Source organism: Brucella pseudogrignonensis (genome assembly GCF_002252525.1).
GTDB classification, from domain to species: Bacteria; Pseudomonadota; Alphaproteobacteria; order Rhizobiales; family Rhizobiaceae; genus Brucella; species Brucella pseudogrignonensis.
This window is the reverse complement of the sequence record NZ_NNRM01000045.1, coordinates 1-57671: the sequence shown is the minus strand read 5'-3', so window position 1 is coordinate 57671 and position 57671 is coordinate 1. Positions and strand designations below refer to the sequence as shown.

Here is a 57671-nt window from a genome sequence, read left to right as displayed (position 1 = left end):
CCAACGGTCTGCACTCGGCCACGCCTGCCTCTTGGCTGAGACCGGGAAGCGCATCAAACTCGCCTAGAAATGCGATAACTGGTCCGCCCTGCCCCGCCTCACCGATAACGGAGGTTGGAATGTCTGCTACCCCTTCCGTGACGCGAAAGCCATGATGCAGAAGCTCCGCTTTATGTTCGGCCATGGAACGAAATTCTGTATAGCACACCTCCGGCATGCCCCAAACGCGATCACTCAGCTCGATTAGTCGTTCTTTTTCATCATCGACTTTTTGCCAGAGGTCTATTCGATTATTTGCATTCATCACACATTCCAACTTCTGCTTCTAGAGCTGCGCTGCGTCATCAAAAACAAGTTCACTTGCAGGCGGAATTCTGTCTTCAAACCAAAAGGCTGCAGCAGCCCGAGACATTGCAGCGCCGTCATGACCGACACCTTGAATGTCTATTAGTTTCCAATTGAAAGGCAGGTCACGCTTTTTGGCCTGCGCCATCGCAAAAGCATATACAAAATGCGCGCGCTTAAAACGTGAAGGCCCTTGCGCTAATGCTTCGGGCTGAGACGGAAGGTTCGGATCGTCTTCAACGATATCCTGATCGCCAGCAAATATGTGCATTGGATAGGCAAACCAGCGCGCGAGTTGTTCATCGGACAAACCAACTCCCCCCATCCCTTCAGGAAAGGATCGCTCCATATCTGGCAATGTATACCAACCCGGGTTTGCAGCGATGACCGCACAAAAAGGGTAAGTCGGCTGTGTTGCGAGCAGGCGATGTGCAAATTGTCCACCTGCGGAATGGCCATAAAGGTAAGCGCTGTCCTGGTCGGTTGCTCCAGATGCTTTCAATGCAGCAAACACCCGAGCAGGAACCCCATACAACCATTCCTGCTGGTCACGAACCCGTCCAACCGAATCTAAAACAAGCCCATTATTATAGCTTTCAGCCATCGGGAACGCTGCATCCGAGAAGGTTGGCGCAGCAATCAATAGCCCGTGTTTTTCAGCAGCAGCTATCCAGAAATCCCGGTACTCATCACCGTTGCGTAGCATTCCATGCTGCACAATAACCACAGGATTGCCCGGCTTATAGTGTGCTGGTCGGTAGAAGTTTACCTCCAATGGGCGATCAGGGTGAAACCTGTCGAGAAAAGGCAAAACGCTTCTCCCGACTTCTGGATTAAGCGAAGAGGTAATCATTGAAACTCCAGATTATGCAAATGGCACGCCACACTTTGACGAGAGGTGACTTCTTTAAGCTCGGGACGATGGTCACGGCACACGGACATGGCCTGTGCGCAGCGCGGGTGGAAAGGACAGCCGCTGGGTGGTGCAAGTGGAGAAGGTAAATCACCCTTCAGCGGCTCAAAATTGCGCTTACGCCGTTTGACAGACGGGCTAGCATTCAACAACGCGGCGCTATAGGGATGTGCTGGATTGGCAAAAATGTCAGCGGCTGAGCCGATCTCAACAATTCGGCCAAGATACATGATCGCAATACGGTCGCTTATGTGACGAACCACACCCAGATCATGACTGACAAAAAGATATGTCAGGCCGTATCGGTCACGCAGATCCATAAATAGGTTGATGACCTGCGCCTGGATAGAAACGTCGAGCGCAGAAACAGGCTCATCGCAAACAAGAAAATCCGGTTTGACAGCGAGCGCACGCGCAATGCCGATACGCTGTCGCTGACCACCGGAAAATTGATGCGGATAGCGTTCGCGATAAGCGATATCAAGACCGACCTCTTCCAGTGCGCGGTCTACCATTCCAGATATCTGGTTTTTTGGCGCTAGTTTGTGAACCTTCAGCGCTTCTGCAACAATCTCATGAACCTTCATTCTTGGATCAAGCGATGCGAATGGGTCCTGAAAAATCATCTGCACTTTAAGCAGGAAGTCGAGCTTTTCCCGGTTCCGTAAGTCGGCGACGTTTTTGTCCCTGTAAATGACGTTGCCAGCAGTCGGCTTATGGATGCCGGTCGCCATGCGCGCCAACGTAGACTTACCGCAACCAGATTCTCCTACCAGCCCAAGAACCTCACCTTGCCGGACACTGAGATCAACACCATCAACAGCACGCAAAAGCCGATTTGGCTGCTTTTTACCGGCAAGACTGAGTAGTCTTTCCGCAGTCGTTGCTCTGGATTCAAAATATTTACGCACACCCTTCATCTCGAACAGAATGTCGCTCACGAGATTACCTCCAGGGTCGCAACCGGGTTGTGGCAACGGAAGCTATGATCACTTAGATGCTGCTTTTCCGGATAAATCGTTGTGCAAACGTCGATAACGCGATCACAACGCGTTCTAAACGGACATCCCGATGGTCGTGCATCAATCCGGGGTGCATTTCCATTGATTTGGTGAAGGCGCTCGCCCGGCTGAACCATGCCGGTTGAAGAACTCAACAGGCCAAGTGTGTAGGGATGCATGGGATTATCGAGCACATCATCCACCGAACCGCTCTCAACAATCTGCCCCGCATACATGACCGCAACGCGATCAGCCAACTCGGCGACGACAGCCAGATCGTGCGTAATCCACAAGACTGCTGTTCCTGTTTGGCGCGCAAGCTTCTGAACCTCATAAAGGATCTGACTTTGTATGGTGACGTCCAATGCGGTAGTTGGCTCATCGGCAATGATAAGGTCAGGGCTATTAAGCAAGGCTATGGCAATCGCCACGCGCTGACGCATCCCGCCTGAAAACTCATGCGGATATTGTTTGAGCCGCGCTTCTGGTGAAGAAATGCCAACTCTTGTCAGAGCATCCATCGCTTCTATGCGCGCTTTTTCACGACTACAATTGCGATGCTCGAAAATTGCCTCAAGCATCTGTTCTCCGACAGTAAGAACAGGGTTGAGCGTGGAAAGCGGATCTTGAAAGATCATGGCAATGCGGTCGCCGCGCAGCGAACGCAATTCTTCGTCCGAAACCATACGAAGATCGGATCCATTGAAGAGTATCTTACCTTCGACAATCTCGCCGGGGGCATCGATCAGTTGAACGATGGAAAAGCCTGTAACGGACTTTCCGGAACCTGACTCACCCACCAGGCATAAGATCTCGCCACGCTCCACTTTGAGATCAATTCCGTCAACTGCAGACCAGGCACCGCCGAGCAAATGAAAGACAGTCCGCAGCCCCTGAATATCAAGAAGCGCTGTCATGCGTTGGCCCTCACATTGAAGCTGCGGCGAACACGATCGCCCACGAAGTTCAGCGAAATAATCAGAAGGACCAGGGCGATACCGGGGAACACTGCAATCCAGTATTCACCGGACAGCAGATACTCGAAGCCATTGGCAATCAAAAGTCCAAGTGAAGGCTGGGTTACGGGGACACCAACACCTAAAAATGACAGGGTGGCCTCTAATGTTATGGCACCTGCAATACTGATTGTGGACATGACAAGAACAGACCCGACCGAGTTCGGCAGGAGGTGCGCCAACATGATATGGCGTGTAGGCAACCCGAAATTGACAGCAGCCTCAATATATTCCTTGCGCCGTTCGACCATGGCGGAGGCGCGCATTAAGCGCGCATATTGCGCCCATTGAACCACGATAATGGCGAAAATCACCTTATCTATTCCGCGCCCCACTGAAGCCAGAAGTACAAGCGCGACAAGGATCGAGGGAAAGCCAAGCATGAAATCGACAAAGCGCATGATGATCGTGTCGACGAAGCCACCAATCTGGGCTGCAAACAATCCAGCAGTCACACCAATAATCATCGCCCCCAGAGTGGACAATAACCCGACCAGCAAACTTGTGCGTAGACCATAGAGAATTGCACTGACCATATCGCGCCCTTGCGCATCCGTACCAAGCCAGTAGGTCATACCGGTCATGCTGGATGAACCAGGTGGGAGGCGATTATCCATCACACTCAAGGAAGAAAGATCATAGGGGTTCTGAACGGTGATGAACGGCGCCAAAATCGCAAGGATAACGAGACATGCAAGCAGAATAGCTGCCCCACGCATAGTTGGCTTATTGCGGATGCGCTTGAGCACCTGCTTACGCAAAGGTGTATTGGCAAAATGGGGAACGTTCGGTTTCGTCATACCATCTCTCCCGAAAGCTTCACCCTCGGATCAAGTGCCGCATATAGAACGTCCACGAGGAAGTTGACGCCGACAAAGAGCAACGTTGCGAGCATGACGTAAGCTACGACAACGGGACGATCGAGTTGGTAGATACTATCGATTAGGAGTTTGCCCATCCCCGGCCACGAGAATACGGTTTCAGTTATGGTGGAGAAAGCCACCAGACTACCAAACTCAATGCCTGCAACGGTCACGACAGGAATGAGAATATTGCGCATGATATGTCGGAAGACGATGCGCTTACGGCGCACTCCCTTGGCACGGGCGAATTTGACATAGTCCTGGGTTGTCGCTTCTGCAGTTCCAGCTGCAACAAGGCGCACCAGCAGAGCTGATGTTGGAATAGCGAGGTTAAGCGTTGGCAAAATGAGATGGCGCAAGCCATCAAGGGTAAACAGGCTGGTATGGAACCCCAGAATATCAACAGTCTCGCCTCGTCCAGCAGTCGGAAGCCAGCCAAGAACCACGCTGAACAACAGGATGAGCATCATTCCCTTCCAGAAACTGGGAAGAGAAAAACCGATGACCGTTCCAGCCATAACAATGCGCGAGAAACGACTTTCTGTATTGAGACCCGCATATAGACCAAGAGGGACGCTGACGATTGTCGCACAGGTCATAGACAGGAGCACCAGCTCCAAGGTAGCAGGAAGCCGACCCAGGATTAGCGATACAACCGGCACACCATGCACAAAGGATGTACCCAGATCACCCCTCAAGGCATTGCCCAGGAAAGTGAAATATTGCTGCCAGACGGGCAAATCGAGCCCCAGTCTTTTGACCAGCGCCAGCCTTTCGGCGGCGCTGACCTGCGGTGGAACAAGCAGCTCAATCGGATCCCCAATGCCATAGATGGCAAAGAAAACGGCAACCGAAACGGCGAGCAGCACCAGAGCGCTTTGGATCAAGCGCTGCAAAGCATATGCAGTCATCACATTTTACCCGAATGATGCTTAACGAAGAGATTTACTTCGCTGGCTTTGCGGACATTGCGAGCGTGAACTGGTCAGACCGACCGGTAAAGCTGATGTCCGCTTTATGTGCCCAGATGCCACTTTCAAAGTGCAGTGGAATGAAAGCATAATCCTTAAGCACTTCGGTGGTTGCCTGCTGCAACAATGATGAGCGCTTGTCGTCATCCATTGTTTCCACAGCTTCATAAATCAGCTTGTCGAAAGCAGGGTTTTTGTAATCACCATAGTTGGAGCCACCCATTGTACCCGCTTCATTTGGAGATGCAGGCCACTGACGCAGGAATGATGATGCTTCGCCGCTGGTCGACGCCCACCCACCGATCGCAACGCTAAGTTCTTTCTTTGAACGACGTGGGAAATAGAGCGCGCGTGTCATCGCGTCCACATCGGTTTTAATGCCGATCTGGGTCAGATATTGTGCAACGGCTTGTGTGATCTGGCTGTCATTGATGTAACGATCATTGGTCGTTGAAATAGTTAGTTGGAACCCGTCCGGATAACCCGCTTCGGCAAGCAGCTTTTTCGCAGCAGCTGGATCGTAACGAAGTTCGGGCGCATCTAGCAATGTGCCGAACATGCCCTTTGGCAGGAATTCGTTTGCCTGTTCTGCGGCGCCGTCCATCAGGCGGGCGATGATCGCTTTGCGGTCAATTGCAAGCGACATGGCTTCACGCACACGCACATCCTGCAAAGGATTTTTTCCGTCGGCAGATTTCACAAAAGGGCTTTGCGCACGACCAACATCAAGCTGGTAATAGATTACGCGGGTGGTCGGGGTAACTTCTGCAACGAAGCGCTTATCATCCTTGATACGCGTCAAATCACGCGCTGCCGGGTTTTCGACAAGATCATAATCGCCGGCAAGCAGGCCAGCCAATCGCGTTCCAGCATTAGGAACAGGAACGAATCGAACACTTTCCCATGGCTCCTTTTCGCCCCAATATTTGTCATTGCGTTCAAGCTCGATCGCAGAACCTTTAACATAATTCTTGAGCTTATAAGGCCCGGTTCCGATCGTCTTTTTGCCATCGTTGAAATCACCAACAACAGGCCAGGCACTGGTAACACCGCAATTGTTGGCTGGGTCGAATGTGATCTTGCCATGGTCAACAATCGAAGAACTTAAAATACCCACTGTGCCCATGAAGGTCGCAAGCAGCGGCTCAGGAACCTTTGTCGTAATAATCAGAGTTTTGGCATCAGGTGCTTCTACAGATTCGAAATTCGCCGTGATATCAGCAAATGAACCTGAAACAGCGGTTTCGTTCTTTAGTGTCCGACAAAAGGTAAAAACAACATCATCGGCAGTAAATGGCGTTCCATCGGAGAAGGTAACACCTTCACGCAGCTTGAAGGTCCACTTGTTTTTTCCATCATTCTCCCAGGATTCAGCCAGAGCCGGGTGCAATTTCTGCTTCTCATCCTGACGCGTCAGGCTATCAAAAATATGCGCAGCGAGCGCATTATTCGGGGTGAGATCATGGTAATGCGGATCAACAGCGGTCGCTTCTGATGAAAGCGCGACTTTAAGGGTCTGAGCAGTTGCAGCGCCGCCTAAAACCGTGGTCGCAAAAAGGCTAGCTATCAAGAGCGTTTTGTACATAATTATATTCGTTCCCTTGGAGTAAACATCTTTTTGATGTGATTATTTTCATTTTTAGATTATATGAAAATTTCTAGACGTCAACGGCGGAAATTATCGATGGCCAACACTTTGAGTCCCAAGTCCGAATTTGCGCAGCGAATAGCAGAGGTTTATCCGTCTCTCAGCAAGTCGCATCAGAAGATCGCGGATTTTGTGTTGACGCGACCTCTGGATGTAGTCGCCATGTCAATTGAAGGTGTGGCTGAGGCTAGCGGCAGCTCAACAGCCACAATTACGCGTTTCGTCAGAACAGCTGGCTATGGCGGTTTCAGTGAATTCCGAGAAAAGATCGTTTCTGATTTCCAGGCAGTTCCGGGCAATAAACACAACTCTCAAGGAAATGATCTCGGCTCTCTTGGTAAAACATCGACGTTGCACCGCCAGCTTATCGATAGTGTTGAAAAGCTGCAGGATACCATATCAAATATTGATCAGACCTCATCTGACGAATTTATCCAGTCCATACTCCAGGCCCAACGAATTATTATTCTTGGAACCGGAGCCAGTCACTACGCCGCCGCATATCTCGAAGAGGGGTTGGCGCTTTATACTGAAAAAAGCGTCACCAACGCACTGCTACGCGGTGCCAGCTCTTATTCAAGCAATATCATCAACTCCATAAGTAAGAACGATGTGGTGATCGCCATATCCATTCCTAGATATTCTCAGAGCACGTTGGAGCTTACAAAAGCTGCGCGCGCCAAACATGCAAAGATATTGGTTTTAACGGACAGCCCGACATCGCCACTCGCATCTTTGGCAGATGTCGTGCTTTATGCTACCGCGACAAGCGACTTTTTGCCGAATTCGCCTTCGGCAATTTTCGCTCTTTCCGAAGCAATTGTCGCAACCGTTGCAGAGCAGCGCCCCGATATAATTGAGTCTTTGCGTAAAATATCGCCGCCAAACATTATTCGCTAAGCGCCAACACACAGACAGCAATTAATCGGTGTTTTCAGCAGCGCTGCTAGCTCAGCACGATACCGCCATCGACATTCAGGCTTTGCCCGGTAACAAAAGCTGCATCATCCGAAGCGAGAAATGCAACCGGCCCTACTACATCTTCAGGATCACCGATCCGTCGCATGGCTGTTTTTTCCTGCCATGTCTCGCGCACCGCAATATCGTCTAGATTAACGCGGCCCATATCGGTGAGTATTATGCCGGGGCAAATGCAATTTGCAGTGATACCGAACGTTCCAACCTCTTGCGCCAATACGCGCGTGAAACCCATAACAGCAGCCTTTGAGGCAGAATAATGTGCTTGTTCCGGCGCGCCATGCTTGCCGCCAATCGATGCGATATTCACGATACGACCGTAATTCTGTTTCTTCATAAATGGTAACACGGCCTGAACAACCAGAAATGTGCCCTTGGCATTCACATCAAGAACGCTGTCCCAATGTTCTTCTTTAAGATGTTCGACGTCGCTTGCAATCAGGATACCTGCATTGTTCACGACAGCATCGATGCGGCCAAACTTTTCAACCGTCTTCTGAACCATGGTTTCAACGTCGGTTTTATTACTAACATCGGCATAGACAGTTAAGACGCGGCGACCACTCGCTTCTATTTCTTTTGCAACGTCCTGCATTGCATCTTTCTGACGTTCAATATCGTTGATGGCTATATCAAAACCGCGTTTGGCCATACCAACAGCGATCGCACGTCCAATTCCACGACTGGCACCTGTAACCAGTGCTATTTTTGCCTGTTCGGTCATTTCATCCTCCAGAAATTAAAGGGCAGTATAGCCGCCATCAACGGTCAACACCGTGCCGGTTACGAAGCTCGCCGCATCGGATGCGAGAAACAGAACAGCATTTGCGATTTCACGCGGTTCGCCGAGCCGTCCCTGGGGTGTCATGGCAAGCCATTTCGAAAACCACTCTTCGTTGCTGCAACCTGCAAGAGTGAGCTCAGTCGCCGTATAGCCGGGCGCGACCGCGTTTGCGCGCACGCCATGCTTTGCCCATTCGACTGCAAGCGATTTGGTGATGAGATTAACACCTGCCTTAGCAGCATTATACGCGACCTGCGGCTGCGGATAGACAACGATCTCACCGCACATGGATGAAATATTGACGATCGCACCACGGCCGGCTGCAGCCATACGCTTTCCGAACGCCTGCGCACAGAAGAATACGCCATTTAAATTGACATCGATTACGGCTCGCCAGTCAGCTTCCGCAGTTTCGGCGACCGGGGCATTTTTGACGATGCCCGCATTATTCACCAATATATGCGGACAACCATTTTGGCGGGAAATAGCTTCTGCAGTGCGTTCGACTGCATCCTTGTCCGTTACATCAAGGATATAAAGACTAGCCGAGGCAGCTCTTAACGTGTTGAGCTCTGCAACAGCCGCCTTACCTGCCGCTTCATCACGATCGGTTATGATAACAGTTGCTCCCGCTTCAACGAACAACTGCGCAATAGCGCGGCCTATGCCTTTGGCTCCACCGGTAATGACTGCAAGCTTATCTGTAAGTTCGAAATCCCTGAGCAATGGTCTCTCCCCAATTGATTTCAGGCCGCGTGAACAGATTTCAGCGCCGGGTACAAAGCGCGATACTGCTGGTAAATCTCGTTATAGATCGCTGCTTCGCGCGGACGCGGTTCTATACGCGTTCCGGGCTTCACCATCGCGGCGATTCCGTCATCGATAGTGGCGAAATATCCCGCACCATGGGCCGCCAAAACCGCAGCTCCCACCGATGGCGCATCGCGTGACTGCGGCACACAAACAGGCAAGCCAGCCGTATCAGCATGTATCTGCAACCAGAGCGGAGAGGCACTTGCTCCGCCGCCAACGGTGATTTCCTGTCCGCGATAACCAGCATCTCCCATGGCATCGAGAATTGCGCGAGTACCAAAACTGATGCCTTCCATGATTGCCCGGAAAATATGATGCGGCTCATGTGCAAGTGTCAGACCGACAATTGCCCCACGCGACAGGGCATCAGTATAAGGCGTGCGATTGCCCTGAAAATGGTCTTGCACCAGAAGTCCGTCCGCCCCCGGCTCAAGAGCCGCAGCCTTACGGTTCAATGCTTCCATATCCATTGTACCGTTCATCATGCGGCCCAGCCATGCGATAATCGAACCGGTTGATGTTTGGCCACCTTCAATCACGTAGCGCCCCGGATAGAGCATATCCGGGTAACTCCCCCAAATGCCGGGGGCATGGAGTGGTTTGTCCGAAACACCAAACTGCAGATGCGACGACCCGGTTATCAGAGCAAGTTGACCGGGTTTGGCAACACCAAGGCCGATCATGCCAATCAGTGCATCAGCCCCACCCTGAACCAGTTTCACCGTCTGGCTGAGACCAAGTTCGGAGGCGGCGGACGTACAAAGCGTACCGACTACCTCGCCCGGCGCGACCACGCGCGATGGCCATTTATGCAATAAGGTTTCAAGCCCCAGTTTTTGCAGCATCGTCGTGGGGAACCCGCCACGATCAGTCGAATAATGCCAGCGCAGCGACGCGTTGTTGAGACTTGCTGCTTTTTCGCCAGTCAGGCGCAAAGTCATAAAATCCTGATACTCGCAGATCGTTTCGGCCTTCGCGAAAATCTCCGGCTCATTGCGTGCAATCCAGAGTGCCTTGGGGATCATCCATTCCGCCGAGACAGGCCCTTGGCCACCGCCATTGGCTTTGAGCGCCTGATCGCCCGTCGCCAATACAGCTTCCGCTTCTGAGCTAGCGCGAACATCCATCCAGATAATCGATGGACGCAGAGGCTTTCCGTCAGCGTCGAGCGCAACAACCGTGCAGCTTGTTGTGGCAAGCGTTATCGCTTCGATCGCAGCCGGATCAATTGCGGATTCTGATATCGCTTTGCGTGCGGCCTGAACGAAGGAGCTCCACCAATCTTCTGGATTTTGTTCAGCTCGTGCACCGCTGGAAAACTTGGTTTCATATGGAACTGCAGCACTGGCAAGGCATACGCCCGACAAATCGTAAACCCGCGCGCGGATACTTTCCGTGCCTCCGTCGGCGGTGAGAAAATAAGCCATTCAATTCCTCCCGAAGCAAATGCAAAAGCGCCTCCAACCTTTGCTTTGCCCTAAACTCAACTCAAATTGCGAAATGCCTCGAGTGCTTTGCCCGCATACATAACTGCTGGACCGCCTCCCATTTCGACAGCTACTTCCAATGCTTCGAGCAGTTCCACTTCTGCTGCACCATGGCGGATAGCGGCATCGACATGATATAGAATGCAGTCCTCGCACCCTTTGGCGACAGCAATGCTCACCGCAATCAACTCACGTTGAGCGGAGGAGAAACGACCCGCAGCAGTTGCTGTCTTGCTGACCTTGGCAAAGCCTGACATGAGCTCGGGCGTTGCCTTGGCAAAAGCACCAAGCCGTGATTGAGCTTCTTTGAGTTTTGCTTTTACATCAGTCATCGGCCTCTCCTGTAGAGCTCAAGATGAGATCCAGCACATCTTTCGTTTGATCCCATTGCGGCATATGGCCGGATTGAGCGAAGAAATGGACACTCGCTGAAGGTGGCAACGATGTCACCTGCTGCCACGGGATAATGCGGTCTTGAAGACCAACAAGAACTCTCACGGACATTGAACGCAAAAGCTTATCCAGTGATGTGATAATATCGATACGTTGCCCTGATGATCCGATAATGGTTTCCGCAAGTGCCTTGAGACGGCCTTTGCTCATTGTGCGCGCAAAGTCGGCCGCAAGTTCGGGCGAAAGCTCAACAGGTTTGGCCGCAACGCGCCTGAGCAGATGCGTCACCTCACCAGCTGTCGTGGCATTCGCCATGCCGGAAATGAAACTTGCATCGATTTCGGAACCAAGACCAGCTGGCGCAATAAGCGTTAGCCCCGAAACACGCTGAGCATGGGTCTGTGCAAACTCCGTTGCTGCAAGAGCGCCTAGGGAGTGAGCGACTACATGAACGTTCTTAACGGACAATGCGTCGAGAAACTCCGAGAGAAAATCGCTTAGTTGATCGATATGCCCCGCTTCAATCGTTGTCAGACCATGCGCGGGAAGATCGGGCGCAATAACGCGGAAATTTGCCCGGCGCAAACCTGAAGCGATACCACTCCATGTGGTGCGATCTCCAGAAAATCCATGCAGAAGCAGGAAGGTCGGCGCATCCTTTGAACCCTGGTCGCTATAGGCAACGCGCCCACGTCCAAGTTCGACAAACTGTATATCACCTTTTGGCAGAGTATTACCGGAGGCAGCGAGTACGTCCTCTTTTTCAATACGCCCCCTGCGACCAGTACCGGATAGAAGTTGGATATCGATGCCTTTGTCACGCGCTATCCGGCGTGCAAGGGGTGTCGCACGAACACGCTTATCCCTTCCCGCTTGTCTTGCAACAGCTGCGCTAGACACTATTGGCACAGCTGATGCTGCAACTGTTTCAACGGCGGGGGCATCCGGCAACCTCGATGCGAGCTATAGCGCCGCCAACCGTTACCATGTCGCCTTTCTGACGCAGGATTTCGACGATCTTACCGCCGACCAGCGCAGGAAATTCTGCGACCGTCTTGTCTGTTTCAATTTCGAGAACGGCTTCGCCACGCTCGAAGCTATCGCCTGCAGCCTTTAGCCAACGGACAATGCGCCCCTCTTCCATCGTTTCCCCGAGGCGGGGCATATCCAGCTCAGTTACAACAAAATCGTCAGTGGACTCTTCCGAAACAGGTGTGCTTTCACCGCCCTCATCCGTCCAGTCGGGACCAACGCCTATGTCGATACGCGCCAGCGGCGCACCAACCACCACATGATCTCCAACAGATCCGATCCACTCATGCAGTGTACCGTCCCCAAGAGCTGGAAACTCTGCAACGGTTTTGTCTGTTTCGATCTCGATGATTGAATCGCCACGTTTGAAACTATCGCCGGGATTCACGAGAAAGCCGACAATCTTGCCTTCTTCCATCGTTTCACCCAGACGTGGCATTTTGAGAATACGTTCTGTCATGACAGCATTCTCTCTGCGACCGAACGGATCAGGTCTGCTGTCGGCACACTTCCGGCTTCCAGATCCTGCGAGACTGAAATTGGAATGTCTTCACCCGCCACCCGCACGACAGGCTGTTCGAGATAATCGAAGCACTCTTCCGTAATGCGTGCCGAAAGCTCTGCTGCTACACCCGCCGTCATCACGCCTTCGGATACAACCATGGCCTTGCCGACACGCTCAACGTGTTCGCGCACCGTGTCAAAATCGAGCGGGTTGAGCGTACGAAGATCTATAACCGTCGCTTCAATACCCTTGGAAGCAAGTTTTTCAGCCGCATCCATCGCGTAGTGCAGTTGGCGCGAATAAGTGACGATAACGAGATCCTTACCTGTACGCCGTACTGCTGCCTTGCCCCATTCCAGCGGCTCTGCATCAAGGTCGACCTCTTCCTTGCGAGTATACAGCGCTTTGTGCTCAATGAAGACCACCGGATCAGGTTTCGTGAGGCTCTGGCGCAGCAGATGATAGGCATCCTGTACAGTCGCAGGCATCGCAAGCCGAAGGCCCGGCGTATGCATGATCCATGCTTCCAGACTTTGTGAATGCTGCGCGCCTGCCGAACGACCGGTGCCACCTTGCGTGCGAAGAACCATCGGCACGCCAATCTGTCCGCCAAACATATAGCGGATTTTGGCAGCCTGATTGGCAAGCTGATCCATCGTCATGCCAAGGAAATCGATATACATCAGTTCAGCAACAGGACGCAGCCCGGTCATTGCTGCACCCACGGCTGCACCAATAATTGCTGGCTCGGAAATCGGTGTGTCGATAAGCCGGTCCGCTCCATATTTACCGATCAAGTCTTTTGTAACGCCGTAGGCACCACCATAACGGCCCACTTCTTCACCGATCACAACAATGGTGTTGTCTTCAGCCATGGCATCATCCAGCGCCTTACGCAGCGCATCGCGGTAAGTCATGGCAACCATTATGCTTCATCCCTGGAAAGTACGCGATCAATACGAGTGCGGACGGGTTCCGGCTCTGGTTCGCCAACCGCATAGACATCTCTGAACATGGAAGTGAGTGGAGGCGCTTTGGATTCCACGGTAAAATCAATAGTCGCATCCATTTCGGCCGTGATGCCACTATCCATCGCGTCGAGGTCAGTTTCTGGTGCCAAACCTTCCGAAATCAGCCTATCCCGTGTGAACTTTACCGGATCTTTTTTCCGACCTTCTGTCTCTTCCGCTTCCGCGCGATATGGACTCTTGTCCATGCGCGCATGACCAAAGAAACGGTAGCAGGTCACTGACAGGAAACCTGGCTTGCCAAGGCGAGCATCATCAATCAGTCCCTGCGCAACGCTTTTTACTTCTTCAACATCAATACCATCCACGACTGCACCGTTAAGACCGAATGCATGCGCGCGCTGGTCAAACGCTGTATTGGCTGTCGCCTGATCAACACGCGTGCCCATGCCATATTGATTGTTGATGCAAACAAACACGACCGGCAGGCCCCAAAGCGCTGCCATATTCATGCTCTCATAGAGAATGCCCTGCTGCATCGCACCATCGCCAAAAAAGGCGATAGAGACAGAGTTTTTCTTGAGGTACTTGCTGGAAAGGCCTGCGCCAACAACGGATGGAATACCACCACCAACAATGGCATTGGCGCCAAGATGTCCAAGCGCCATGTCGGCAATATGCATGGAACCACCCTTACCATGGCAGTAACCGGTTTCCTTGCCGCCGATTTCCGCCATCATTTGTTTGGGATCAGCACCGCGCGCAAGAAAAATACCATGGCCGCGATGATGGGTTGTGAAAGTGTCCTGCGGCTGCATAGCAGCACATACACCGGCAGCGGCTGCCTCTTCACCAATGGAAAGGTGAAGCATCGAACCCGCCGTCTGGCCACGTACGAACAATTCACCAACGCGTTCTTCAAAGGTGCGGATACGCCGCATCGTCCGGTATAGTTCGAGAAGATTAGAGTTACTCGGATTTTGCACGCGCGCCTCCGACAGACTTGTCTGTTTCAAGTTTTTCATGATGTTTGGTTCAATGCCTAACGCAGTTCCTCAAAGGAGCTTCAGTTTGGTGGTTCGCGAAACGACTGCGACCGCCACGAGAATGATAAGGCCCTTCACGATGCTCTGGATGTATGTGTCCATGCCAATAAGGTTAAGGCCGTTATTGATGACGCCGATGAAAAGCGCGCCGAAGAAGGTCCCTGCAATTGTTGCAGTACCCGGACGGAACATGGTCATTCCAATAAATACTGTAGCAAGACCATCAAGCAGATAACGTTCGCCTGCATTGGGCTGACCGGACCCCAAGCGCGCTGCAAGAAGCGCACCTGCAACAGCTGCAAAAATTGAGCAGACCACAAGAGCGGCAGCGCGATAGAAGCGACCATTCACGCCAGAAAGCTCCGCTGCTTTAAGATTTCCGCCCACCGCATAAATGTAACGACCGAAAACGGTTCGCTCCATCAGGAACCAGGCCACGAAAACAACAATCACCATGGCATAGGCAAGCACCGGGATGCCAAAGAGTTGTCCCTGGCCAAGCCAGAGATAACTTGCAGGAAGCCCGCCATAAATTGCTCGTCCGCCCGTCATCAGAAAATTGATACCGTAGAGAATAGAGCCAATCGCAAGCGTGGCGATCAGTGACGGAACCCCCACCAGCGTAACCAGTGCGGCATTGACCGAACCGACGACCAGACCGGCACCAAGACCAGCAAGCAAAGCAACTGGCAACGGAAATCCGGCAACCAGCATCAGCGGTACCAGAATGCCTGCCATACCAACCATATAACCGACCGAAAGGTCCATTTCTCGCGCTGCAAAGCCAAATGTCAGGCCTGCACCAACGATGGTAAGCATCGAAATCTGCTGGATAATATTGAGCAGATTGTTTGCCGTGAGGAAGCGGTCAACGGTCAGTGAAAAGCCCGCAAACAATAGGAAAAGCACAAAGAGCGTACTGTATTTCAGCAGCCACTCGCCTTTGAGCTTTTTACCGAAGCTCTGGGCATGACGGGATGATTGCGGTGAGACCGCTGAAGATCGGGCATTCATTGGGTAACTCCTGCCATTGCGGCAATAAATTTCGCTTCTGAGAATGCGCTGCGCTCAATCTGTGGACCGGGCTTGCCATTCACGAATGGGATGACGCGGTCTGCCACGTCGGCTATTTCCAGAAGGTCGGAAGAGGTTACGAGAATGGCTATCCCTTTTTCGGCAAGTCTGCGCATCTGCGCATGAATCTCGCGCTTGGCGCCGATATCCACTCCCTCTGTAGGTTCGATGAAGATCATCAACCGGTAATGATCGTCAGCGCCGTAAAGCCGCTTGCCAATCGAAACCTTTTGTTTGTTGCCACCGCTCAGGTCTTTCACAAACTGGCTTCGTGAATGTGCCTTGACGTTCATCAACTGCATTGTGCGGTCCGCTTCGCTCGCCTCGCGGCGCATGGACAATACGCCCGTGCCGCCCAAAGTTGCGTATGATGGGTGGACCATCGCAAGATTTTCGCGCACATCCCAATCGCCAATCAGTGCATTTTCCATGCGATGGTCGGGCACAAGCGCCACGCCCTTCTTCTGCATGGTTCTCGCATCAACTCTGGTGATGGAAGTGCCATCAAAACGACAGGTTCCGGCGGTCTGCCCACTTGCTGTGTAAAGCGACCGCGCAAAGCCAAAATGCCCTGCCCCCGTCAAGCCAATAAGCCCGACAATCTCACCGGAACGGATGGCGAAATTATCGACACTCACGCCACCAGCCTGCCAGTCGCTGACTTCCATAACCACTGGGCCGAGGTTGCGTGTTTGCCTGACATCCTGCTCGGCAGCACTCTTACCGCCCGAACGCTGAAGCATCAGGTCTATAAGTTGTGCTTCACTTGAATTTTCCGCCTCTAGTGTTGCTACATGCCTTCCATCACGAAGAACAGTTATACGGTCACTCAGCGCTTTGATCTCAGAGAGAAAATGGCTGATCAGTACAATGCCAACGCCTTGCTGCGGTAAGGTCTTGATGATCTGCCAAAGGCTTTCTTTTTCACGCGCGGGCAATGTTGCCGTGGGTTCATCAAGAATAAGCAGGCGAACATTGCCGCGAAGAGCCCGCACAATTTCGATAATTTTCTGATCTGCCATCGGCAGCATATCGACCTGCTGATCGAGATCGATCGACACCTGCGGAAACCAGCGCCTGAGCAATTCATCAGCCCGCACGATAAGCTTTCGTTTATCGATAACGCCAAGTCCCATGCGCGGCTCGTCGCCCAATAGAATGTTCTGCGCACCAGTCAATCCGGGAACGAGGCTACCTTCTTGCGAAACATGCGCAATACCTTTGCGAAGCGCATCACCTGCGCTTGCCAGCTTAACCTCAGTACCATCAATCGTAATGTTACCAGAGGTCGGGCTTTTACTACCACCGAGAATGCTGACAAGAGTTGTCTTTCCCGCACCATTTTCTCCGATCAGGCCATGTACCTCATCAAACCGGAATTCCGCACTGACCTGATCTAGTGCCAGCGTTCCAGGATAGGACATGACGATCTGCGAAAGGCTCACGGCCATCGAAGAACTCCCGCGAATTAAAGTATCAAGTTAAAAGAGGCCGGAACGCAGAACGGTCTCGTTCCGGCCAGTTGCAGGCTTGGGGGAGCTACTTCTTCGGGAGGAAGTCCTTGCAGTTCTGCTTTGTAACAAGCGGAGCATCGAGATAGACGGTCTTGGACGGAATAACCGTTGCCGCATCTTCCTTTTTCACGACGATGCTTTCTATCCATTCACCGGTCTGTGCGCCCATCTTTTCAAAAGGCTGGGAAACCGTTGCAATCATAAGGCTATCCGGCTTGCAGACTTCCTCGATTGCTTGCGGATGGCCATCGATACCAATGACTTTGACATTCTTAAGACCAGCCGCATTCAGAGAGTTGATTGCCGCCTGCGCTGGTTCATCCCATGGAGCCCAAACCGCATTGATTTCTTCACCAAACCGCGAAGCATAGTCCTGCATGGAACTGGTCGTGTCTTCAAAGAAAGCGGTATAATCGATGTTGTGCTCCGCAAGGATCTTCACTTCCGGATACTCTTTCAACACCGTAGCCATGATATCACCACGCTTACGCGTGCCGTGATGTTCTGCCATACGCAAGAAGATGAGATTGCCCTTACCACCCATTTCATTGAGCAGATAAGGCGATACACTCGCTGACATTGCCCAATTATTGGTGGTGACATCGACGAGAACGCCATCAACCTGTCCGCTGTCGATCGCGAAGACCGGAATTTTCGCGGCAACAGCTGAATCGATAGCGGCACGCGATGCACGCAAGTCGGACATGCTCACGATTATTGCATCAACGCCGCGCGATGCTGCATCCTGAATATTAGAAGCGGTACGCTCGCCTGAACCACCGCTATCCAGCACACTGATATTCCAATCTTTATTGGTATCCTTCAGCCAGGCGTCGAAACCCGCCTTGGCGCGTTGCTCAGACTGCGCGGCAGCATTGGAATGCACCCAGGCAACATTCGTCGCCGATGCGCTAGCGGTGCCCATCAGCACGGCCATGGCTGCAACAGCAACAGTTTTCTTGATAAATCCTGATCCCATCATTCCTCCCCGAAGCGGCGTGGTTGCATCCACTGCGCAACTTCAAATTGTTGAACTTGACCTCATGCACGAATAAAAGCCGTGCCCCGCACTGACCTGCTACTCCTCCTGAACTGCCGCGATACGCGCCATCGGTCCCTGCTCCTCCAGAGAAAGATGTTTTCATTCCGCTAATGCTTCAGCTCCGCATTCCAATTGACCCGTTCGCTCTTTCGCGCTCTTGTCCGCCAGAATGTTTGGTATTAAGCGTCGGCAAATTACAAATGTCAAATAGAATTACATTTGTAATTTGATCGGTGATTGAAGTGAGGGACGAATGAGTGAATCTGAAGACAGCCTAATGGTACGCGTGGCATGGCTCTATTACGTTGGAGGATTCAACCAGGAGGCGACTGCTTTAAGACTGGGATTAACGCGTGCGCGCGTCAATAAAATCCTCGGAGAGGCCAGAGAAAGCGGCCTTGTCAGCATATCGATAGACCATCAGAATGCAGGAACATTGCCTTTGGAAAATGAACTTATGCGGCGGTATGAGCTCGATTTTTGTATTTCGACACCGCCATTTGGCTTCGATGCAAACGATGACACCGCATCCGAGATCCGCAAACAGGTTTCCTTTCGTGCCGTTGGCGTTTCTGCAGCAACTTACCTAAAGGACTTCCTCGCGGATAATCAGGAAGCGACCATCGGAACCGGTTGGGGTCGAACTATCGAGCAGATGACATTACAACTTGCGGGTGTGCGTTCGCCACAAGCGCGCTTCATCTCAGTTATGGGGTCTTTGACAGCAAACTCTGCTTATAACCCGTTCGAAGTTGTGCATATGCTCGCACGACGCACAGGTGGCCAGGGCTTTTTTCTACCCGTACCATTTATCGCCGATTCTGCTGAGGACCGAAAAGTATTGATTTCTCAGCGCTCTGTTGCCCATGCCATGGAAATAGCCCGGACGGCCTCGGTATGCTTCATCAGCGCCGGCGAGTTGACCGAGGATTCACTGCTGCGTCGCCAAAACATGTTGAGCAAAGCAGAACTCGAAAGCCTTCGAGCTGCAGGCGCAATTGGTGATACAAACGGCATCTTCTTCGATGAGGACGGGCATCAAATTGACCACGAAATGAATCGACGTACGATTGCCCTCGGCTTTTCAGAACTGCAGAAAATTCAAGTCGTCCTACTCATTGCTGGTCAAGAAAAGGCAGTGGCAGCTAAAGCGCTGCTTAAAAGTGGCATCGTCAATGGGCTTATAATCGATGGTGACGCAGCAGAAGCACTGAAAAATATTTCGTAGGAAGTTCAAAATCAGTATTGGCCAGAGCATTTTTAGTCGCAAGTTCTGACATCAATTCCGATATCAGCATATGGCAAAATAGTTTTTGCCATATGCTTACCATCCGCCACCACAGCGTCTCCAACAGCATTGAAGGCCCATTGGCGGCACTTATGTTTTTCTTATTACCATCCCTCTTGCAGTACCGATTCCAGCGTATCCGCGAAGTAATCAGCGCTTTCTCGCGTGAGGCAAAGAGGGGGTTTGATCTTGAAAATATTCAGGTGGTCACCCGTGGGCTGCATGATGATGCCAAGTTCAAGCAATCGGTCACATAAAGCCATCGTTTCTTCGGTAGCAGGCTCCAACGAAACATGATCCCTGACAAACTCCAACCCCATATAAAGTCCCATACCATGAACAGCACCTATCAATGAATATTGCTGTTTCAGACCTTGCAGACGCCCCTTGAGATGATCGCCTACCTTACGTGCATTGGCCTGAAGTTGTTCATCTTCCATAATGTCGAGAACAGTATTTCCAACGACTGACGAGACTGGACTGCCTCCGGCAGAGGAAAAGAAATAGCCTTCCTTTTCCAGCGCATCAGCAATTTCCTTGCGCGTAATCACTGCGCCAAGTGGATGTCCATTGCCCATGCCTTTTGCAATAGTAATGACGTCCGGCACAACCTGCTGTTGCTCAAAGCCCCAGAAATGATGACCTGTACGGCCGTAACCAACCTGCACTTCATCAGCGATGCAAAGCCCGCCTCGCGATCTGATTTCTTGATAGACCCTCTTCAGATAGCCGGTGGGCAGTGGAATTCCGCCCGCATTCCCGTAGATCGGTTCACAGATGAAGCCGGCAAGCTCCTCGCCTGATGCATCGAGCGCAGAAAGCTTATCGAGCACAGTCCCAATATATTGTCCGGCAGTCATGTTCCCGCGATAGGTATTGGGAGAGACCACCGCATGCACCCATGACGGCCGCGTTCCAAGAGCATTGGGATTATCGGCAGTTGATGTTGAAACTGCATCGCTCCCCACCGTCCAGCCATGATATGCTTCAAGTAACGAAACAATATTGCGACGACCCGACCATGCCCAGGCAAGTCTCAATGCCAGATCATTTGCTTCAGAGCCGCTATTGACCAGAAAAACAGTATCCAACCCATCCGGCGCCAAATCCGCAAGTCTTTCCGAAAAATCAGCCACTTCCGAATAGTGAAAGCGCGAATTGGTATTGAGTTTCAACCACTGCCTATGAACATTTTCTGCAAGGCGCGGGTGGCCATGACCGATAGTGGTCACGTTGTTGACCATATCGAGATATGCGCGTCCCTCAGTATCGAACAAATGCTCTTTCCAGCCGCGCTCAATTTGCGGGGGATTTTCGTAATAATGCTTCTGTGTACCGGCAAGACTTTTGTAGCGTTTCTCAAGCAGTGACGCGGGTTCCTTTGAAGATGCGTCGATAGATAAGCCGAGAAATCCTGCGGCAGATGGGCAAAGTTCCGACCATGCCGCAGCCTGCGATGGTTTGGCGAATTGCGGCAGCGCATCAGACACAATTTCGGACTGTTGAACGTAAATGATGCCTAAGCCGTCCTGAACATTGCGAGCCACACCGAGCACATCACCCGAAGATACCGAGTGCGCTAATCCATCACGTATGTCCAAGCCATTCAAATGCAGATTGCTCTCACCATTTCGCAAAATGAGAGACCCATCGGCAAAATCCGCACTCCCATCGAAAGGCGCAACTATTTCCGTTCCTGCGGGGAGACAAACTGCAATATGCAGTGCGAAGCTTTCTGGTTCAGTGCGGCTGTTAACCCGAGTGCGTGTTAGTCGATACTCACCATATCTCGTCAGGCTACATCCCGTCTTACGAGCGGCATCGAATAAAATTTGCTGTTCTATATTGCTCGAATTCCAGTTCCCAGCCACGAAGCCGGAATTATCGATCGAAAGATCGACTTGCGTTGCAGAGTTGAGATCGAAACTCGGAACGATAGACTGTCTATTGGCGTGGTGCTTGGCCTCGAGATCAATATTCAGCGCGAGGAATATTGCCTTTTCCATCAGTTCGAATGGCACTGAAGTCGCTGTCTCGAAGATGATCCGTTCATGTGCGGCATTGGCCGCTGCATAATTATTACTCGGATCAAGTCTAAGTTGCTGATGCGAGGCTGCAAGCAACACGCAGGCGCGCGCGACAATCAAAGGCCAGAGGGCGACAAGCTCTTCTTTCTCCAACGGACAAACGGCATGAAACGCCTTCACAGCAGGGAGAATCGAGAAAGGGTCTCTGTCTCCATGATGCAGCAAAGATGCACATGTTGTCGCCAGCTCGGCAATCAGCCAGCTTTTCGTCATATCCCCAAAATCAATTACCGCATAAGGCAAGACAGATCCCGAGATCTCTTTACGGCCAACAACATTATCATCCGTGATATCATGGTGGATCACCTGAACACGCAACCCCGCCTTTACAGGGTCAAGCCGCTTTCGCACCTGTTTCATCGCCACAATAATGGGGGCAGCAACCGAGCTGGGATCACTATCCTGCAGCAAGAAAGGTATCGCCTCCTCAGCATAAGCCAGATCCCACGGTGATTTTTTCACAGCGCCTGGATGCGAAAAATCTGCCAAAGCGTACGCGACATTCCCTGCAAGGGTACCTAGTGCTTCAATCGCAGTGCCGTTCAAATATTTGCGCGCCGTCAGCGTTTCGCCTTCGATAAAGCTCAGCAGACGAACATGATAATTTTCCGCTCCAACGGTAGCAGCACCGATGAATTCGCCATTTCGGCAAGAGATGACTTTGGGAATAACAAATGAACTATCGAAACCATCGTCCTGTTTTGAAGCGAGATGCTGCAAAATCGCATTCTGCGCCTCGAGTTCAACGCGCGGATATTCGCTGCGGCTGATTTTGAGGACATAGCTTTCACCAGCAATGCCAACCTTAAAGTTCCGGTCCTGCTGGCTACCAAGCTCACGCAATTCGCCCTTCAGCCCGTAAACTGAACTAAGAATATCCGCAGCGTCCTCAATTGTAAGGCTCGGGCGAGGCAATTCAGCTTTCGAAAAAAGGGACATTTCAGACATAGGGCTTTCCAATAGAAAATGGTTCGACGGAGCGAGACATACGACACGCCTTAAAGAAGGCGCATCGACGTTTGGCCACGACTTATCGCTTATTATATCGGGCGTAATAGCGCTCAATGCGGGACTGAATAAACTCGAACGAGATGGAGAGCATCCAGTAAATCATGGAAGCGGTGATCAGCATTTCGATGTGTCTGAACTCGGTCTGGCCTTGAGTTCTTGCAACATACATCAGCTCCCAAACACCGATCACCGAAACAAGCGAAGAGTCCTTCAACATCGCAATGAACTGGTTGCCTGTTGGTGGAATGATGATCCGCATGGCTTGCGGCAGAATGACAAGCCACATCGTCTGTGCCGAGCCGAGACCAAGTGCCGTGGCACCTTCCTTCTGTCCGCGCGGAATGCTTTCAATACCTGCACGGAAAATTTCAGTCATATAGGCGCCATAGCAGAGCGATAGCGCAAGGATGCCCGCAGGGATCGCACCGATCACGTAACCAATCTGTGGCAAGCCAAGATAAATAATATAAATCTGCATCAGGAGCGGCAGACCGCGAAAGAGCGACGTATAGAACGTCGAAAGACCGTAAATGACACCGTTCTGCGACAGCTTTGCTATCGCGCCGATAAGCGCAATGATGGTCGCTATCACGATGGAAATCGCGGAAATATAGAGTGTCGTTACCGTTCCCTGTGTGATCAGGAAACCGATCTTACGTGCGATAAACGAGAACGACAGATCAAACGAGTAAAAGAAGAGCATCAGCAGGACGAAGAGTTCGGTCCATACCGCGACAACCTGCTGATTTCTCGATAGCCGCTTCAACAGTTTCCAGTTCAGAAACAGGATCAGAGAGATGGAAAAAGCCGACAGAACCCTCGCAAAAATGGGATTTTCCTTCACCCACTCTGCGAGCGGGGGTACTATTGTACCCAGCCAATGTGCACTAATGCCAATTGAATAGAGCGCCACCATTGTGATTGCGAACAGCACAAGGCCACCAAGCCTGCGCGCTGTATCCGGATAGTTGAGAATGAATCGTCCAAGCATGAACGGTCTCCTTCAATTCGGTGTGCACCCTGTGCCGATCGGCTTTACGGATGTCTTTTTGTTCTGGGGGGATAAATTTACTTAGAAGCAAGCAGTTTATCAGGCGGAGCGTTCTCGCCACTTGTCCTGTGCCTGCAGTTTCCAATAGGTAAGTTGAGCAACGGCGAGACCAGCGTAACCGCCTGCCCAGACCAAGCCAAAAGGCTCAAAATTCTTGTAACGATCAGTCGTACCAAGAATTCCTTCGGCCACCAGCTTGCCACCGATAGCGGTGGTGTTCAGGCCATGACCGCCAAAGGCCGTGCAGTACCATACTCCACTCGGCATTTTTCCGATTTGGGGCATGAGGTGGCGCGCATATGCCATCAGGCCAGACCATGCGAGTTCTGTCTTGAGTCCAGACAGTTGCGGATAGGTGCTTGTCATTTCATGACGAAGCTCTCGCACCAGCCCCTCAGTTGAGGCGGCGCGGGTTGTTATGCGGCCACCCCACAATACGCGCCTACCACCTTCAATGAGCCTGTAATAATCGCCAGCTCTGCGACTATCACCGATCGCCGCTGGGGTTTTGATAGCTTCGCTGATGAGATCAGGAGCAACTTCAGAAACCATGACATAGGTCGCTATCGGCAAATAGGATCGTTGAAGTTTCTTATTCAACCCACCTGTATAACCACCTGTGGTGATCACCAGATTTTTGGCCTGAACTGAACCTCGGCTTGTTCGAACCATTTTCTGCGCATTCGAAACGTCGATAGATTGCGCTGCGGAATTCTCATAAATCTTACCACCGAGACGCTCGATTTCCTGAGCGAGAGCACGTGCATAATTGAGTGGATGAATGTGAAACGCCTTGGGATCGCGAATGGCCTGATAATAACGTTCAGACTTCAACACCGACTGAACTTCATCCCTCGACATAAATTCAAGGTGGTAATTGAAGTCTCTCTTTGCCTCCGCCACTTCGGCCTGCAAAGCGGGTGCATCTTCATAGCGCTGTACGCTGATCAGCCCATGCTTGGGATCTGCAGACGTGATATTAAGATCGCGAATTGTTTCGCCAACAAATTCCATGCCCTCTACCGAGAGCCTGTGGAGCTTTTTCGCAGCATCGTCGCCGACTGTTGCAGCGATCTTATCATGACCGGTTGCAAAACCGGGACTGACAAAACCACCATTGCGCCCCGAGGCACCAAAGCCGACACTCATGGCTTCAAGAATGATAACAGACTGTCCCTGCCGCACCAGTTCCAACGCGGTTGTCAGACCAGCAAGACCAGCACCAATAATGAGAGTTTCACACTCCTCATTGCCAACAAGGGTTACGCGTTCTTTGATATCAGCCATGGTTCTGAAGTAATGCGTGTCAGGATAGGACATCTTGTTACCAGTCTGAATATATTGATTTTTTCCATTTTCAATTCACAACCGGCCTGCCTCGCAAGGCAAAGCCGGGGTTTGATGATGAATTGATCGGGAAACTTGATGTGTTTTTATCGGAAGCAATTAGTCTTTGCTGTAATCCGCGCCGTACCACTTGGTCGTAAGCGTTGCGAGGGTTCCATCATCCTTCATCTGCTTGATGATTTCTCCGATCTTTGCAGTCCATTCAGGATCATTTTTTTCTGCAATCACAACCAGCGGCTCGCGGAATGCATAACCACCTTCGAGAACACGAACCGGATAGCCGTTCTTGATAGCAGTCTGAGCTGTCTGTTCTGGTGCAATAATAGCATCCAAACGCACACCATCGCCCAAGCGAAGGTCGTCAAACGGCATCATGGAGTCTTCAAAGGTACGAACTTCGCCAGGAGTTACTTTGTATTCAAAAGCCGGAAGATCAGGCGCATCAATTTCAAGGCGACGGTTGATGAAATCTTCAGACGTGGTCCCGGTTTCAACCCCAATCACCTTGCCGTTCAGATCGTCGGTCGAATGTGCTTTGCTGTCCTTATGTACGACATACACATAGGGGCTGTAATAATAGATTCCAGCAAAGTCGATAGCCTGTGCGCGTGCTTTGGTTGGCGTTACTGAACCGACACCAACATCATAACGTCCCTGCCAGTGACCACCGGTTAGCGTTGGCCACTCAGGAGTTTCAAAACGGACTTTAACACCCAAACGCTTGCCGATTTCATTGGCTACATCAATATCGAACCCAACAAGTTCGTTATTGTCATCAAGGAAACCCTGTGGAGGCCAGCCAACATTGGTGGCGACTACCATTTCCTTTTTCTCATTTACACGGTCCAGAGTGGGACCGGCATGTGCCATTCCGGAAAACAAAAACAATGACGCTGATGCGATTGCGAATAGTTTATTCAAGTTACCCTCCGTTGGTGCGGTTATATTTGTTAGATCAGTGCAGGATCTGGCTCAGGAACAGCTTGGTGCGTTCATGCTGCGGGTTGTCGAAGAACTCGGCCGGCGAATTCTGCTCAACGATCTGGCCCTGATCCATAAAGATCACGCGGTTTGCGACCTGACGGGCAAAGCCCATTTCGTGCGTTACGCAGATCATCGTCATGCCTTCGGCAGCAAGGCTCACCATTGTATCAAGCACTTCCTTGACCATTTCCGGATCAAGTGCCGAGGTCGGCTCATCGAACAGCATGACTTTCGGGCTCATGCAGAGCGCGCGGGCAATTGCCACACGCTGCTGCTGACCGCCTGAAAGCTGACCCGGATACTTGTTGGCCTGCTCTGGAATTTTCACGCGTGCCAGATAGTGCATCGCGATTTCTTCCGCCTGCTTCTTTGGCATTTTACGAACCCAGATCGGTGCGAGCGTGCAGTTCTCCAAAATGGTCAGATGCGGGAAGAGGTTGAAGTGCTGGAACACCATGCCGACTTCGCGGCGCACTTCGTCGATCTTCTTGAGATCATTGGTGAGCTCAATACCATCAACAATGATCTGGCCCTTCTGGTGTTCTTCCAGACGATTAACGCAACGGATCATGGTTGACTTGCCGGAACCCGAAGGACCAGCAACGACGATGCGTTCGCCACGCATAACCTTCAAGTTGATGTCACGCAGAACGTGGAACTCGCCGTACCACTTGTGCATGTTCTTGATCTCGATGGCCACATCGGTCTTCGAGATTTCAAGTTTAGAACGATCAATTTGGAGTTGTTCAGCTGTGTTTGTCATAGCATCACCCGTGAGCAATCATGACATGACGCACAGTGGTATAGTCCTCAAGTGCGTAGATAGACATGTCTTTGCCGTAACCGGATTGTTTCAAACCACCATGCGGCATTTCATTGGTCAGCATGAAATGTGTATTAATCCAGGTGCAGCCATATTGCAGGTGCGCTGCAGCTTTAAGGCCCTTGCTGATGTCTTTGGTCCAGACGGAAGACGCCAGGCCATAATCACTGTCATTGGCCCACGAAATCGCCTGTTCCTCGTCGACAAAGCGCGTCACCGAAACCACTGGACCAAAGACTTCACGCCGGACAATCTCATCGTCCTGCAACGCTCCGGCAACCACAGTCGGTTCAAAGAAGAAGCCCTTCTCTCCAGAAGGCTTACCGCCTGCGGTTATTTCGATATGTGTGTTCTCACGAGCCCGTGCAACAAAGCTATCTACACGATCACGTTGGCGACGCGATATAAGCGGTCCCATCTCATTTTGTGCGTCATCATCGAGATTGAAACGAATGCTGGAAACAGCACCTGATAAATCCGCAACAAGGCGATCGTAGATCCGCGCGTCGGCATAGATACGACAGGCAGCTGTGCAATCCTGACCGGCATTATAGAATCCGAATGTTTTGATGCCTTCGACGACCGCATCAATATCGGCATCTGCCATAACAATCACGGGCGCCTTGCCTCCCAATTCAAGATGCGTCCGCTTCACTGACTTTGCTGCTGCCTGCAAAACCTTCTTACCGGTTGCAACATCGCCTGTAATGGAAACCATGTTGATTGACGGGTGATTGATAAGAGCGTTTCCGACAGTTTCTCCGCGCCCAAGTACGACGTTCACGACGCCCGATGGCAGAATATCGGCCATCACTTTAGCCATTTTCAATGCAGTCAAAGGCGTCTGTTCTGATGGCTTGAAAACAGCTGTGTTGCCACCAGCAATAGCCGGAGCAAGCTTCCAGGCCATCATCATTAATGGATAGTTCCAAGGAGCAATCGATCCAACAATCCCCACAGGATCGCGGCGAATCATGGACGTATGTCCGGCGAGATATTCAGCAGCAATCGGCCCCTGCATGTTACGGACAGCACCTGCGAAATAGCGATAGCAATCAATAACTGCAGGTATTTCGTCACTCAAGACTGCATGATACGGTTTACCGCAATTCAATGCTTCGAGTGCAGCAAAGCCCTCAGCATCTCTTTCGACTGCGTCTGCAATTTTAAGCAGATAACCCGAGCGTTCCGCAGGCGTTGTACGAGACCAGGATTGAAATGCTTTTTCCGCGGCCTCTACAGCCTTGTCGACTTGTCCCAATGATGCTTCAGCCAAATGCAGAACAACATCTCCGGTTTTTGGATTGAGAACAAGTTCCTCATGTTCTGTTCCCAGTTCAAACTGGGAGCCGATAAGCATTTCTGAGTCCATTACATTCTCCGGAGAAATTACGTCTGTTTCCGTTGTTTATTCTTGACATGACGTCTAAGAGGCTACGAAAAGCAGAACTTATCTGAGCTGGATATAAAACCGCGCACGACCTCGCCTGCTCCACTGGCTGAGAATGGAGGATGAAATCGATCCGGGTTTGGGATTATCGCAGAACTTGTCTGAGCAGCGATGAAGACGTCTAGATGCAGCTCACAACATTAGCTGATCAAGGCACATGAAACATGTTCGCATTACTCTCTCCATTTTGCCGTTTTCGACTTTTCGTTCCTTGGAGATGAAGTTATCTGAACGAAAAACATTCGCAAATTCATTTACTAGAAAGCAGGTATCGGTTTTTCCGATTGATGTAGCAAGCCCACATCTTAAAGCCGACTCTATTAAAGAAATTTCAGTTTAGAACAGCAGTTTAATTGAATTCTTTTTCTCACAGACCGTGTTAGCGTTGCCTTCCAGAACGCGCTGCTTCTGCAATTCCAATAAAATCGCGAGCGGATTGAGGAAGACTCGAGCCTTTTCGCCATACCATTCCAATCTGCACGATTGGCAGAGAACCAGATACATCTCGGCTTTCGATACGGTCCCCTTCAAGCGACCAGGGGCGATAGACGAGATCAGGTAGCAGGGCTACACCAGCGCCGGTTGCCACCAAACTACGCACTGCTTCAACAGAACGGGTTCTGAAGGCCACATGCGGCCTCGCCCCAAGCGCTGCGAGAAGCTTTCCAGTATTTTCCTCGATTTCATCGACAGTGAGCATGATCAAAGGCTCTTTGGCCACATCGTCAATTGATATTCCGTCAACCGATACAAGCGAGTGCCCTAACGGCAACCACAACCGATAAGGCGATGTTTCGAGAATTTCGGCATGAAGCGCCATTCGATCCCGAAGACTTGAGATAACCACAACCGCTACATCGAGTTCACCGCCAATAAGTAGGTGTTCCAGATAAGAACCGTTGTCTTCAATTGCACTCACTTCCACATCAGGAAACGCTCTGCGATAGCGCGCCAGCAGATCAGACAGAACATAGCCCGCAACCAGTGATGTGACGCCGAGATGCAGTGTTCTTTTTTCAGTCACCTGCTTGCTTGAAAATGAGCGTCTTGCGTCAGAGACATCAGCCAATATTTTGGTCGCATGGCGCATAAACTGATGGCCATTGTGAGTAACGATCAAGCCACGCGGATGACGCTCAAACAAGGTAACGTTGAGATCAGCTTCAAGTTCTTTGATCGCCTCTGTGATAGACGATTGGGAAATTGATAGCGATTGCGCGGCACGCGTAACAGAACCCTGCTCGGCACATGCGATGAAATAGCGTAACTGCCTAAGCGTGAACATTTCTCTGCAACCGGTATTCTGGAAATCGCATTAAGATCGAGCCATTTAGTGGTTAGTAAGCCTCTCATAACGATTATTTGCTTACAATGACACTAGATATCGACTTCTCAAGAGTCGAAAAATCAGGGGCCTCACGCGCTTTCTTATCAACGATCAGATGTGAAATTTCCTTGATGGCGCAGAACACAGAACGGGCTGGCGCACCGATTTTGGAATGATCGGCCAGTATGATGGTTTTTGCTGAATTGCGCACCATAGCACGCGCTATTTCCGCGCCTTGGATAAAATGGTTCATAGCACCGAGCTCCGGGTCAATACCTCATGGGGCTAATAGAGCCACATCTGCTCGATAGCGATGAATATCATTGATCGCGGATGCGCCCCAAGTTTCCAGAGGATCTTGACGAACATCACCGGATAGCAAATGGACTTCATAACGGTGATAAGTATTGCTTTCTCGCCCAGAGAACAGGCGCGCTACGTCGATTGAATTGGTCAGGATATTGAGGCCAGAAAGACCGCGATGGTTAGCCTTAAATCGACGGCAGGCAGGAAGAATTATCCCTCGTTTACCCATCAGAAGGCACGTTTATGACGCCGGAGTTTGCCGGCTTGTTCAAGAATGCGCCAAGTGGAGAAAATGCTAAAAAGGCGCTCGACAGTTTGCTTTCCAAGGAAGCGCAAATAGAACTATTGAAGGTCGCGTTCCGTCGCCCAAGCCGCAACGATATCAAAGTATCTGAATTCGTTGAACTGCCTGAACTTGTCGACGTAAAGGTCTTCACACTTGACGAGGCTGATGCTGCCAAAAACCGCGACGACTTTCTAGCTAATTGGGCAAAACTTCCCAAAGCAGGTGACGTTCCGCAATAACTATGCATTGGTCAACTTAAATACAAGAAACATCGACTCTCCCGCACTCAGACGTGCCTGAAAAATAGCGGGAGAGTGGCGAGGCTTTGACTATCCAGACACATCTTTAGTAACGATCTAGATCGCCTTGACTAGTTAACTGAAACGTTGTGACTTGCCAAAGAACAACAAATCGACACCCAGAGAATTCCTCTAAGAGACATTTATCATTCTGTTTTGACGCTGTTTTTTATCGCAAGTACAAAACCGGCATGTATGTTAGCCCTGTAAGCTAAGATTAGCTAACGGTCTGCGCTTGATGCTTAGAACCCCACACTAAATCTCGCATTAACTCCATTCTGCACAGCGCCCGTACCAAACTGACCATTATAGGAGATCCCTATTTTAGCAGCGTCGTTGAGCGGAATGTCAAAGCCAGCCTCCAACAGCGCAAAGTCTTTGGCGATCGGCGACCCTGACACACTAAAGTCATCCGACCCAACAAAACTAGCTGCCGATATAGGCGTTACATCCCCAAAGGCGTGGCGCCAGCCGATATCCCCACGCGCGGTGAACGGAACATTACCAATATCAAAGTCAGTAGAAGCACGGAATCCCAAAGTACTGAAACTGGTGTTGGTTGTTTCTGAGTTAACTGAGAGTGCCGCCGCAGTGAGACCGTCTTCACCAAACCCATCGCTCCTAAATCGCACAAAGGCAAGATTAGCATAGGGTTCAAGGAGTGATCGATTCACTTTCATCTGGTAGCCCAACTCCCCGAAAATCTGCAGAGTGGAAGCATCGTAATCACTGCTTAGACTGTCTGTTACCCCGGGAAAAGCTATGCTGCGGTTCATTGAAATATTATGCCATGTATATGCTAGACCTGAGCGTAAATTCAGCGCTGCATTATCGGAAATCGACCACTGTGAGCCCGCATAGGCTCCAAGGGTATAATTATCACTATTTCCGGACGAAGACCGATCATTCACCCGGAAACTTGAGCGGCTATATTCAGCCAAAACACCAATGCGCCAAGTATCGAGAACAGCTGCATCGACACCGCTCGCAAAACCGCCAACGGATGACTTTAGATCGCCGGTGTTTTTGTTTCCGTCCAGAACGCCCCAGGCTCCAAAAGCATATCCCCATGCAGAATAAGGCGTCTGTGGAACGGCAGGAGTTCTTGGTGCAGCCTGTTCAATAGCCTGCGACGAAGCAGGCTTAGGCACTGGAAAAAATGGCAGCTGCTCTATTGGGGCAGCTACGCGCGCCCCGAAAGCTTGCTGCAGGCGACTATTCATGGCCCCGCGAACAAACTGAGACTGATCAATCAAAACACTGGCAGTTGACGCATAGACCTCGCCGGAAAGACTGTCGAAGCTGCCGCGTGCTTCGTCTGCTGATAGCATCAGAAGATCATTGTAGAGTTCCAGCGAAGCGCCAGATTGGACAAGCGTATCCAAGGCTGACGCCGTTGCATATTGATTGGAAGTGCCAGCTACCCTCTTGAAGAGCGGCCGGGGTTCGGGTGTGCCGGGGTCTGTTCCGCCATTATTGAGCGCGATCGTCAGATCAACGCTGTTGGGATTATAGCTCAATCCAAAATTCAAGAATGCTGAACGAGACACAGCATTGGAGAACTCTCCACTTACGCCAACGTCCGCATTCAAGACCCGATAGGTTTGGCCATTTTGGTAACTGGTTTCTGGGTCAATTGCCGTGACGTATAAATTACTACCAGCAATAGTAGCCGTTCCTGTTACGTTAACAAGATCGGTTGATCCATCACCAGCAATCTCCACTCCAAGATTGCCACCTGTGGCAAGGTTGAGATTACCATTGATATTCATTGTACCGATTGAATTACCGGCAGCAAGTGTTCCACCAGACGATATGTTGACCGCTGATCCGGCACCCGAACCAATAGAACCCGATCCGCCGAGTGTTGCCCCACTCAGGACGGCAATATTTCCACCAAGCTTTCCAGCCCCCAGGCTGTTGCCGACAAGCATCGTACCATTTTTGACCGTCGTGTTACCTGCAAAGGCGGAACTATCACCGGTTAACAGCAGTGTTCCGGTACCTGCCTGAATAATCTCGCCCGTTCCGTTATAAGCGCCGCGCCATGTCAAGGTATTGGAACGGTCATAAATGAGTGTTCCATCATTGGTTATAGTACCAGGGAAGTTGGTACCACCAATCAGACCAGTCGTCCCGCCATTACCCAGCTGCAACGTGCTACCGTTAGCGATTTGAACATTGCCGCTCGAACTGCTGGTTCCAGTCAGAATGAGCTTTCCTGTTCCCAGTTGTTCAAACGATCCTGGACCAGTGACAATTCCTGCATAAGTGATTTCATCAGCACGATTAAAGGATAATGTACCATAATTGGTTACATTACTTACAATTGATCCCGTTGATCCACCATCACCGATCTCAAGACGTGCACCCGCCGAAATGCCTGCTCCGCCGGTAAAACTGTTTTGGCCCGACAGAACCTGTGTTCCGCTGCTAATGTTAATGCCACCAGTGCCTGAAATATTTCCGCTGAATGTACTTGCCGCGTTGCTGATAAGCAAAGATCGGCCACCAAGAACGACTGTACCCGTGCCAGAAAGATTGTTGATCTGGGCCGAAGCAGCCGCGGACACGTCTAGTATTCCGTTCACAACGACTGCGGATGAAGCGTTAATTCGACCCTGTCCTGAGAGCGCCAGTGTTCCACCACGGATTGTCGTTGTGCCACTATAAGTATTCATACCCGTGAGCGTAAGCGTTCCTGTACCATTCTTGATGAGATAACCTGTTCCGGTTATCTTGGAACCGATTGTCATCGCATCAGTAAAATCGGCGCCAATCCACGATGTTTTCGTGTTAAAGTGGATTTCTGCGGCATTGATAGTACCTGAGAGCTCGCCTTGGCCAATGCTAAGAACGCCTGTCGCTTCGCGGTCACCAAATATGTTGCCTAGTTCAAGAGGGTTCGTCCCGCCGACATTAATTGTGCCGCCATTATTCAGAAGAAGAACGCCATCGCCCCACCCTCCGACAACAAACCTATTGTCCACATTATTGGGCTGACTGAGATTGACAGTCAGCACCGCGTCTCCTCCAGAGACCGTAAGAGACCCTTGATTTCGACCATCGGCTACAAAGAGCCTATCGGTTACAACATGACCACCTGCTTTAATAATCATAGAGCCTCGTGGATCGCCCGCAAGGCTACTGGTCGAAATAGAAATAATATCCGACACTCTGAGTGAGCCGCCCTCGACTACAAGCTCGTTACCTTGATTGATAGTAACCTTGTCGGCAAATGCTTGTGTTCCAGTGGCAATCGCGGTCAGATTCCCACGAGAAGGATCACCAAGGAATGCCCAAATCGTGGAATCCGGTATGCCACCAGTCCAATTCAATGGGTTGGACCAGTCAGAGTTTACTCCGCCCTTCCAGACTGATTGAGGTACTGGCTCGGCTTGGGAGTGTGACGGCTCAATCCCCGACAAGATAGCGGCTGTACATAACAGAAATGCCGAGCGGCGAGCGACGCATTTGACAGTCGCACTCCTGTTAGACGATTTTGTGCGCACGGAAGCGCTAGCTGCGTTGTGCAGTTCAAACAAGAGAATCCCCCCGGCTCTTCAGAGCCCCGATATCATAACCGCCGCCAGTTATTTTACGCTTGAGATTACAAGTTAGCGCTAATACGTCAACAACTTTCGGTGGAGTTTCAAACGTATTTTCTTGCCGGTTGTGGGGATATTTCGTTCATTAACCCAATTAAGTCCGATATATTTTCAAGTTCGCTGGTTCAAAAGAACGCTTCGAATAGAACCAAACGCAATCTCACATTCTTACGCCCAGATTCTTTGCTATTCATGATCAACGCATTGTAGGCGATTGACGTCCTGCAACAGTATTTAGGTAACGTGAATACGCCAATCTCGAAACGAATAGTCATCGCACTTCCAAATAAGAGCTTCACGATTTCATAAGGCGGCCTTTCATTACTACTCCGCTGCTTTAAAATGCTCGATGAACGGGGATTATCGATAGATATCGTAATTGTCTTCAGTCGCGGGATTGTTGCGGCTTCGTGCATAACCATGTCCGGCATAAGTTGCGGCGGCGATGATTCCGGGAGAGAGGCAATCGCCGATGCGTTCAACCGTTTCCAGACCATGATCGGCCCATTGGTCTCTCATGGCGATGAGGTCATGCCATAGTTGATCTATTGGTATGCGTGACGTGACCGGAACCAGTGTGGCACAGTCGATTGTGCGGGTTTTACCGGAATAAGAACAGGCAATGTCGAGCGTATCTTTTGTACGTCCGGCAAGCTGGTGCAGCGGGACAATTTCAATACCCTTTTCGATCAGGCGGCGCTGCACACGGCTTTGTTCGAGCGTGTGTTCGGTCCAGGGCGCGACAATTGGGGCGGGGGTAACGAAAGTCACAGCACGTCCTGATGAGGCGATAAGCTCGGCCAGAACACTCGCCATATAGTACCGATCATCATCGAACACGACGACCGGGCCATCATTCGTGAGTGCGCTCACACCGTTTTCGAGCAGCGCATTGACGCCAATTGTTGCGCCTTCAGCAAGATAATCGAGTGGATCGCGATGGGCGCGACCCATGCCATCGTTACGCCAGCGTGCCCCTGTGGCAATCGCTACATGCGGGATGCCATAGGATAGAATGTCTTCTGCGCTAAGCTGACTATCGAGATAGAGTTGTGCATTGGGTGCCTGCTGCAATTGGCCAATTCGCCAGTCGCGCACGCGGCCCCATGCGGCAAGGCCGGGTAGGCGGCATTCCTGCGCAACGCGACCACCCCATTCTTGTGCCGCATCGGCCAGCATCACATCGGCACCGCGTTGCGCCATGGCACGCGCTGCTTCAAGCCCGGTCGGACCGCCGCCTACGATGAGCACGGATTGCTGGTCTTCAAGAGTTGGGATGATTTCCGGATGCCAGCCTTTGCGCCATTCTTCGCCAATGGTTGGATTCTGAGTGCAGCGCATTGGCGCGACCGTGTTATCGCTTGCCGTGCAGATATTGCAGCCAATGCATTCGCGGATATCGTCAATGCGGCCATCGCGGATTTTTGCTGGCAGGAAAGGATCGGCAATTGATGGGCGCGCTGCGCCGATCATATCGAAAATGCCTTTCTTGATCGCGCGAACCATCGCATCGGGCGAGGTATAGCGCCCTACACCGACAACCGGTTTCGAGGTGAGCTTTTTCACAAACGAAACGTAGTCTTCCTGAAAGCCTTCCTGCGAGAAGCGTGAGGTCTGGCTGTCATTCGACCAGTTGGAGAGATTTACATCCCAAAGATCGGGTTCATCGGCGAGAGCGGCAATCACGTCGCGGCCCTCACCATCATGGGTCAGGCCGTCCGCGCCTAAAAATTCCTCGACCGCAAAGCGCACTGCAATCGCACATTTGTCGCCAACGGCATCGCGGGTGTCGGCAATCACTTCACGAAAAAGACGAAGGCGATTTTCAAAGCTGCCGCCATACTCATCGGTGCGTTTGTTATAACGTTTCAGCAAAAAATGCTGTAGCAGGGTCATGTCGTGACCGGCATAGACATAGATGATGTCAAAGCCCGCGTGCTTTGCGCGCAATGCGGCATCGCGATGCCATTTGCGGAATTGCACAATGTCACTTTTATCCATTGCGCGGGCCTGCACTGGGTCTTCCACATCGACCATAATGTCGGATGGTCCGAGCGGCGAAAGCCGCGTCAGGCGGTTGGCGATGTGGATGCCATTATGCACCAACTGAATGGCTGCGAGGCTGCCATGCTCATGCACGGCGTCAGTCAACTGGATAAGGCGCGGAATATCCTTATCGTCCCATAGCCTGCCCTGATTGGACGGGGTGATATCGGAGGTCGGGTGGATCTCCGTTTCTTGCGTGGCGATGACGCCCCAGCCGCCTTCTGCTTTCATACGGCGCATATGGCGGTCGGCGTCGGGGTAGCGATGGCCCATGCCGCTGCAATGCGGTACCTGATAAAAACGGTTGGGCGCTGTGACCGGGCCGATTTTAATGGGTTCGAACAGAATATCGTAACGTGGGTCGCGCATGGGCATAGTTCCATTGTTCCGGAAAGTGGCCGCTTGAGCCTGTCTTTTCCGGTTAGATTTGAAATGGTGTTTCTGTGTTAGACCGTGTCGGTATTAGTGGTTATCTCAAACCCCTTTAACCGGTATGCGGCGCTCGATCCGGCCCATGCCAAGCACAAGAATGCATGTCAGTGCGAGATAGATTGCGGCCAGTAGGAAAAGCGGTTCATAGGTCAGAAGCGTATCCTGCCGCACCTTGGTCATGACGCCGTAAATATCGATAACGGTGATTGTCGCGACGAGCGGCGTTGCCTTGAGATGCAGTACGGTTTCGCCAACGAGCGTTGGTAGGGCGCGATAGAATGCGCGCGGAAACCAGATGCGGTGGAAGATTTTGAAACGCCCCATGCCGAAGGCACGTCCGGCTTGTATTTCGCCAGAAGGGACGCCTGCAAATGCGCCGCGCATGACCTCGCCTTCATAAGCTGCGAAGGACATGGTGAGCGCAAAGAGACCGTAGGGCCATGCTTCACGCAAATAAGGCCAGAGGAATGACGAGCGTATTCCGGGGATCATCGGGAAGAGCGAACCCAGCCCATAATAGAGCAGCCAGAGCTGCAACAGGAGAGGTGTGCCGCGAAACACGGTGCAGAATATGGTCGCGGGTGCTTTGAGCCACCAAGGCCCGGTGACCTGCACGATGCCGAGCGGAACAGCCAGCATAAAGCCGATAATGACACTGCCAAACAGCATGAACAGGGTGACGCCAATGCCGGATATGATGCGTGGCATATAGCGCGGTATCCAGTCCCATTCGCCCATATAGACGGCAAGGCCAATGGCTATGACAAGCAATGCCAGTAATACAATACGGTGAGGCTGGAGCCAGTCACGGAGAGCCGGGAAACGTGGTGTTGTTGCGCTTATATCCATCTCATCGTGCCTCCGGGAAACCGCGTTTGAAATGGCGCTCAACAGCGCGCAGGAACGCGGTCGAAATCAGTGTGATGCCGAGATAGATCGCGCCTGCGGTCAGGAAAAACAGCATATAGGCCTTGGTCGCACCTGCCGCCTGACGTGTGACGAGTGTGAGTTCGGTAAAACCAACAACAGCAAGAAGGGCAGTGTCTTTTGTTGCGATCAGCCACAAATTGGAGAGGCCCGGAATGGCAAAAGGCAGCATGGCTGGCAAGGTAATGCGATGCATGACTTTTATAGGTGACATGCCGAATGCGCGACCGGCTTCGATCTGGCCGGGGGCGATGGCGAGGATGGCACCGCGAATAACTTCCGTGGCATAGGCACCCTGAACCAGGCCGATCACGATGATGCCAGCGACAAGGCCGCTGACATCGACCGATCCATAGCCAAGCTTGGCCATGATTGTGTTGAGGAATTGTGTGCCAGCATAATAAAGGATCAGAAGCAGGACCAGCTCGGGGATGCCGCGAACGACGGTGGTGTAAACTGTGAGCAGATCTTTTATGACAGGACTGCCATAGAGTTTCCCTGCTGCCCCGCAAACGCCAAGCAGCAACCCAAGCAGATAACCGCAGACGGCTATTTGCAAGGTATTCAGCAGACCGAAGAACAGCGCACGCCCCCAACCCGGTGGGTCATAGGCAAGCAGGCTCCAGTCGACGATTGCGGGGAAGACAGAGTTCATGTGAACAGCCTTGAAACGAACTTACTGGCCAAAAACGTCGAAGGTGAAATACTTCTTCGCCACGCGATCATATTCACCGTTTTCACGAATGGTCTTGATCGCGACATTGAGCTTTTCGCGCAGATCGTCTTCGCCCTTGCGGACGGCAACCCCAACGCCCTGACCGAGAATGCCTACGTCGTCAGCCGGTGTGCCTTTGCTTTCGCAGCAGGATTTGCCGACATCTGTATTGAGGAAGTCGCTTAGCGCGCTGCTGTCGGCCATGACCGCATCGAGACGTCCGGCTGCGAGGTCGTTATTGGCTTCGTCTTGCGTCTGATATTCTTTCAGCGTTGCGCCCTTTGGCACAAAATACTTATCGACATAGGCCTGATGGGTCGTGGAAACCTGAACGCCGATCGCTTTGTCCGCCATGCCTTCCGGCGTGATGTCGAACTTCGCATCTTTGGCTGTGATGATCATTGGCGGGATCTTGTAATATTTGTCGGAGAAATCGACGCGCTTCTTGCGTTCGTCGGTGATTGACATGGAACCCATGATCATATCGACCTTGCCGCTGGTCAGAGCCGGAATAATACCATCCCATGCAATCGGCACGGTTTCGCATTTCAACCCTGCTGCTTCACAAACGACATCGGCGAGTTCGATTTCAAAGCCTTGCCATTTGCCCGATGCGTCCGGATAATACATTGGTGGATAAGGCTCTGCGCCAAATGCAACCTTCATCGTCTGTGCTTGTGCGGCGGGTGCCAGTGCCGTCGCGGCTAAGAATGCTACCGCACACGCCTTGATTATTGCCTTCATGATTTCCTCCGTTTTGTTGTTCCATAGTGTCCGCAATCTTGGTGTTGCGGCTTGTTCTTCAGCTATGCGTTGAGCTGATGAATTTACGCAGGCGCTCCGATTTCGGCTCGCCAAATATCTGTTCAGGTGGGCCTTGTTCCTCGATCTGTCCGCCATGCAGAAACACGACCTTCGTCGCGACATTGCGGGCGAATTTCATCTCATGCGTGACGAGGATCATGGTGCGATGTTCTTTTGCAAGATCATGAATGACTGAGAGCACTTCGCCGACCAGCTCCGGGTCGAGTGCGGAAGTTGGCTCGTCGAACAACATGGCCAGCGGCTGGATAGCGACGGCGCGCGCTATTGCGGCGCGCTGCTGCTGACCGCCGGACATAAAAGCCGGATAGACGTCACGTTTCTCATAAAGCCCGACACGGCGCAAAATGACTTCCGCTTCGGCGATGGCTTGGTCTTTTGGAACTCCAAACACGTGAACCGGCGCTTCAATCACGTTTTGCAGAACAGTCATATGCTGCCAGAGGTTGAAACTCTGGAAGACCATGCCGAGGCTTGCACGGATGCGCTGTACTTGCCGCGCGTCGGCTGGCTCCATGCCGTGGCTTCGATTGCGCATTTTGATCTGCTCACCGTGAATGGCGATTGATCCCGAAGTTGGAATTTCGAGCAGATTGATGCAGCGTAGAAGTGTGGATTTTCCTGAGCCGCTGCCACCAATAATGGCGACTACATCACCGGAATTGGCTTCGAGCGAAACGCCTTTCAGGACGTCGAGCGTACCGAAACGTTTGTGTAAGTCCTTGACCGCAATCGCGATGTTTGTGTCCGTCATTAATTTTCAATTTCAAAAGCATGATCCGAGACGTCTAAACATCCGCATGACGATTAAGCGGACGCATTTTGCCATCAGCTCACGGATTAATACGTGAGTTGTGGTGAACGGTTCAGCTTTCGAAAGTGCTCCTCACCTTGACTGCATTTCCCCCGCTGCCTTGTTGGAATTTTCCCTAGGCAGTCGTTTTATAATGAAAACTATACAGATGCATAATTGCTATGCAAGTGCATAATTTGACGCATCCCTACTTTGCCTTTGTGATCATACGTGCGACATAAACCTCCGAAGGAGAATCTTAGTTTCATGCCGAGCCTGTTCAAACGTGCCCCGGAAAGCGAACGCCGTCGCGAGTTGATTGAAGCGACATTGGAGTGCATATCCGAGCTTGGCATTCAGGCGACGACCGTGCGCGCGGTTGCGGCGCGCGCGGGCGTGACGAACGGGCTGATCCGCCATCATTTTGAAAACAAAGCTAATCTCATCATCGAAGCCTATCGCAGGACGATGGAGTTGATCACTGCATCTAGTATGGAAATACTGGGAGGAAACGAAGGAACGCCACATCAGCGGCTCTTGCAATTCATCAAAGCAACACTTGAAGGTCAGGCGTCGGATTATAGAATGTTATCGCTCTGGGCGACCTTCATCAGCCAGAATCGCGTCGACCCTTTGATCACGGCAGTGCGTGATGAAAGCTACGCCAATCTCCGCCAGGCGACTGAACCGCTTCTCGCCGAAGTTTTCAAAGCTGAAGAACGAGCGCTCACACCTGTAGAAATTGAACGCGCCGCCATTTGCGTGCATGCCATACTGGACGGTATATGGATCGAAGCCTGCCTCGATTTAACGCGCGAGAACACAGATATGTTTGTGAAACTTGCAACAGAAATGATCGAAAGAGTGTTGGATATTCAACTCGATTGAATTTCCAACTGATCGAATAAACCCATTAGATTTAGCCCCTATGAAATCGACGTCGTCATTAAACGATTACTCAATGAGGCGATTGTTCTGGTGATCCGCTTGCAAAACGATCCGGAAAATCCAGTCTCCATCGAGATGACCAGGAGCCGGCGTACTCATGGTATGAAGCACGAGTAGGTATTTGCATTACAAGAGGAGGCGTCATCGCGTTCTGCGCTCTTGCGACGGCTGGTGCAACTGCCATCCTCGGACCGGTGAACCTTGTCGATTTGCTTGCGCCGCATATGGACCGTTCATTCAGCTTTCGTCGAGCTCGCTCGCATATACCGTGTCAATATTAACTGTGCTTCATTGTGGCTGATGGCCGGACCGATTTGACCGTGAACTTGTTTTTCAAAGGCAAGTGCTGGCCAGTCTTCTGGCCACATTGATCGGCAGGCCATTTCTTTAGACATTATATGAGGACCGTCGAATTATGTACTTTTGATATTAAGACCAATGTCGATCTTTTTCCTATTGAACTCGGACTTTTTGTGTATCCTGTGCCCTGTTTTCAGAAGCGAGCCTTACACGATGCCAAAACGCCTATTCTACATATGGATAGCCATTTTTGTTTTGGTGACAGGCGCACTTAACTGGTTGCTAAACCCAACCCCGCCCACTTCACCCTCCATTGGTGGAGGTGGCTATGATTTGTCCAAGCCAGTCTACACGTTGCTACTCTGGGCTTTCTTGATCTTATGGACATCGATTGCCGCCGTAACCGGCATGATTAGTAAAGATACTTTTTCTGCACGACGAGCATTTCTGCTCGCCGCTATTGGCGCATTAATGGCGATCATATTCTTTGCGATCTACCGTCAAAACATACACTGATGATCTGAGCGGTTTAAAAATTTCGGACCTGCTCTCTTAGGTCTCGGGAGAAGCGATCAATTTCGGCCTGATCTGTTTCTCTTTTTTTCAACACCTCCGCAATCGATGTCTCGCTCTCATCAAGCATCGCAAGATATTTACCTTTCAAATCGCTGTTCTCCGGTACGGCTGCAATATTTTGGCGAATGCGATTTTGTTCATCTTGAAGAGACTGGAGCTTTTCCTCAGAACTCTGAAGTTGCCGCTCTTTTTCAACTTTCTCCCGTTGCGCTTTCGCAAGTTTGGTAAATTTGTCCGCCACATTCTTATCAGCGGCAGATGAGGACCAGCTGACAAGTGTAGCGGGATCGATATCAATTAACCCATAGCGTTCATTTTGAATTCGCTCATCCACAGCAACGACAGACCGCTCCTGCCCTGCTTTAACGGAAGCTTTCAAACGGCGATGGGATACAGTTCTTCCACTTTCGGCACCTGAAGAGAAAGACCAGCCATCCCGACTAGGATGTTCGATGACAACTGTTCTGTCGCCATCCAGCGCACCAGAGATGCGATAAGTGGTAGTTTCACGCAGCTTTTCCGAGATGTGAGCGATGCCATCCACCACTTTTATATCGTTGATCTGTCTCGTTGGTTCCTGCTCTTGCGTTACCGTCACCTTGCGATCCGTTGCAAAGGCCGCAATTCGAGTATCATCCTTTGGAAGGCTTAAGAGCTCTGCATCTCCAACATAACCAGCCTGGCTGTCGTAAACAGTCAGTATCCCACCCGGCAAACTATTGTCGGATGAATTTTTCAGCATTATAGCGGCAATTGGGTGGACGCTGTTGTTGCCACTACGATAAATTGAAACCATCTCAGCATCAATTTGCGCATCAGCTATTGGTACTGACAAACTGTCGCCGTTTGTCAGATCGAATGTACCCGGCAGGGCGAAGCTCGCACTCGTATCATGCTCCGAGGCCGCCGCAACTGCACTGTTCTGACTTCCCGCCGCAGAACTGCCGCCATAACCACTAATGGCAGGAGCCGGGACACGAGCCATATCCATCATCTGCTCATCATTCTCAAATACTGCTGCTTTTTCACTCGCAGGCATTGATCGCAGCCGGTTATTCAGGTTGCCAGTGTCCGCCTCGAACGCATTAACGGTTGCTGTATTTACAGCGACCTCCGCCCGCTCCTTCCAGTAAATCTGGTGTAAACGCTGCTTCAATGTAACAGGATCAGCAGATGTCAGGGTTAATTTAACATCTTTCCAATCTTCGCCACTCGCATTTTCTAATACAGCCCAAGCCTGCAGCCGCGCTTTACCGTCAGGTAGCGTCAGAACTCTATAGGCTGTCTTCCAGATGGGGGAAGCAACAACATAAGCTAAACGGGTATCCGTGTCCGAGAGATCACTGACTGCAATCCGAATACGACGTGAGCCATCACTTTTACTTCGTTCGATGGACGCTGCAGCGCCCAAAATCTTAGATTTCATTTCAGCATCATCGACAGTGAATGAAGTATCTTCCCCAAGTTTGATTGTCTGGATCTTCTCATCTTGATCCAACACAGTCAGCTGATAGAATTTTGCACCGTCGGCGATAGCACCAGTTTCTACGCCCAAAACTTTGCCTCTCACAGTCTTTCCATTGCTTGAGACGCTTACCGAAGTACCAGAAATTGAGGACAGCAAGCTGGAAACCGATGACAAATCTGATTGTTTAAAAGGAAGCTGCTTGAAAGTCTCGTCAAGCGGGCTTGGACCAGCGAGAGAGATATTCTTAATCTCGCCCTTTCCACCCTTAAGGACCAAGCTTTTCAGTACGTCATCAACCTGAGCAAGTGGAACCTCGATTTCTACCTTACCATCACTCGAAACCACAGGCTTTCTGGATATTTCCGCGACGCCACCTGAAGACAGAGTCACAGCATCAATAGAGCTCACCTCAGACGCCAACGCCGATGTATAAAGTATAGTAACGGCTACGGACGTGAACGTAACAAGCTTGATCATTTAAATCTCCAGTTAAATGAAGGGTTTCGAAAGCCAATCGTATAAGGCTTATAAGCCACTTATGGGTTTTGTGCGGTGAGATTTAGATCAGAATACAGTATTTACCGGTTATTTATCACTTGAACCACCGCCTCTGGCGAAAAGCTTACAACCACCATGATCTGCTTTACCACTTTGACTTTAGACGAAAATGCCGTGGTGATCTGTGTCTTCTGCCTTGATCGTACTGGACACGGCTTAAGTGGCATACACCTTTCCCTTTGCTCCCCGTCATTGCCAGCAATTCCGAGTAGGCTGCCAATTTTCAAACCAATATTTGAGCTTGCGTTGATGCCGATGGCAAGCATTTGAGTATCTGGCTGGCCATCTTACCTTAGGCTGCCTGACGCCGGTGGCACAAGCACAGCCCCAGCTCGGTCATGGTGGTTATTTGGCCCAATTCGATCTTTGGGTAGGATTAGTTTCCGTGTAGTCTCCGACGAGTTAAATTCCGCATCAAGCGCGATTGTCGCCTGTCCGACATTGAAAGGTTCTGCGCCTATAGCGTCGGCACTTGTGATACTGGGAGAGTTATCGGTGGCCGAAGCGATAAACGCAAAAACCACGCAAGTTATTGCGATTATGCTGCAAAATCATACCGTAGTAGAAACAAATGCGGAGCGCCTTTTCCGGTATAAACCATGCCAATATCTTATGCGCTCAGAACGCACTATTTAAAATTGATACCGCACTGAACCGGAACGCTAAGGTTTCACAACTTAAAATCGCGCAATCGCAAAAACCTTACCCTATGTTGCATATATGCTACCCCAAATTGTATTGGGTTGTGTTAGCTAATTATAAATTAGCTGATTCAGGAGTACGGCATGTTGCACCGGAAATACGCCCTTCTTTCCACTTGTTCCGCGTTCGCCTTCACTGTCTTTCTTCCCACAGCGCTTTTCATTGTTCCGACCCAAGCTCTCGCTGCCTGTACTACTACAGGTAGCTCGACGGTATGCTCATCAGCCGCACCTTCGACGTGGACCGCTACTGTTGGAACAGGGCGTACAGACAATAACAAATCTGTGGAAGTACAGTCCGGCGCGCAAATTAATACAACTAATTCAAACGCTATAAGTATTGGGGATGGCGGTATTATTACCGTTCGAAACGGTGGCAGTGTTACGAATACGTCTAACCCTTCAGGGGCCGGTTTGTTCGGTACCGGGCCGAATACAATTGAGTTCGGCAGCAATGGTCAGCTTATTATTGAACAAGGTGGACAGGTCATTTCAAACGGCACGAATACTCGTGCGGAAGCCGTGAATGTTCATGGTTTTGGAAATACGATTATCAATCGTGGTCTTATTCAGGGTCAAAGCAGCGCCGCTATCTGGTTCGAAGATCAAACGATTGGCGCTAAAAATACCGTAGACAATTACGGAACGATACAAAAATTGGGCGGCGGCAGCGTGATCGGCACCAATGGCGGCGCTGGCATCAACTTTATCAACCGGACTGGCGCTCAGGTAATTGGCGATCTGAGCTTTGCAGGCGGCAACGATACACTGACTTTTGAACCAAACTCTGTCGTTACGGGTAACATCAACGGCGGCGGTGGTATTAACGACCTTATTCTTCAAGGTATTTCAGGGTCGAGCGACACACTCGCAGGCGCACTTAGAAATTTTACCACTTTGACTAAAAACGGTGACGGCCTATGGACTGTAAGCGGCAGCTTATCCGGATTTACCACTGTTACGGTAAACGACGGAACGCTGGCTCTGACAGGCAACAATCTCGATTACACTGGCAATGTGATTGTTCGTCCAGATGGTGTGCTTGAAGCGCGTGCGCAAAGCCTTCCAGTTAAAACCATCGCAGTGAACAACATCAACAACGTACAGAATGATGGCCTTGTTCGCTTCACCCAGCCTGATGATGGCACTTATACCGGTCAAATAGTTGGCTCCGGCGCAGTTGAAAAGACAGGGACAGGCGTTCTTACCTTGACACCGGCAACGGTGGCTGGAAACACTTATTCCGGCGGCACACGGATTAATGAAGGTACAATTGCTGTTTCAGCTGACAGCGCGCTTGGCAATGCGAATGGCGGCCTCACATTTGACGGCGGAGCTTTGCGTTTCGACTCTTCCTTTGATCTAGCAAACAGCCGTGCGATTGTTCTAAACGCCGGTGGCGGCACGTTCGATACCAATGGCAATACGACCAACGTCACACAAGTCATTACTGGCACGGGCGGGTTCAGCAAAACAGGCGCTGGTGTGTTGAACCTTGAGGGTGCCAATACATATAGTGATACAACGACGGTAACTGGCGGTGCGCTTTATGTAAATGGCGATCAAAGCGCTGCGACAGGTCCAACAAGTGTAGAGAACGACGCCACGATCGGTGGTGTAGGTACGATTGGTGGCAATGTTACCTTGCAAAATGGTGGCACTCTTGCGCCAGGTCGGGCTGGAGATGCACCGGGAGAACTCACAGTTAACGGCGATCTCGCTCTAAGCAGCGGCTCAATGCTTGAATATAGTTTCGGGCAAGCCAACGTGGTCGGTGGGCCTCTCAACGACCTCACCACAGTTAAGGGAAATCTGAACCTCGACGGCACAATCAACGTCGTCGCTACCCCCGGCGGGTCGTTTGACCCAGGCGTTTATCGCGTTATCAGCTATGACGGCACGCTGACTGATAATGGTCTGACAATCGGAACTATCCCAGCTAGCGGTTATTACGTTCAGACGGCAGTTGCCAACCAGGTCAATCTGGTCAACACGAGTGGGTTGAACCTGACCTATTGGGATGTCTGGCCTGCATCAAATGGCGCAATCGGAAATGGTGCAGTCAATGGCGGAACCGGCACATGGCAGAGTTCGGGCTCGGGTGGAGCCAACATCAATTGGACCGAGCCAACCGGAGCGATCAATGCGCCATATCTGGATGACGCGTTTGCAATTTTCATGGCAACGGCAGGAACCGTCACAGTTGACAACAGTGCAGGTAATGTTCGTGCATCAGGCATGCAGTTCGCGAGCAACGGTTATGTAATTACCGGTGATGCTATAACGCTGGTGGGTTCGCCATCATCGATCATCCGTGTGGGCGATGGTACAGCAGCTGGTGTGGATTACACTGCTACCATCAACTCTGTTCTCACTGGAAATACCCAACTTACCAAAACTGATCTTGGCACACTTATCCTTGGAACATCCAATACCTATGCAGGGGGCACCGCAATCAATGGCGGCGTGCTTCAGGTCGCAGAGAACAGTAATTTGGGTGATGCAGCGGGCAACGTATCTTTTAATGGCGGCACGTTGCGAACGACAGCCGACTTTACAATCGACCGGGCGACTGAACTGCAATCCGCTGGTGGCACAATCGAAACGACCAACGCAACGAAGTTAGATTACGATGGTATTGTGACCGGTGACGGCAATTTGACGAAGATCGGCACGGGCACGCTCGTACTGAATGGCACCAACACTTATGCAGGCGGAACAGCCATTAGTGCAGGGGTTGTTCAGATCGCGTCTGACGCAAATCTGGGATCTGCATCTGGTCAACTTAGCATTGATGGCGGCACACTTCATTCAACTGCTGACATCTCAATGAATCGCTCCACGACCATCGGTGCTGGTAATGCGACGATTGAAACGGATACAGGTACGACACTCGCACAACAGGGAAGTATTGCCGGAACCGGGTCACTGATCAAAACGGGCGAAGGTGCGCTTGTTCTCACTGGCACAGGAGCCTACTCAGGTGGCACCACTATTGCATCGGGGTTACTTCAGCTCGGCGATGGAGGGACGTCAGGGTCAATCGTTGGCGACATAGCCAATAACGGTACTTTGGCATTCAACAGATCTGACGCACTTAGCTTTGACAGTGTAATTTCCGGCGCGGGTAATGTCCGTCAGATCGGTACCGGTGTAACAGTTCTCAACAAGCAGAGCACTTATACTGGTACGACCTCTGTCGAAGCTGGGACACTCGCAGCAGGTGCAACGAACATTTTTAGTTCCAATTCGGATTTTGAAGTCGCACAAACGGGAACTCTGGCTCTTAATGACTTTAATCAGTCACTTAAAACATTGAACAACTCCGGAATCGTTGATCTTGGCCCGAACCCAGGTACGACGCTGACCGTCACCGGCAACTATACCGCGAATGGCGGTACGGTTCTAATCGGAACGGTGCTAGGCAACGACAGTTCAATCACCGATCGGCTTTTGATTGGTGATAATACAAGCGGAAGCGGTGTTCTTTCAGTCAAGAATGTCGGCGGAAGTGGTGCTCAGACTGTTGAAGGTATCAAAATCGTCGATATTACTGGTGCATCTAACGCCACGTTCACGCTACTTGGTGATTATCAATTCCAGGGAGCGCCTGCTGTAGTTGGTGGTGCTTATGCTTATCAGCTCTACAAAAACGGAAAATCTAACCCGAATGACGGCGACTGGTATCTGCGTTCTACGATCAAAGATCCAACGGGTGGTGGTGGAATAACCGGCGGAGGCGACGGTGATGATGGCGAAGAAGTCCCGCTATATCAGCCTGGTGTTCCGAGTTATGAAGCCTATCCGCAGCTTCTTCTAGGTCTAAACGGCTTACCAACAATGCAACAGCGTGTAGGTAACCGGTACTGGAGTAATGCCGGGAATATTATGCTTGCAGAAGGTGCTGACCCGGTTGGTTCTCCCTATGCCCCAGCACAAGACGCTGGCTCTCTGATTGAGGGGAATGGAGTATGGGGGCGCATTGAAGGTGCTCATACAAATTCCGACCCGCGTTTCTCAACTTCCGGAACGGACTACAGCTTCAACACACTCAAACTGCAAGCCGGACTTGACGGCATGTTGGCCGAAACAGAAAGCGGCAAGTTGATCGGCGGCATGAGTGTCCATTATGCCCATGGTAAAGCAAAGACAAGCTCACTCTATGGCAATGGCGATATCTCGACAGATGGCTATGGTTTTGGCGGAACCCTCACCTGGTATGGTGATAACGGCTTCTATCTTGATGGTCAGGCACGGGTAACATGGTATGATAGCGATCTGACGTCTAATCTCGCTAATATGGGATTGGTGGACAGCAATAACGGCTTTGGCTATGCCTTCTCTGCGGAAAGCGGTAAGCGCATTTCGATTGATCAGAGTTGGTCCGTAACCCCGCAGGCTCAGCTCACTTATTCGAATATAAATTTCGACAGCTTTAACGATGCTTTCAACGCCCGCGTCAGTCTCGACCGCGGAGAGAGCCTCCAAGGCAGGATTGGTCTATCTGTTGAGCGTCAGAACTCTTGGTACAATGCCAATGGTCTTATCGATAGAACCTATCTCTACGGTATAGCAAACCTCTACTATGAGTTCCTGGAAGAGACAAAGGTTGATGTTTCCGGCACGAGTTTTGCCAGCCAGAACGAACGTCTATGGGGCGGAATCGGTTTAGGTGGCAGCTACAACTGGAACAGTGATAAATATTCGATCTATGGCGAAGGTTCGATCAATACCAGCCTCCAGAGCTTCGCCGACAGTTACAGCTACAAGGGCACTCTGGGCTTCCGCGTTCGTTTTTAAACTTTAGTGAGTAATAGGACCCCATCCGTAATGACATAAATTACGGATGGGCTTTTTGAACAAGAGCATCTAAAAATAGTTGTTTGTAGATATTCTGGTCATCGCCAGCTTAGTTCAGTTCTGCGACTCTCTTTTTATAATACGCATGCCATTCGAATATTGCGTGTAACCTGGTTCATTTCCTCTTGGCGCAACAACGCGAGGCTGCTCGGGTCGCTGAACCTGTTCCGGTCGTTGAATTGGTCTTTGCACAGGAGGCCGGGCATAATCATCTCGACGCTCGGGCCTTGGGCGACCTGAGTCATTTCGCCATCTATCTGAGCGGTAGTAGCGACGATCACGATAATATCGTGAATCATATCTCGGGTTATTACGGTAAGTAATGGCTGATCCCGAGTAGTACCCACCGTACGAAGGGCCGTAATCTCTATAGCCATCGTATGAGTATGACTCACTTACGCAGCCGGCCAATGTGAATGATAGCACCATAACGGTGCCAATAGACGTAAAAGCTTTAATAATGGCCATAACTTGCTAGCCTCATTTTGTGAACATTTCGGAATTAACAATCGGCCTTCAATCGATAAAGAGCAAGTCACGAAGTTCATAGAGCTTGTTATGGTCTGAGATTGAAAGCTCTGGATGGACATGTATCGACGAACGAGGCTGGCCCCAAAACCAGGCTAGGCTAAGAGTTTTGCCGCATTCGAGAGGCAAGGAGCTTAATACCGTCGGCGATGCGATTGATGGGAATGGAAGAATACGCGATACGGAAATAGCGACACGGCCTGTCATCGCTCCAGAAGAATGGCGCACCGGATTCGATGAGCACACCATCCTCGCGCAGATCGCGTGCCAGTTTGTCGGCATCCATGCCTTCTGGGCCTTCTATCCAGAAGGCAGTCCCGCCAAAACCCGATTTACCTGCAATCTTTAAACCTTCACGTTCAAGCGCGTCAATCATAACTATATGGCGTTTGTGATACTCAATACGCATCCGATGAATAACCGCATCGTAATGGCCAAGTGCTAGGAAATAAGCGGCGGTTCGCTGCAAATGCCCCGGGGGGTGCCGCAACATCAGTGCACGCAAAGCTCTTGCTTCACGAATAACGGGCGCTGGTGCCACAAGATATCCGAGCCGTAAGCCCGGAAACAATGATTTTGAAAAGCTTCCTACATAAAGAACACGGCCATATCGATCGAGCGATTTCAGTGCGGGTGTCGGGGGTTGAAGAAAGCTCATCTCGAATTCATAATCGTCCTCGACTATGACGAAATCACGTTCTGCGGCTGCTTCCAGAAGAGAAATGCGCCTTGCTCGCGGCATTGTCGCAGCGGTTGGCGACTGATGGCTCGGCGTTACAAAGACTGCATCGATACCATTCGGAAGCAATTCCGGTGGCAAGCCACCTTCATCAACATTCAGTGCAGTTACTTGTGCTCCGGTCAAATGAAGTGTCGCACTAATATCAGGGTGCCCTGGATTTTCGCAGACGACATGCGAGCGATTTGTCAAAAGCAAATGACTGATAATCCAAAGTGCATTTTGCGCACCAACCGTAACCAATATTTCATCGTGCTCTGCACGGATACCTCGGCTCGGTAGAGTACGGGACCTAATGTAGTTTACGAGTTCAACATCGTCAGCAGCTGCAAAGTCGCCAGCCATAAGGATGAAATCCTCGCGCGCCAAGGCCCGACGAGCGCAATCGCGCCAAGCAGCCAGATCAAATAATGTCTGGTCCATCTGCCCGTAAAGAAAAGGGTAACGATAGCGTCGCCAATCCAGAGGCTTTCGAATTGTCTTCGCTATATTGAAACCGGGCCGCAGTTTGGAGGACCAATCTACCGCTGTATTTGGCGTCTGCAAAAAATCTTCATCTGGGCGACTGATCGGAGGTGCTATAGCTACGTGATAAGCACTCCTCGAATGCACTTCAAGATAGCCCTGCGAAACAAGCTCCTGATAAGCCAATGTAACCGTAAGTCGCGATATTTTCAGATAATCTGCTAGTCCTCGCGTCGACGGCATACGCGCTCCGGGCAAGATAGCACCAGAAAGAATAGCGGATACTGTTGTTTCCCGAATTTGAGACTGTAATCCGGTACTTCGAAAGCCATCAATGAAGAAAATCGTCGGCGAGACAGAACCCAAGGCCTCACTCCATTAGTAAATCAGCAAATATACTGAAAATCACATCGCTCTTCAGCATCTCGTTCCAACTCAACAATAGTGTTTCTTCTTTCTATTTCTCCCAATAAAAAATTTTGGATTGTAAAGTGCATTCTAGCCGGGATTTCATGGTGAAGGAATCTCAGTCAGCAATCTGGACTTATTGACTATTCAAACTGGATATAAGTCAAAATTGCTGACATGGCTATCGTTTGTGTGCGGAACTGAAGATTGGCGGAAAACGCCAGCAGTCATGACAAAGTCAGGCATGGTTCTTAAAATGGAAGGGGAACTCCATGAATTATTCTACTAGCATAAAACGGGTGGTATTATTTTCAGCTGTTGCTGCGTTTTCAACAACTGCAGCCTATGCTGAAACCACGGTTGTGGTCGGCTATCAGCAAATCGTCGGACCATTTCTCACTGCAATTGCAGACGGGAAGTTTGACGCGGCGGCCAAAGAAGCTGGATATAAGATCGACTGGCGACAATTTGCTTCGGGCGGCGATATTTCTACCGCACTTGCGTCCGGCAACGTGCCAATAGGCGTGATCGGTTCAACGGGTATCGCGGCAGCATCGACACGCGGTGTCGAGCTTGAGCTTTTCTGGATTCTCGACAATATCGGTAAATCGGAAGCACTTGTCGCGCGCGAGGGCTCCGGCATTGAAAAGCCGGAAGACTTGAAGGGTAAGAAGATCGGTGTACCATTCGTCTCCACCTCGCATTTTCATCTCCTCGTTGGCATGAGCGATATCTGGAAGATCAATCCGCGTGATGCAGAAATTCTGAACATGACACCGCCGCAGATTGTTGCTGCATGGCAGCGCGGCGATATCGATGCGGCATATGTCTGGCCGCCTGCACTGTCCGAAATTCTTAAAACCGGCAAGGAAATCGCCAATTCCGAAGAAGTAGGCGAGAAAAGCGTACCCACTTTTGACGGACTTGTGGTGGACAAAAACTTCGCCAGTGAAAACCCTAAGTTCATGACCGCCTTCACGACAGTACTGAAGGATGCTTATGCGGACTATAAGGCCAATGGCAACCAATGGACGGCAGATTCCGCGCAGGTCAAAGGTATGGTCAAACTAATCGGTGGCAATGCTGCTGACATACCAGACGCACTCAAACTGTTGTCTTTCCCGACAGCGGAGGAACAGGCTTCTCCGACCTGGCTCGGTGGAGGCAAAGAAAGCGGTGCGCTGAAGTCCATCACTCAGAGTGCGAAATTTCTTGTTGATCAGAAACAACTAGACAAAGCGCTGGATGATTATAGCGGCAATGTAAATGGCAGTTTTGCCGAAACCGCCGCAAAGTAATTACGTGAAGTAATTCAAGCGACTCCGCCAGCGACGGCTGCTTGACTCCGTCGTTGAACTGAGCTGGTTCCGCGCAACTTTGCAAATTCAAGTTTGCAATTGATCCGTATTGCCGGGGCCACTCCTTCGTTCCCAAAAGGCGACGTTATGGAAACCTTGAACGTATCGAATGTCAGTTTGACCTATCCGGGTCTGTATGTGGAAGAAGCCGTGATTGCACTCAAGGGCGTCAATCTACAGATCGACAGCGGCGATTTTGTCGTAGCACTTGGCGCGTCTGGTTGTGGAAAAACCACTCTGCTCAATCTGATGGCTGGGTTTATGATCCCCTCAGCGGGAGAGATCACCCTAGGCGGGCGGCTTGTTCGCGGGCCAGGCGCAGACAGAGGGGTTGTCTTTCAAAAGCACGCACTTCTCCCCTGGCTCAATGTGGTCGATAATACGGAGTTTGGGCTTAAGCTTCAGGGTGTACCTAAAGCGGAGCGCCGCGAGCGCGCTGCCAAAAACCTAGCACTGGTCGGTCTGCAAGAGTTTCACAACCACAAGATCTATCAACTGTCAGGCGGGATGCAGCAGCGTGTTGGTATTGCTCGTGCTCTCACTTGCGATCCTGCCATGCTGCTTATGGATGAGCCGATGGCAGCACTGGATGCTCTTACTCGTGAGACCATCCAGGAACTACTTTTGCGGGTATGGCAAGTTACCAATAAAATGTTCTTCTTTATCACTCACAGCGTCGAAGAAGCTTTGTTTCTTGGTTCGCGGCTCATTGTCATGTCGCCGCGCCCGGGACGGATCACTCACACTTACGATCTGGACTTTAACCGGCGCTTTCTGGAATGCGGTGACGCGCGCGTCGTTAAATCCAGTCCCGACTTTATCAAGATGCGTGAGACAATTCTGGGGATTATCTATGGCGATGAACGTGCATCAGGAAACCCGGAACTGGCCCATGCTTGAGTTTTTTACTCGGGCACGGCCAGTCAAGCCCGGTAAAGTCTACGGCGCTCCGGGTGACGGAAACAGTGGCTTCATCAGTTTGGTTACAGCACTCCTGTTGCTGGGGGTCTGGTTCCTCGTGACGGGCATGGGTTGGGTGAAACCGCTTTTTCTACCTTCTCCCTTCGCAGTCTATGATAAATTTGTGATTGCCATGACCGATGGTGTTGCGAACTCGACATTGGTGGAACATACGCTTGCCAGTTTAGGGCGTGTGCTTGGCGCTTTTGCCATCGCTTGTGTGACTGCAATCCCGATCGGTATCATGATGGGGATGAGCAGCTTCTGCCGCGGGGTACTTGACCCGATTATTGAATTCTATCGCCCGCTTCCACCGCTTGCCTACTTGCCGCTGATCATCATATGGCTGGGCATCGGTGAATTCCCGAAGGTGTTTCTCATCTTCCTTGCGATCTTCGCTCCAATGGCGATTGCAGCAAGAGCAGGCGTTCGCTCTGTCTCCACTGAACAGATCCACGCGGCTTACGCCATGGGTGCATCGAGAACGCAGGTAATAACGCAAGTCATCATGAAAGCCGCACTACCGGAAATCTTCACAGGTATGCGGATCGGCATTGGTGTGGGTTGGACGACGCTGGTCGCAGCAGAAATGGTAGCAGCCCATCGCGGACTCGGCTTCATGGTGCTCAATGCAGCCCAATTTCTTGCCAGTGATACCGTCATCATGGGTATCATCGTCATAGGTGTGTTCGCTTTCGCCTTCGATCTTCTCATCCGCTATATGGAGAAGGTTCTTATTCCTTGGAAGGGTAAAATTTGATGGCAACAGACACCGTTTAACCCGACCACTCCCCCCCCCCAACTTCTACGATAATCGCGCAGCTGTCCTGCCGCGCCACGGGAAAGCTGTACGCATTTTCCGAACAGGTAGCAGATTGATCAAGGAGCATTAGAATGTCCGCTGGGCACCTCACAGAAAAGCAATTTTCCGACCTGTTCGACGCCTTTAACCGACATGACATCGACGCGATCATGACATTTTTTGCAGAGGATTGCGTGTTCTACACCGTTGGTGGTGAGGAAGTTTATGGCACCCGCCTCGAAGGCAAAGAGGCAATCGCCAAGGCGTTTTCCGGTGTCTGGGCCACAATGTCGGATGCCAGCTGGGACGGTCATCGGCATTTCGTGAGCGGAGATCGCGCCGTTTCCGAGTGGACGTTTCGCGGCACTGATGCAAACGGTGCACGCATTGAGGCAGAAGGTTGCGATCTCTTTACGCAGCGGGGCGGCAAGATCGTCCGCAAACAGGCATTCCGCAAAAACCGGCCTTTGCTGACTGCATAGGCCTCACCTGTGCCAGTCGGTGATTTGGAGGACCGACACATGAATACTCACACGCTCAATAAACGTTCCGACAAGCAGCCATTCGACCCTGCTTATGATCCGGTGGTCGCGAAGACACCCGGTCAAGGCAGAGACTACGCACCGACTTATTGGATCGGCACAGCTGGACCGACACCAGAAGATGACGGCCCCATTCACGGCGATGTCGACGCTGATGTCGTCATTGTTGGTTCCGGATATACAGGATTGTCAGCTGCTATTCATCTCGCCCGCGATCATGGCATTAAAGCAGTGGTGCTGGAGGCCAACGGGGTTGCGTGGGGGTGCAGTACCCGCAATGGAGGTCAGGCTCAAATCTCTGCGGGACGGCTTAAACGCTCGCAATGGATTGAGCGCTGGGGCGTGGACGTCGCTAAAAAACTTCACAAGGAAATTGCAGAAGGTTTCGATCTCTTCCGCGCACTTATTGCCGAACCAGAGATTGACTGTGATCCGCAAGACGGCGGACATCTATATATTGCGCATCGCGACAAGGTCATCCCTTCGCTGGAGAAAGAATCCCGCTTACTCAATGAAGTATTTGGCTATCGCACCCGCATGGTCAGCCGTGATCAAATTCACAGCGACTTCATCCGCGATCAGGAAGCGTGTGGCGCCATGTATGAGCCAGATGGCATTGGTGTACATGCAGCCAAGCTTGCTTTCGGCTATCTGCAACTTGCGCGCAAACTCGGCGCAAAAGTGCATGTGGCAAGCCCGGTGCTGAGCTGCCGCAAAAATGGAAATATTTTTCATCTCCAAACTCCGAACGGAACTGTAAAGGCGAGGCAGGTTTGTTTCGCGACAGCTGGCTATACGTCGCCTGAGCTCCATCCGTTTACGCGTCATCGGCTTATGCCGATACTATCAAATTCAGTGGTAACCCGCCCATTGACGGCCGAAGAAATCGACGCCTGTGGCCCGAAGACCGGAATCCCACTGACTGATACCCGAACACTTCGCCACTATTATCGCTTCTTGCCAGATGGGCGAATGCAGATTGGCAGTCGCAGTGCGATTACGGGGGCAGATGCGTCGAACCCCCGGCATTATGACTTGCTGCTCGCAGGTCTCTACCGGAAGTTCCCGATATTGGCAGGCATTAAAGTCGATTATTCCTGGTGGGGTTGGGTTGATGTCAGTCATGACATGATGCCTCGCATCTTCCGCCCCGATCCGACGCAGGAAATCTATTACGCCATGGGCTACGGCGGTAATGGTGTGATGTATTCTGCGCAGGCGGGGCGTCGAGTTGCACAATTGATGGCCGGTCGCGGACAGGGACTGGACCTACCGATTTTCACATCAGAACTACCGAGCTACGGCATGTTGACGCCATTCCGGCGCATAGGTCAGCGCGCCATGTACCGCTGGTATGCCCTGAAAGACGAAATTCTCTGAATAAAAGCGAAAGGTATGCGCCATGAAGATGACGACGGAAGAAGCGTTCGTAAAGGTCTTGCAAATGCATGGAATTGAACATGCATTTGGGATTATCGGCTCTGCGATGATGCCGGTTTCCGACCTGTTTCCAAAGGCGGGCATCGCCTTCTGGGATTGCGCGCACGAGACCAATGCGGCCCTGATCTGCGACGGCTATACGCGCGNATGGTCTGCTATCAGGAAGAGGTCCGCGACCCATCCCGTATCCCGGAAGTGCTAAACCGTGTCATCGAGAAGGCGTGGCGCGGCTGTGCACCTGCACAGATAAATATTCCGCGTGATTTCTGGACGCATGTGATCGATGTAGATCTGCCGCAAATTGTACGGCTCGAGCGACCGAGTGGCGGACGCGATGCAATTACGGAGGCCGCAAAGCTTCTTACAGATGCAAAATTCCCCGTTATTCTCAACGGCGCGGGTGTTGTTATCGGCGGCGCCATCGCGGAATCCATCGCTCTCGCCGAGAAGCTCGATGCACCAGTTTGCTGTGGCTACCAACATAATGATGCCTTTCCCGGTAGCCATCCACTATCAGTAGGGCCGCTTGGTTATAATGGCTCGAAAGCAGCGATGGAGTTGATCGCCAAGGCCGATGTGGTTCTGGCACTTGGTACCCGTCTTAACCCGTTTTCCACCCTACCCGGCTACGGTATCGATTATTGGCCAAAAGACGCGAAGATCATTCAGGTCGATATCAACCCAGACCGTATTGGCCTTACCAAAAAGATCACGGTCGGCATCTGTGGAGATGCGAAACAAGTAGCGCAGCAGATCATCGATCAACTTGGAGCCAATGCAGGAGATGTTGGTCGCAACGAGCGCAAACAACTAACCCATCAGCGCAAATCAGCTTGGTTGCAGCAGCTTTCGTCGATGGATCATGAAGATGATGATCCAGGCACACAATGGAATGCAGACGCACGCGAACGCGAAAAACAACGCATGTCTCCACGACAGGCATGGCGTGCCATTCAGGCCGGAATGCCGAAGAATGCCATCATGTCCACTGATATCGGAAACAACTGTGCCATCGGCAATGCC

Annotated in this window: 45 protein-coding genes and 1 pseudogene (1 of these 46 running past the window's edge); 12 read left to right on the top strand and 34 right to left on the bottom strand. The window is 51.2% G+C overall.

Features of this window, described 5'->3' with window-relative positions; translation table 11 throughout:
- The 7 genes in view from CEV34_RS21390 to CEV34_RS21360 are tightly spaced (at most 34 nt apart) and all read right to left on the bottom strand, a layout consistent with a single transcriptional unit that may run on beyond the window.
- Positions 1-304, bottom strand: the start of a protein-coding gene (locus CEV34_RS21390; protein ID WP_007879796.1) for a M20 family metallopeptidase. Its footprint begins 1121 nt before the window's first position; 304 of the gene's 1425 nt are visible here — the first part of the coding sequence; the start codon lies at positions 302-304; its stop codon lies off the left edge, out of view.
- A gap of 21 nt (positions 305-325) precedes the next feature.
- On the bottom strand, positions 326-1198 hold the full coding sequence (locus CEV34_RS21385; RefSeq protein ID WP_039860908.1) for an alpha/beta hydrolase-fold protein: 873 nt from the start codon (positions 1196-1198) through the stop codon (positions 326-328).
- Positions 1195-2199, bottom strand: coding sequence for an ABC transporter ATP-binding protein (locus tag CEV34_RS21380; RefSeq protein ID WP_007879801.1), 1005 nt, complete (start codon positions 2197-2199; stop codon positions 1195-1197). Before CEV34_RS21380 ends, CEV34_RS21385 begins: the two co-directional genes overlap by 4 nt.
- Positions 2196-3176 (bottom strand): ABC transporter ATP-binding protein, encoded by a 981-nt coding sequence (locus CEV34_RS21375; protein WP_007879803.1) that lies wholly within the window; start codon positions 3174-3176, stop codon positions 2196-2198. The genes CEV34_RS21380 and CEV34_RS21375 overlap by 4 nt, the downstream gene beginning before the upstream one ends.
- Positions 3173-4075, bottom strand: a complete 903-nt coding sequence (locus CEV34_RS21370; protein ID WP_007879807.1) for an ABC transporter permease — start codon at positions 4073-4075, stop codon at positions 3173-3175. Before CEV34_RS21370 ends, CEV34_RS21375 begins: the two co-directional genes overlap by 4 nt.
- A complete protein-coding gene (locus CEV34_RS21365) occupies positions 4072-5049 on the bottom strand; it encodes an ABC transporter permease (RefSeq protein ID WP_064321967.1) in 978 nt (325 codons plus the stop codon). Before CEV34_RS21365 ends, CEV34_RS21370 begins: the two co-directional genes overlap by 4 nt.
- 34 nt (positions 5050-5083) lie before the next feature.
- Positions 5084-6694, bottom strand: coding sequence for an ABC transporter substrate-binding protein (locus tag CEV34_RS21360; RefSeq protein WP_007879809.1), 1611 nt, complete (start codon positions 6692-6694; stop codon positions 5084-5086).
- Between the two features lie 99 nt (positions 6695-6793).
- Here CEV34_RS21360 and CEV34_RS21355 point away from each other — a divergent pair, with 99 nt between their 5' ends.
- Positions 6794-7657 carry a MurR/RpiR family transcriptional regulator gene (locus CEV34_RS21355; protein WP_007879819.1) on the top strand — a complete coding sequence of 288 codons (864 nt, stop codon included), beginning with the start codon at positions 6794-6796 and terminating at the stop codon, positions 7655-7657.
- 46 nt (positions 7658-7703) lie between these two features.
- On the opposite strand, the gene CEV34_RS21350 is transcribed toward CEV34_RS21355, so the two are convergent.
- The 11 genes from CEV34_RS21350 to CEV34_RS21305 all read right to left on the bottom strand — a co-directional run bounded on the left by CEV34_RS21350 (position 7704) and on the right by CEV34_RS21305 (position 18330).
- The gene (locus CEV34_RS21350) at positions 7704-8459 is read right to left on the bottom strand and encodes an SDR family NAD(P)-dependent oxidoreductase (RefSeq protein ID WP_094544472.1); all 756 of its coding nucleotides are present in this window, start codon (positions 8457-8459) and stop codon (positions 7704-7706) included.
- 15 nt (positions 8460-8474) lie between these two features.
- The gene (locus CEV34_RS21345; RefSeq protein ID WP_007879823.1) at positions 8475-9245 is read right to left on the bottom strand and encodes an SDR family NAD(P)-dependent oxidoreductase; all 771 of its coding nucleotides are present in this window, start codon (positions 9243-9245) and stop codon (positions 8475-8477) included.
- Between the two features lie 20 nt (positions 9246-9265).
- Positions 9266-10759, bottom strand: coding sequence for an FGGY-family carbohydrate kinase (locus tag CEV34_RS21340; RefSeq protein ID WP_007879825.1), 1494 nt, complete (start codon positions 10757-10759; stop codon positions 9266-9268).
- 56 nt (positions 10760-10815) lie between these two features.
- Positions 10816-11151: a carboxymuconolactone decarboxylase family protein gene (locus tag CEV34_RS21335; RefSeq protein WP_007879827.1), complete on the bottom strand. Its 336-nt coding sequence runs from the start codon at positions 11149-11151 to the stop codon at positions 10816-10818.
- Positions 11144-12112 (bottom strand): alpha/beta fold hydrolase, encoded by a 969-nt coding sequence (locus CEV34_RS27475; RefSeq protein WP_235819147.1) that lies wholly within the window; start codon positions 12110-12112, stop codon positions 11144-11146. The genes CEV34_RS21335 and CEV34_RS27475 overlap by 8 nt, the downstream gene beginning before the upstream one ends.
- A 28-nt stretch (positions 12113-12140) precedes the next feature.
- The gene (locus CEV34_RS27470; RefSeq protein ID WP_235819146.1) at positions 12141-12704 is read right to left on the bottom strand and encodes a biotin/lipoyl-containing protein; all 564 of its coding nucleotides are present in this window, start codon (positions 12702-12704) and stop codon (positions 12141-12143) included.
- Positions 12701-13675: an alpha-ketoacid dehydrogenase subunit beta gene (locus tag CEV34_RS21325; RefSeq protein ID WP_007879831.1), complete on the bottom strand. Its 975-nt coding sequence runs from the start codon at positions 13673-13675 to the stop codon at positions 12701-12703. The genes CEV34_RS27470 and CEV34_RS21325 overlap by 4 nt, the downstream gene beginning before the upstream one ends.
- Positions 13675-14742 (bottom strand): thiamine pyrophosphate-dependent dehydrogenase E1 component subunit alpha, encoded by a 1068-nt coding sequence (locus tag CEV34_RS21320; RefSeq protein ID WP_039860912.1) that lies wholly within the window; start codon positions 14740-14742, stop codon positions 13675-13677. The genes CEV34_RS21325 and CEV34_RS21320 overlap by 1 nt, the downstream gene beginning before the upstream one ends.
- A 30-nt stretch (positions 14743-14772) precedes the next feature.
- Positions 14773-15777 carry an ABC transporter permease gene (locus CEV34_RS21315; protein WP_007879840.1) on the bottom strand — a complete coding sequence of 335 codons (1005 nt, stop codon included), beginning with the start codon at positions 15775-15777 and terminating at the stop codon, positions 14773-14775.
- The gene (locus CEV34_RS21310; RefSeq protein WP_094544471.1) at positions 15774-17288 is read right to left on the bottom strand and encodes a sugar ABC transporter ATP-binding protein; all 1515 of its coding nucleotides are present in this window, start codon (positions 17286-17288) and stop codon (positions 15774-15776) included. The genes CEV34_RS21315 and CEV34_RS21310 overlap by 4 nt, the downstream gene beginning before the upstream one ends.
- A gap of 88 nt (positions 17289-17376) precedes the next feature.
- Positions 17377-18330, bottom strand: a complete 954-nt coding sequence (locus CEV34_RS21305; protein ID WP_007879848.1) for a sugar ABC transporter substrate-binding protein — start codon at positions 18328-18330, stop codon at positions 17377-17379.
- A 316-nt stretch (positions 18331-18646) separates the two neighbouring features.
- Between CEV34_RS21305 and CEV34_RS21300 the strand changes: the two genes are divergently transcribed.
- Positions 18647-19621 carry a sugar-binding transcriptional regulator gene (locus CEV34_RS21300; protein WP_039860914.1) on the top strand — a complete coding sequence of 325 codons (975 nt, stop codon included), beginning with the start codon at positions 18647-18649 and terminating at the stop codon, positions 19619-19621.
- Positions 19622-19785: 164 nt separating this feature from the next.
- On the opposite strand, the gene CEV34_RS21295 is transcribed toward CEV34_RS21300, so the two are convergent.
- From CEV34_RS21295 to CEV34_RS21260, 8 genes are all read right to left on the bottom strand, one after another.
- Entirely contained in the window at positions 19786-22716 is a 2931-nt protein-coding gene (locus CEV34_RS21295; protein WP_094544470.1) for an aminotransferase, read from the bottom strand.
- 82 nt (positions 22717-22798) lie between these two features.
- Entirely contained in the window at positions 22799-23770 is a 972-nt protein-coding gene (locus CEV34_RS21290) for an amino acid ABC transporter permease (protein ID WP_007879868.1), read from the bottom strand.
- Positions 23771-23869: 99 nt separating this feature from the next.
- Positions 23870-25150, bottom strand: a complete 1281-nt coding sequence (locus tag CEV34_RS21285; protein WP_179253612.1) for an NAD(P)/FAD-dependent oxidoreductase — start codon at positions 25148-25150, stop codon at positions 23870-23872.
- A gap of 126 nt (positions 25151-25276) precedes the next feature.
- Positions 25277-26098, bottom strand: a complete 822-nt coding sequence (locus tag CEV34_RS21280; protein WP_007879872.1) for a transporter substrate-binding domain-containing protein — start codon at positions 26096-26098, stop codon at positions 25277-25279.
- Positions 26099-26132: 34 nt separating this feature from the next.
- Complete coding sequence (locus CEV34_RS21275) at positions 26133-26924, bottom strand: amino acid ABC transporter ATP-binding protein (RefSeq protein ID WP_064322540.1); 792 nt, start codon at positions 26922-26924, stop codon at positions 26133-26135.
- A gap of 4 nt (positions 26925-26928) precedes the next feature.
- A complete protein-coding gene (locus tag CEV34_RS21270) occupies positions 26929-28356 on the bottom strand; it encodes a gamma-aminobutyraldehyde dehydrogenase (RefSeq protein ID WP_007879874.1) in 1428 nt (475 codons plus the stop codon).
- 457 nt (positions 28357-28813) lie between these two features.
- Positions 28814-29719 carry a LysR family transcriptional regulator gene (locus CEV34_RS21265; RefSeq protein WP_007879876.1) on the bottom strand — a complete coding sequence of 302 codons (906 nt, stop codon included), beginning with the start codon at positions 29717-29719 and terminating at the stop codon, positions 28814-28816.
- Positions 29720-29792: 73 nt separating this feature from the next.
- Complete coding sequence (locus CEV34_RS21260; RefSeq protein WP_268877859.1) at positions 29793-30035, bottom strand: DeoR/GlpR family DNA-binding transcription regulator; 243 nt, start codon at positions 30033-30035, stop codon at positions 29793-29795.
- A 275-nt stretch (positions 30036-30310) separates the two neighbouring features.
- On the opposite strand from CEV34_RS21260, the gene CEV34_RS21255 reads away from it, so the two are divergent.
- Positions 30311-30592 carry a type 2 periplasmic-binding domain-containing protein gene (locus tag CEV34_RS21255; protein WP_007879880.1) on the top strand — a complete coding sequence of 94 codons (282 nt, stop codon included), beginning with the start codon at positions 30311-30313 and terminating at the stop codon, positions 30590-30592.
- A gap of 302 nt (positions 30593-30894) precedes the next feature.
- Here the strand turns inward: CEV34_RS21255 and CEV34_RS21250 are convergent, their stop codons facing one another.
- From CEV34_RS21250 to CEV34_RS21225, 6 genes are all read right to left on the bottom strand, one after another.
- Positions 30895-33990, bottom strand: a complete 3096-nt coding sequence (locus tag CEV34_RS21250; protein WP_235819145.1) for an autotransporter outer membrane beta-barrel domain-containing protein — start codon at positions 33988-33990, stop codon at positions 30895-30897.
- A gap of 630 nt (positions 33991-34620) precedes the next feature.
- Complete coding sequence (locus CEV34_RS21245) at positions 34621-36681, bottom strand: oxidoreductase (protein ID WP_094544468.1); 2061 nt, start codon at positions 36679-36681, stop codon at positions 34621-34623.
- A 99-nt stretch (positions 36682-36780) separates the two neighbouring features.
- On the bottom strand, positions 36781-37587 hold the full coding sequence (locus CEV34_RS21240) for an ABC transporter permease (protein WP_007879888.1): 807 nt from the start codon (positions 37585-37587) through the stop codon (positions 36781-36783).
- Between the two features lies 1 nt (position 37588).
- Positions 37589-38320: an ABC transporter permease gene (locus CEV34_RS21235; protein WP_007879890.1), complete on the bottom strand. Its 732-nt coding sequence runs from the start codon at positions 38318-38320 to the stop codon at positions 37589-37591.
- Between the two features lie 21 nt (positions 38321-38341).
- On the bottom strand, positions 38342-39124 hold the full coding sequence (locus CEV34_RS21230; RefSeq protein WP_007879892.1) for a transporter substrate-binding domain-containing protein: 783 nt from the start codon (positions 39122-39124) through the stop codon (positions 38342-38344).
- A gap of 58 nt (positions 39125-39182) precedes the next feature.
- Positions 39183-39956: an ABC transporter ATP-binding protein gene (locus tag CEV34_RS21225; protein ID WP_007879893.1), complete on the bottom strand. Its 774-nt coding sequence runs from the start codon at positions 39954-39956 to the stop codon at positions 39183-39185.
- Between the two features lie 306 nt (positions 39957-40262).
- Here CEV34_RS21225 and CEV34_RS21220 point away from each other — a divergent pair, with 306 nt between their 5' ends.
- Positions 40263-40883, top strand: coding sequence for a TetR/AcrR family transcriptional regulator (locus CEV34_RS21220; RefSeq protein WP_007879894.1), 621 nt, complete (start codon positions 40263-40265; stop codon positions 40881-40883).
- A 573-nt stretch (positions 40884-41456) separates the two neighbouring features.
- Positions 41457-41759, top strand: coding sequence for a hypothetical protein (locus CEV34_RS21215; protein WP_039860932.1), 303 nt, complete (start codon positions 41457-41459; stop codon positions 41757-41759).
- A gap of 13 nt (positions 41760-41772) precedes the next feature.
- Here the strand turns inward: CEV34_RS21215 and CEV34_RS21210 are convergent, their stop codons facing one another.
- A complete protein-coding gene (locus CEV34_RS21210; RefSeq protein ID WP_007879898.1) occupies positions 41773-43764 on the bottom strand; it encodes a DUF4139 domain-containing protein in 1992 nt (663 codons plus the stop codon).
- Positions 43765-44960: 1196 nt separating this feature from the next.
- Here CEV34_RS21210 and CEV34_RS21200 point away from each other — a divergent pair.
- Positions 44961-49346 carry an autotransporter outer membrane beta-barrel domain-containing protein gene (locus CEV34_RS21200; RefSeq protein WP_007879901.1) on the top strand — a complete coding sequence of 1462 codons (4386 nt, stop codon included), beginning with the start codon at positions 44961-44963 and terminating at the stop codon, positions 49344-49346.
- A 688-nt stretch (positions 49347-50034) separates the two neighbouring features.
- Here CEV34_RS21200 and pdxR read toward each other — a convergent pair.
- Positions 50035-51504 (bottom strand): MocR-like pyridoxine biosynthesis transcription factor PdxR, encoded by a 1470-nt coding sequence (gene pdxR, locus CEV34_RS21190; protein ID WP_039860926.1) that lies wholly within the window; start codon positions 51502-51504, stop codon positions 50035-50037.
- A gap of 314 nt (positions 51505-51818) precedes the next feature.
- Between pdxR and tauA the strand changes: the two genes are divergently transcribed.
- The 6 genes and pseudogenes from tauA to CEV34_RS21160 all read left to right on the top strand — a co-directional run.
- Positions 51819-52844 (top strand): taurine ABC transporter substrate-binding protein, encoded by a 1026-nt coding sequence (tauA, locus tag CEV34_RS21185; RefSeq protein WP_039860927.1) that lies wholly within the window; start codon positions 51819-51821, stop codon positions 52842-52844.
- A gap of 147 nt (positions 52845-52991) precedes the next feature.
- On the top strand, positions 52992-53804 hold the full coding sequence (locus CEV34_RS21180; protein WP_007879906.1) for a taurine ABC transporter ATP-binding protein: 813 nt from the start codon (positions 52992-52994) through the stop codon (positions 53802-53804).
- Complete coding sequence (locus CEV34_RS21175; protein WP_007879908.1) at positions 53797-54624, top strand: ABC transporter permease subunit; 828 nt, start codon at positions 53797-53799, stop codon at positions 54622-54624. Before CEV34_RS21180 ends, CEV34_RS21175 begins: the two co-directional genes overlap by 8 nt.
- 134 nt (positions 54625-54758) lie before the next feature.
- Positions 54759-55148, top strand: coding sequence for a nuclear transport factor 2 family protein (locus CEV34_RS21170; RefSeq protein ID WP_007879911.1), 390 nt, complete (start codon positions 54759-54761; stop codon positions 55146-55148).
- A 39-nt stretch (positions 55149-55187) separates the two neighbouring features.
- The gene (locus tag CEV34_RS21165; RefSeq protein ID WP_007879916.1) at positions 55188-56588 is read left to right on the top strand and encodes an NAD(P)/FAD-dependent oxidoreductase; all 1401 of its coding nucleotides are present in this window, start codon (positions 55188-55190) and stop codon (positions 56586-56588) included.
- 22 nt (positions 56589-56610) lie between these two features.
- A pseudogene (locus tag CEV34_RS21160) lies at positions 56611-57671 on the top strand (thiamine pyrophosphate-binding protein); the annotation flags it as partial.

What these genes read in the sequence shown, in the direction of transcription:
- CEV34_RS21385 (WP_039860908.1), bottom strand. Translation starts at nt 1,198, where the DNA reads ATGATTACCTCTTCGCTTAATCCAGAAGTCGGGAGAAGCGTTTTGCCT.
- CEV34_RS21375 (WP_007879803.1), bottom strand. Translation starts at nt 3,176, where the DNA reads ATGACAGCGCTTCTTGATATTCAGGGGCTGCGGACTGTCTTTCATTTG.
- CEV34_RS21370 (WP_007879807.1), bottom strand. Translation starts at nt 4,075, where the DNA reads ATGACGAAACCGAACGTTCCCCATTTTGCCAATACACCTTTGCGTAAG.
- CEV34_RS21365 (WP_064321967.1), bottom strand. Translation starts at nt 5,049, where the DNA reads ATGACTGCATATGCTTTGCAGCGCTTGATCCAAAGCGCTCTGGTGCTG.
- CEV34_RS21360 (WP_007879809.1), bottom strand. Translation starts at nt 6,694, where the DNA reads ATGTACAAAACGCTCTTGATAGCTAGCCTTTTTGCGACCACGGTTTTA.
- CEV34_RS21355 (WP_007879819.1), top strand. Translation starts at nt 6,794, where the DNA reads ATGGCCAACACTTTGAGTCCCAAGTCCGAATTTGCGCAGCGAATAGCA.
- CEV34_RS21350 (WP_094544472.1), bottom strand. Translation starts at nt 8,459, where the DNA reads ATGACCGAACAGGCAAAAATAGCACTGGTTACAGGTGCCAGTCGTGGA.
- CEV34_RS21340 (WP_007879825.1), bottom strand. Translation starts at nt 10,759, where the DNA reads ATGGCTTATTTTCTCACCGCCGACGGAGGCACGGAAAGTATCCGCGCG.
- CEV34_RS21335 (WP_007879827.1), bottom strand. Translation starts at nt 11,151, where the DNA reads ATGACTGATGTAAAAGCAAAACTCAAAGAAGCTCAATCACGGCTTGGT.
- CEV34_RS27470 (WP_235819146.1), bottom strand. Translation starts at nt 12,704, where the DNA reads ATGACAGAACGTATTCTCAAAATGCCACGTCTGGGTGAAACGATGGAA.
- CEV34_RS21325 (WP_007879831.1), bottom strand. Translation starts at nt 13,675, where the DNA reads ATGGTTGCCATGACTTACCGCGATGCGCTGCGTAAGGCGCTGGATGAT.
- CEV34_RS21320 (WP_039860912.1), bottom strand. Translation starts at nt 14,742, where the DNA reads ATGAAAAACTTGAAACAGACAAGTCTGTCGGAGGCGCGCGTGCAAAAT.
- CEV34_RS21315 (WP_007879840.1), bottom strand. Translation starts at nt 15,777, where the DNA reads ATGAATGCCCGATCTTCAGCGGTCTCACCGCAATCATCCCGTCATGCC.
- CEV34_RS21310 (WP_094544471.1), bottom strand. Translation starts at nt 17,288, where the DNA reads ATGGCCGTGAGCCTTTCGCAGATCGTCATGTCCTATCCTGGAACGCTG.
- CEV34_RS21305 (WP_007879848.1), bottom strand. Translation starts at nt 18,330, where the DNA reads ATGGGATCAGGATTTATCAAGAAAACTGTTGCTGTTGCAGCCATGGCC.
- CEV34_RS21300 (WP_039860914.1), top strand. Translation starts at nt 18,647, where the DNA reads ATGAGTGAATCTGAAGACAGCCTAATGGTACGCGTGGCATGGCTCTAT.
- CEV34_RS21295 (WP_094544470.1), bottom strand. Translation starts at nt 22,716, where the DNA reads ATGTCTGAAATGTCCCTTTTTTCGAAAGCTGAATTGCCTCGCCCGAGC.
- CEV34_RS21290 (WP_007879868.1), bottom strand. Translation starts at nt 23,770, where the DNA reads ATGCTTGGACGATTCATTCTCAACTATCCGGATACAGCGCGCAGGCTT.
- CEV34_RS21285 (WP_179253612.1), bottom strand. Translation starts at nt 25,150, where the DNA reads ATGTCCTATCCTGACACGCATTACTTCAGAACCATGGCTGATATCAAA.
- CEV34_RS21275 (WP_064322540.1), bottom strand. Translation starts at nt 26,924, where the DNA reads ATGACAAACACAGCTGAACAACTCCAAATTGATCGTTCTAAACTTGAA.
- CEV34_RS21270 (WP_007879874.1), bottom strand. Translation starts at nt 28,356, where the DNA reads ATGGACTCAGAAATGCTTATCGGCTCCCAGTTTGAACTGGGAACAGAA.
- CEV34_RS21265 (WP_007879876.1), bottom strand. Translation starts at nt 29,719, where the DNA reads ATGTTCACGCTTAGGCAGTTACGCTATTTCATCGCATGTGCCGAGCAG.
- CEV34_RS21255 (WP_007879880.1), top strand. Translation starts at nt 30,311, where the DNA reads ATGACGCCGGAGTTTGCCGGCTTGTTCAAGAATGCGCCAAGTGGAGAA.
- CEV34_RS21245 (WP_094544468.1), bottom strand. Translation starts at nt 36,681, where the DNA reads ATGCCCATGCGCGACCCACGTTACGATATTCTGTTCGAACCCATTAAA.
- CEV34_RS21240 (WP_007879888.1), bottom strand. Translation starts at nt 37,587, where the DNA reads ATGGATATAAGCGCAACAACACCACGTTTCCCGGCTCTCCGTGACTGG.
- CEV34_RS21235 (WP_007879890.1), bottom strand. Translation starts at nt 38,320, where the DNA reads ATGAACTCTGTCTTCCCCGCAATCGTCGACTGGAGCCTGCTTGCCTAT.
- CEV34_RS21230 (WP_007879892.1), bottom strand. Translation starts at nt 39,124, where the DNA reads ATGAAGGCAATAATCAAGGCGTGTGCGGTAGCATTCTTAGCCGCGACG.
- CEV34_RS21225 (WP_007879893.1), bottom strand. Translation starts at nt 39,956, where the DNA reads ATGACGGACACAAACATCGCGATTGCGGTCAAGGACTTACACAAACGT.
- CEV34_RS21220 (WP_007879894.1), top strand. Translation starts at nt 40,263, where the DNA reads ATGCCGAGCCTGTTCAAACGTGCCCCGGAAAGCGAACGCCGTCGCGAG.
- CEV34_RS21215 (WP_039860932.1), top strand. Translation starts at nt 41,457, where the DNA reads ATGCCAAAACGCCTATTCTACATATGGATAGCCATTTTTGTTTTGGTG.
- CEV34_RS21210 (WP_007879898.1), bottom strand. Translation starts at nt 43,764, where the DNA reads ATGATCAAGCTTGTTACGTTCACGTCCGTAGCCGTTACTATACTTTAT.
- tauA (WP_039860927.1), top strand. Translation starts at nt 51,819, where the DNA reads ATGAATTATTCTACTAGCATAAAACGGGTGGTATTATTTTCAGCTGTT.
- CEV34_RS21180 (WP_007879906.1), top strand. Translation starts at nt 52,992, where the DNA reads ATGGAAACCTTGAACGTATCGAATGTCAGTTTGACCTATCCGGGTCTG.
- CEV34_RS21175 (WP_007879908.1), top strand. Translation starts at nt 53,797, where the DNA reads ATGCTTGAGTTTTTTACTCGGGCACGGCCAGTCAAGCCCGGTAAAGTC.
- CEV34_RS21170 (WP_007879911.1), top strand. Translation starts at nt 54,759, where the DNA reads ATGTCCGCTGGGCACCTCACAGAAAAGCAATTTTCCGACCTGTTCGAC.
- CEV34_RS21165 (WP_007879916.1), top strand. Translation starts at nt 55,188, where the DNA reads ATGAATACTCACACGCTCAATAAACGTTCCGACAAGCAGCCATTCGAC.